Source organism: Methylobacterium guangdongense (assembly GCF_038442355.1).
Classification (GTDB): Bacteria; Pseudomonadota; Alphaproteobacteria; order Rhizobiales; family Beijerinckiaceae; genus Methylobacterium; species Methylobacterium guangdongense.
The window spans coordinates 1-49,091 of record NZ_JBBXMX010000029.1 but is presented as its reverse complement, the minus strand read 5'-3'; the positions used below and the strand labels follow the sequence as shown (position 1 = coordinate 49,091).

Annotated in this window: 61 protein-coding genes and 4 pseudogenes; 40 read left to right on the top strand and 25 right to left on the bottom strand. The window is 65.2% G+C overall.

The window, feature by feature from the left end; all coding sequences use genetic code 11:
* Both AAHG09_RS28905 and AAHG09_RS28900 read left to right on the top strand, forming a co-directional pair.
* On the top strand, positions 1 to 250 hold a 250-nt coding region (locus tag AAHG09_RS28905; RefSeq protein WP_342111314.1), incomplete at its 5' end, for a transposase.
* Between the two features lie 66 nt (positions 251 to 316).
* A pseudogene (locus AAHG09_RS28900) lies at positions 317 to 418 on the top strand (MucR family transcriptional regulator); the annotation flags it as partial.
* 677 nt (positions 419 to 1,095) lie between these two features.
* Here the strand turns inward: AAHG09_RS28900 and AAHG09_RS28895 are convergent.
* On the bottom strand, positions 1,096 to 1,362 hold the full coding sequence (locus AAHG09_RS28895; RefSeq protein ID WP_342111312.1) for a hypothetical protein: 267 nt from the start codon (positions 1,360 to 1,362) through the stop codon (positions 1,096 to 1,098).
* 1,314 nt (positions 1,363 to 2,676) lie between these two features.
* Here AAHG09_RS28895 and AAHG09_RS28890 point away from each other — a divergent pair.
* Complete coding sequence (locus AAHG09_RS28890; RefSeq protein WP_342111310.1) at positions 2,677 to 2,997, top strand: hypothetical protein; 321 nt, start codon at positions 2,677 to 2,679, stop codon at positions 2,995 to 2,997.
* Positions 2,998 to 3,201: 204 nt separating this feature from the next.
* On the opposite strand, the gene AAHG09_RS28885 is transcribed toward AAHG09_RS28890, so the two are convergent.
* Both AAHG09_RS28885 and AAHG09_RS28880 read right to left on the bottom strand, forming a co-directional pair.
* Positions 3,202 to 3,600, bottom strand: a complete 399-nt coding sequence (locus AAHG09_RS28885; protein WP_342111307.1) for a helix-turn-helix domain-containing protein — start codon at positions 3,598 to 3,600, stop codon at positions 3,202 to 3,204.
* 155 nt (positions 3,601 to 3,755) lie between these two features.
* The gene (locus AAHG09_RS28880; protein ID WP_342111305.1) at positions 3,756 to 4,229 is read right to left on the bottom strand and encodes a Ros/MucR family transcriptional regulator; all 474 of its coding nucleotides are present in this window, start codon (positions 4,227 to 4,229) and stop codon (positions 3,756 to 3,758) included.
* Between the two features lie 258 nt (positions 4,230 to 4,487).
* Between AAHG09_RS28880 and AAHG09_RS28875 the strand changes: the two genes are divergently transcribed.
* Together AAHG09_RS28875 and AAHG09_RS28870 are read left to right on the top strand one after the other, a co-directional pair.
* The gene (locus AAHG09_RS28875; protein ID WP_342111302.1) at positions 4,488 to 4,736 is read left to right on the top strand and encodes a hypothetical protein; all 249 of its coding nucleotides are present in this window, start codon (positions 4,488 to 4,490) and stop codon (positions 4,734 to 4,736) included.
* A 327-nt stretch (positions 4,737 to 5,063) separates the two neighbouring features.
* Positions 5,064 to 5,246 (top strand): hypothetical protein, encoded by a 183-nt coding sequence (locus tag AAHG09_RS28870; protein ID WP_342111300.1) that lies wholly within the window; start codon positions 5,064 to 5,066, stop codon positions 5,244 to 5,246.
* 81 nt (positions 5,247 to 5,327) lie between these two features.
* On the opposite strand, the gene AAHG09_RS28865 is transcribed toward AAHG09_RS28870, so the two are convergent.
* Positions 5,328 to 5,984 (bottom strand): PAS domain-containing protein, encoded by a 657-nt coding sequence (locus AAHG09_RS28865; RefSeq protein WP_342111297.1) that lies wholly within the window; start codon positions 5,982 to 5,984, stop codon positions 5,328 to 5,330.
* 307 nt (positions 5,985 to 6,291) lie between these two features.
* Here AAHG09_RS28865 and AAHG09_RS28860 point away from each other — a divergent pair, with 307 nt between their 5' ends.
* Both AAHG09_RS28860 and AAHG09_RS28855 read left to right on the top strand, forming a co-directional pair.
* Complete coding sequence (locus tag AAHG09_RS28860) at positions 6,292 to 7,161, top strand: helix-turn-helix domain-containing protein (RefSeq protein ID WP_342111295.1); 870 nt, start codon at positions 6,292 to 6,294, stop codon at positions 7,159 to 7,161.
* A 192-nt stretch (positions 7,162 to 7,353) separates the two neighbouring features.
* The gene (locus AAHG09_RS28855; protein ID WP_342111292.1) at positions 7,354 to 8,316 is read left to right on the top strand and encodes a helix-turn-helix domain-containing protein; all 963 of its coding nucleotides are present in this window, start codon (positions 7,354 to 7,356) and stop codon (positions 8,314 to 8,316) included.
* Positions 8,317 to 8,481: 165 nt separating this feature from the next.
* On the opposite strand, the gene AAHG09_RS28850 is transcribed toward AAHG09_RS28855, so the two are convergent.
* The gene (locus AAHG09_RS28850) at positions 8,482 to 8,745 is read right to left on the bottom strand and encodes a hypothetical protein (RefSeq protein WP_342111290.1); all 264 of its coding nucleotides are present in this window, start codon (positions 8,743 to 8,745) and stop codon (positions 8,482 to 8,484) included.
* A gap of 9 nt (positions 8,746 to 8,754) precedes the next feature.
* Entirely contained in the window at positions 8,755 to 9,429 is a 675-nt protein-coding gene (locus AAHG09_RS28845; RefSeq protein WP_342111288.1) for a hypothetical protein, read from the bottom strand.
* 343 nt (positions 9,430 to 9,772) lie between these two features.
* On the opposite strand from AAHG09_RS28845, the gene AAHG09_RS28840 reads away from it, so the two are divergent.
* The 6 genes from AAHG09_RS28840 to AAHG09_RS28815 all read left to right on the top strand — a co-directional run bounded on the left by AAHG09_RS28840 (position 9,773) and on the right by AAHG09_RS28815 (position 14,701).
* Positions 9,773 to 10,615 (top strand): helix-turn-helix domain-containing protein, encoded by an 843-nt coding sequence (locus tag AAHG09_RS28840; RefSeq protein WP_342111286.1) that lies wholly within the window; start codon positions 9,773 to 9,775, stop codon positions 10,613 to 10,615.
* Between the two features lie 4 nt (positions 10,616 to 10,619).
* Positions 10,620 to 11,624, top strand: a complete 1,005-nt coding sequence (locus AAHG09_RS28835; protein WP_342111284.1) for a nucleotidyltransferase family protein — start codon at positions 10,620 to 10,622, stop codon at positions 11,622 to 11,624.
* Positions 11,617 to 11,829: a hypothetical protein gene (locus tag AAHG09_RS28830; RefSeq protein ID WP_342111282.1), complete on the top strand. Its 213-nt coding sequence runs from the start codon at positions 11,617 to 11,619 to the stop codon at positions 11,827 to 11,829. Before AAHG09_RS28835 ends, AAHG09_RS28830 begins: the two co-directional genes overlap by 8 nt.
* 69 nt (positions 11,830 to 11,898) lie before the next feature.
* The gene (locus AAHG09_RS28825; RefSeq protein WP_342111280.1) at positions 11,899 to 12,378 is read left to right on the top strand and encodes a PAS domain-containing protein; all 480 of its coding nucleotides are present in this window, start codon (positions 11,899 to 11,901) and stop codon (positions 12,376 to 12,378) included.
* A gap of 222 nt (positions 12,379 to 12,600) precedes the next feature.
* Positions 12,601 to 14,085, top strand: a complete 1,485-nt coding sequence (locus AAHG09_RS28820) for a methyl-accepting chemotaxis protein (protein ID WP_342111278.1) — start codon at positions 12,601 to 12,603, stop codon at positions 14,083 to 14,085.
* Positions 14,060 to 14,701 carry a hypothetical protein gene (locus AAHG09_RS28815; RefSeq protein ID WP_342111276.1) on the top strand — a complete coding sequence of 214 codons (642 nt, stop codon included), beginning with the start codon at positions 14,060 to 14,062 and terminating at the stop codon, positions 14,699 to 14,701. Before AAHG09_RS28820 ends, AAHG09_RS28815 begins: the two co-directional genes overlap by 26 nt.
* Before the next feature lie 296 nt (positions 14,702 to 14,997).
* Here AAHG09_RS28815 and AAHG09_RS28810 read toward each other — a convergent pair whose 3' ends face one another.
* The gene (locus tag AAHG09_RS28810; protein ID WP_342111275.1) at positions 14,998 to 15,708 is read right to left on the bottom strand and encodes a helix-turn-helix domain-containing protein; all 711 of its coding nucleotides are present in this window, start codon (positions 15,706 to 15,708) and stop codon (positions 14,998 to 15,000) included.
* 92 nt (positions 15,709 to 15,800) lie between these two features.
* Between AAHG09_RS28810 and AAHG09_RS28805 the strand changes: the two genes are divergently transcribed.
* From AAHG09_RS28805 to AAHG09_RS28795, 3 genes are all read left to right on the top strand, one after another.
* The gene (locus AAHG09_RS28805; RefSeq protein ID WP_342111273.1) at positions 15,801 to 16,397 is read left to right on the top strand and encodes a hypothetical protein; all 597 of its coding nucleotides are present in this window, start codon (positions 15,801 to 15,803) and stop codon (positions 16,395 to 16,397) included.
* The gene (locus AAHG09_RS28800) at positions 16,394 to 16,696 is read left to right on the top strand and encodes a hypothetical protein (protein WP_342111271.1); all 303 of its coding nucleotides are present in this window, start codon (positions 16,394 to 16,396) and stop codon (positions 16,694 to 16,696) included. Before AAHG09_RS28805 ends, AAHG09_RS28800 begins: the two co-directional genes overlap by 4 nt.
* 394 nt (positions 16,697 to 17,090) lie before the next feature.
* On the top strand, positions 17,091 to 17,348 hold the full coding sequence (locus AAHG09_RS28795) for a hypothetical protein (RefSeq protein WP_342111269.1): 258 nt from the start codon (positions 17,091 to 17,093) through the stop codon (positions 17,346 to 17,348).
* Positions 17,349 to 17,367: 19 nt separating this feature from the next.
* On the opposite strand, the gene AAHG09_RS28790 is transcribed toward AAHG09_RS28795, so the two are convergent.
* The 4 genes from AAHG09_RS28790 to AAHG09_RS28775 form a co-directional block, all read right to left on the bottom strand.
* Complete coding sequence (locus AAHG09_RS28790) at positions 17,368 to 17,679, bottom strand: hypothetical protein (protein WP_342111266.1); 312 nt, start codon at positions 17,677 to 17,679, stop codon at positions 17,368 to 17,370.
* An 8-nt stretch (positions 17,680 to 17,687) separates the two neighbouring features.
* A complete protein-coding gene (locus AAHG09_RS28785; protein ID WP_342111264.1) occupies positions 17,688 to 18,185 on the bottom strand; it encodes a hypothetical protein in 498 nt (165 codons plus the stop codon).
* A 164-nt stretch (positions 18,186 to 18,349) separates the two neighbouring features.
* Positions 18,350 to 18,607, bottom strand: coding sequence for a hypothetical protein (locus AAHG09_RS28780; RefSeq protein ID WP_342111262.1), 258 nt, complete (start codon positions 18,605 to 18,607; stop codon positions 18,350 to 18,352).
* Positions 18,608 to 18,761: 154 nt separating this feature from the next.
* Entirely contained in the window at positions 18,762 to 19,991 is a 1,230-nt protein-coding gene (locus AAHG09_RS28775; RefSeq protein WP_342111261.1) for an AAA family ATPase, read from the bottom strand.
* 120 nt (positions 19,992 to 20,111) lie between these two features.
* Between AAHG09_RS28775 and AAHG09_RS28770 the strand changes: the two genes are divergently transcribed.
* Positions 20,112 to 21,776 carry a hypothetical protein gene (locus AAHG09_RS28770; RefSeq protein ID WP_342111259.1) on the top strand — a complete coding sequence of 555 codons (1,665 nt, stop codon included), beginning with the start codon at positions 20,112 to 20,114 and terminating at the stop codon, positions 21,774 to 21,776.
* A 5-nt stretch (positions 21,777 to 21,781) separates the two neighbouring features.
* A complete protein-coding gene (locus AAHG09_RS28765) occupies positions 21,782 to 22,066 on the top strand; it encodes a hypothetical protein (RefSeq protein WP_342111257.1) in 285 nt (94 codons plus the stop codon).
* 21 nt (positions 22,067 to 22,087) lie between these two features.
* On the opposite strand, the gene AAHG09_RS28760 is transcribed toward AAHG09_RS28765, so the two are convergent.
* On the bottom strand, positions 22,088 to 22,414 hold the full coding sequence (locus tag AAHG09_RS28760) for an integration host factor subunit beta (RefSeq protein WP_342111254.1): 327 nt from the start codon (positions 22,412 to 22,414) through the stop codon (positions 22,088 to 22,090).
* Positions 22,415 to 22,522: 108 nt separating this feature from the next.
* Here AAHG09_RS28760 and AAHG09_RS28755 point away from each other — a divergent pair, with 108 nt between their 5' ends.
* Positions 22,523 to 22,717, top strand: a complete 195-nt coding sequence (locus AAHG09_RS28755) for a hypothetical protein (RefSeq protein WP_342111252.1) — start codon at positions 22,523 to 22,525, stop codon at positions 22,715 to 22,717.
* Between the two features lie 108 nt (positions 22,718 to 22,825).
* A complete protein-coding gene (locus AAHG09_RS28750) occupies positions 22,826 to 23,578 on the top strand; it encodes a double zinc ribbon domain-containing protein (RefSeq protein ID WP_342111250.1) in 753 nt (250 codons plus the stop codon).
* Positions 23,579 to 23,600: 22 nt separating this feature from the next.
* Here the strand turns inward: AAHG09_RS28750 and AAHG09_RS28745 are convergent, their stop codons facing one another.
* Positions 23,601 to 24,023: a DUF2059 domain-containing protein gene (locus AAHG09_RS28745; protein ID WP_342111247.1), complete on the bottom strand. Its 423-nt coding sequence runs from the start codon at positions 24,021 to 24,023 to the stop codon at positions 23,601 to 23,603.
* A gap of 540 nt (positions 24,024 to 24,563) precedes the next feature.
* Between AAHG09_RS28745 and AAHG09_RS28740 the strand changes: the two genes are divergently transcribed.
* The 3 genes from AAHG09_RS28740 to AAHG09_RS28730 all read left to right on the top strand — a co-directional run bounded on the left by AAHG09_RS28740 (position 24,564) and on the right by AAHG09_RS28730 (position 26,575).
* Positions 24,564 to 25,403 carry a helix-turn-helix domain-containing protein gene (locus AAHG09_RS28740; RefSeq protein WP_342111245.1) on the top strand — a complete coding sequence of 280 codons (840 nt, stop codon included), beginning with the start codon at positions 24,564 to 24,566 and terminating at the stop codon, positions 25,401 to 25,403.
* 72 nt (positions 25,404 to 25,475) lie between these two features.
* The gene (locus AAHG09_RS28735) at positions 25,476 to 26,210 is read left to right on the top strand and encodes a sigma-70 family RNA polymerase sigma factor (RefSeq protein WP_412760105.1); all 735 of its coding nucleotides are present in this window, start codon (positions 25,476 to 25,478) and stop codon (positions 26,208 to 26,210) included.
* On the top strand, positions 26,207 to 26,575 hold the full coding sequence (locus tag AAHG09_RS28730; RefSeq protein ID WP_342111240.1) for a DUF2934 domain-containing protein: 369 nt from the start codon (positions 26,207 to 26,209) through the stop codon (positions 26,573 to 26,575). Before AAHG09_RS28735 ends, AAHG09_RS28730 begins: the two co-directional genes overlap by 4 nt.
* A 52-nt stretch (positions 26,576 to 26,627) precedes the next feature.
* On the opposite strand, the gene AAHG09_RS28725 is transcribed toward AAHG09_RS28730, so the two are convergent.
* Complete coding sequence (locus AAHG09_RS28725) at positions 26,628 to 27,107, bottom strand: DUF892 family protein (protein WP_342111238.1); 480 nt, start codon at positions 27,105 to 27,107, stop codon at positions 26,628 to 26,630.
* A gap of 801 nt (positions 27,108 to 27,908) precedes the next feature.
* Here AAHG09_RS28725 and AAHG09_RS28720 point away from each other — a divergent pair.
* The gene (locus AAHG09_RS28720; protein WP_342111236.1) at positions 27,909 to 28,292 is read left to right on the top strand and encodes a hypothetical protein; all 384 of its coding nucleotides are present in this window, start codon (positions 27,909 to 27,911) and stop codon (positions 28,290 to 28,292) included.
* 449 nt (positions 28,293 to 28,741) lie between these two features.
* On the opposite strand, the gene AAHG09_RS28715 is transcribed toward AAHG09_RS28720, so the two are convergent.
* The 4 genes from AAHG09_RS28715 to AAHG09_RS28700 form a co-directional block, all read right to left on the bottom strand.
* Positions 28,742 to 29,020 carry a hypothetical protein gene (locus tag AAHG09_RS28715; RefSeq protein ID WP_342111234.1) on the bottom strand — a complete coding sequence of 93 codons (279 nt, stop codon included), beginning with the start codon at positions 29,018 to 29,020 and terminating at the stop codon, positions 28,742 to 28,744.
* Between the two features lie 7 nt (positions 29,021 to 29,027).
* Complete coding sequence (locus tag AAHG09_RS28710) at positions 29,028 to 30,716, bottom strand: methyl-accepting chemotaxis protein (RefSeq protein ID WP_342111233.1); 1,689 nt, start codon at positions 30,714 to 30,716, stop codon at positions 29,028 to 29,030.
* Between the two features lie 234 nt (positions 30,717 to 30,950).
* The gene (locus AAHG09_RS28705) at positions 30,951 to 31,247 is read right to left on the bottom strand and encodes a cupredoxin domain-containing protein (RefSeq protein WP_342111316.1); all 297 of its coding nucleotides are present in this window, start codon (positions 31,245 to 31,247) and stop codon (positions 30,951 to 30,953) included.
* A gap of 241 nt (positions 31,248 to 31,488) precedes the next feature.
* Complete coding sequence (locus tag AAHG09_RS28700; RefSeq protein WP_342111231.1) at positions 31,489 to 31,914, bottom strand: hypothetical protein; 426 nt, start codon at positions 31,912 to 31,914, stop codon at positions 31,489 to 31,491.
* Here AAHG09_RS28700 and AAHG09_RS28695 point away from each other — a divergent pair.
* The 5 genes from AAHG09_RS28695 to AAHG09_RS28675 all read left to right on the top strand — a co-directional run bounded on the left by AAHG09_RS28695 (position 31,913) and on the right by AAHG09_RS28675 (position 34,893).
* A complete protein-coding gene (locus tag AAHG09_RS28695; RefSeq protein WP_342111229.1) occupies positions 31,913 to 32,161 on the top strand; it encodes a hypothetical protein in 249 nt (82 codons plus the stop codon). The genes AAHG09_RS28700 and AAHG09_RS28695 overlap by 2 nt on opposite strands.
* Before the next feature lie 88 nt (positions 32,162 to 32,249).
* Positions 32,250 to 32,552 (top strand): hypothetical protein, encoded by a 303-nt coding sequence (locus AAHG09_RS28690; protein WP_342111227.1) that lies wholly within the window; start codon positions 32,250 to 32,252, stop codon positions 32,550 to 32,552.
* Positions 32,553 to 33,151: 599 nt separating this feature from the next.
* Positions 33,152 to 33,382, top strand: a complete 231-nt coding sequence (locus AAHG09_RS28685; RefSeq protein WP_342111225.1) for a hypothetical protein — start codon at positions 33,152 to 33,154, stop codon at positions 33,380 to 33,382.
* The gene (locus AAHG09_RS28680) at positions 33,382 to 33,618 is read left to right on the top strand and encodes a hypothetical protein (RefSeq protein WP_342111223.1); all 237 of its coding nucleotides are present in this window, start codon (positions 33,382 to 33,384) and stop codon (positions 33,616 to 33,618) included. The genes AAHG09_RS28685 and AAHG09_RS28680 overlap by 1 nt, the downstream gene beginning before the upstream one ends.
* Positions 33,619 to 33,822: 204 nt before the next feature.
* The gene (locus AAHG09_RS28675) at positions 33,823 to 34,893 is read left to right on the top strand and encodes a hypothetical protein (RefSeq protein WP_342111220.1); all 1,071 of its coding nucleotides are present in this window, start codon (positions 33,823 to 33,825) and stop codon (positions 34,891 to 34,893) included.
* A gap of 33 nt (positions 34,894 to 34,926) precedes the next feature.
* Here the strand turns inward: AAHG09_RS28675 and AAHG09_RS28670 are convergent, their stop codons facing one another.
* A complete protein-coding gene (locus tag AAHG09_RS28670; RefSeq protein WP_342111219.1) occupies positions 34,927 to 35,214 on the bottom strand; it encodes a cupredoxin domain-containing protein in 288 nt (95 codons plus the stop codon).
* Between the two features lie 475 nt (positions 35,215 to 35,689).
* On the opposite strand from AAHG09_RS28670, the gene AAHG09_RS28665 reads away from it, so the two are divergent.
* Complete coding sequence (locus tag AAHG09_RS28665; RefSeq protein ID WP_342111217.1) at positions 35,690 to 35,980, top strand: hypothetical protein; 291 nt, start codon at positions 35,690 to 35,692, stop codon at positions 35,978 to 35,980.
* A 50-nt stretch (positions 35,981 to 36,030) separates the two neighbouring features.
* On the opposite strand, the gene AAHG09_RS28660 is transcribed toward AAHG09_RS28665, so the two are convergent.
* From AAHG09_RS28660 to AAHG09_RS28650, 3 genes are all read right to left on the bottom strand, one after another.
* On the bottom strand, positions 36,031 to 36,369 hold the full coding sequence (locus AAHG09_RS28660; protein WP_342111215.1) for an antibiotic biosynthesis monooxygenase family protein: 339 nt from the start codon (positions 36,367 to 36,369) through the stop codon (positions 36,031 to 36,033).
* 708 nt (positions 36,370 to 37,077) lie between these two features.
* A protein-coding gene (locus tag AAHG09_RS28655) for an IS630 family transposase (protein ID WP_342111213.1) occupies positions 37,078 to 38,039 on the bottom strand; the annotation gives its coding sequence in 2 pieces (ribosomal slippage) (positions 37,078 to 37,688 and positions 37,688 to 38,039; 963 coding nt in all).
* A gap of 152 nt (positions 38,040 to 38,191) precedes the next feature.
* Positions 38,192 to 38,410 (bottom strand): hypothetical protein, encoded by a 219-nt coding sequence (locus AAHG09_RS28650; protein ID WP_342111210.1) that lies wholly within the window; start codon positions 38,408 to 38,410, stop codon positions 38,192 to 38,194.
* Between the two features lie 195 nt (positions 38,411 to 38,605).
* Between AAHG09_RS28650 and AAHG09_RS28645 the strand changes: the two genes are divergently transcribed.
* Both AAHG09_RS28645 and AAHG09_RS28640 read left to right on the top strand, forming a co-directional pair.
* Positions 38,606 to 38,749, top strand: coding sequence for a hypothetical protein (locus tag AAHG09_RS28645; RefSeq protein WP_342111208.1), 144 nt, complete (start codon positions 38,606 to 38,608; stop codon positions 38,747 to 38,749).
* Positions 38,750 to 38,877: 128 nt separating this feature from the next.
* The gene (locus AAHG09_RS28640; protein WP_342111205.1) at positions 38,878 to 39,084 is read left to right on the top strand and encodes a hypothetical protein; all 207 of its coding nucleotides are present in this window, start codon (positions 38,878 to 38,880) and stop codon (positions 39,082 to 39,084) included.
* A gap of 12 nt (positions 39,085 to 39,096) precedes the next feature.
* Here the strand turns inward: AAHG09_RS28640 and AAHG09_RS28635 are convergent, their stop codons facing one another.
* Positions 39,097 to 39,570: a hypothetical protein gene (locus AAHG09_RS28635; RefSeq protein ID WP_342111203.1), complete on the bottom strand. Its 474-nt coding sequence runs from the start codon at positions 39,568 to 39,570 to the stop codon at positions 39,097 to 39,099.
* Positions 39,571 to 39,974: 404 nt separating this feature from the next.
* On the opposite strand from AAHG09_RS28635, the pseudogene AAHG09_RS28630 reads away from it, so the two are divergent.
* From AAHG09_RS28630 to AAHG09_RS28620, 3 pseudogenes are all read left to right on the top strand, one after another.
* Positions 39,975 to 41,623: pseudogene (locus AAHG09_RS28630) on the top strand (ISL3 family transposase).
* Positions 41,622 to 42,238 (top strand): annotated as a pseudogene (locus AAHG09_RS28625) (tyrosine-type recombinase/integrase); the annotation flags it as partial. The pseudogenes AAHG09_RS28630 and AAHG09_RS28625, both read left to right, overlap by 2 nt.
* 31 nt (positions 42,239 to 42,269) lie before the next feature.
* Positions 42,270 to 43,476: pseudogene (locus AAHG09_RS28620) on the top strand (IS91 family transposase).
* Positions 43,477 to 44,016: 540 nt separating this feature from the next.
* Here the strand turns inward: AAHG09_RS28620 and AAHG09_RS28615 are convergent.
* Entirely contained in the window at positions 44,017 to 44,964 is a 948-nt protein-coding gene (locus AAHG09_RS28615; protein WP_342111201.1) for an NADP-dependent oxidoreductase, read from the bottom strand.
* An 89-nt stretch (positions 44,965 to 45,053) separates the two neighbouring features.
* Positions 45,054 to 45,422: an HAD hydrolase-like protein gene (locus AAHG09_RS28610; protein WP_342111199.1), complete on the bottom strand. Its 369-nt coding sequence runs from the start codon at positions 45,420 to 45,422 to the stop codon at positions 45,054 to 45,056.
* Positions 45,423 to 45,439: 17 nt separating this feature from the next.
* On the opposite strand from AAHG09_RS28610, the gene AAHG09_RS28605 reads away from it, so the two are divergent.
* From AAHG09_RS28605 to AAHG09_RS28585, 5 genes are all read left to right on the top strand, one after another.
* The gene (locus AAHG09_RS28605; RefSeq protein ID WP_342111197.1) at positions 45,440 to 45,700 is read left to right on the top strand and encodes a hypothetical protein; all 261 of its coding nucleotides are present in this window, start codon (positions 45,440 to 45,442) and stop codon (positions 45,698 to 45,700) included.
* Between the two features lie 2 nt (positions 45,701 to 45,702).
* Complete coding sequence (locus AAHG09_RS28600) at positions 45,703 to 45,936, top strand: hypothetical protein (RefSeq protein ID WP_342111195.1); 234 nt, start codon at positions 45,703 to 45,705, stop codon at positions 45,934 to 45,936.
* Between the two features lie 4 nt (positions 45,937 to 45,940).
* Complete coding sequence (locus AAHG09_RS28595; protein WP_342111193.1) at positions 45,941 to 46,459, top strand: hypothetical protein; 519 nt, start codon at positions 45,941 to 45,943, stop codon at positions 46,457 to 46,459.
* A gap of 258 nt (positions 46,460 to 46,717) precedes the next feature.
* On the top strand, positions 46,718 to 47,734 hold the full coding sequence (locus AAHG09_RS28590; protein ID WP_342111191.1) for a site-specific integrase: 1,017 nt from the start codon (positions 46,718 to 46,720) through the stop codon (positions 47,732 to 47,734).
* A 246-nt stretch (positions 47,735 to 47,980) separates the two neighbouring features.
* A complete protein-coding gene (locus AAHG09_RS28585; protein ID WP_342111189.1) occupies positions 47,981 to 48,985 on the top strand; it encodes a phytanoyl-CoA dioxygenase family protein in 1,005 nt (334 codons plus the stop codon).
* Positions 48,986 to 49,091: the final 106 nt, after the last annotated feature.

Genomic DNA, 49,091 nt, shown 5'->3' with positions numbered 1-49,091 from the left:
GATGGTCCGGGCGATGGCGCCGGACAGGCTCGAAGGGTGGCTCACGCGTGCTGGCACAGGCCTCGTCGCCTCGTTCGCCCGCGGCGTGGGTCAGGACAAACCTGCGGTTCTGGCGGCGATCACGTTGTCATGGTCGAACGGCCAGACTGAAGGGCAGATCACCAAACTCAAGTTGGTGAAGCGCCAGATGTACGGCCGCGGCAAGATTGACCTGCTGCAAGCTCGCCTGATCGGCCTCACGCCTCCATGATCAGCGAAATTGCGTCAGAGCCCCAATTGCACGCCGATCCGGGGTCCCGTTCCAACGCCTTTTGACAAGTATGCCGAGCGTCGTTCCGCGCTGGCCAAGTCGATCGGCCTGGGCCAGCCCGGCGCCATGGCCGAACGCCAGCCGAAGCGCAGCCGCAAGGCTGCTTAAACGCGGACGTTTTGATGCGATACCTCGCCTTGCCGTCCGTTTCGATCAACGGCAGGGAGGGCCTACTGCGTTCTCAAAGCCGATGCGTCGTGGACGGGGAGATTTAGGCCGCGACGGCGGCCTACCTGAAGGACGAGGGTGCCCTGCCGTTCGCCTTCAAGTCCGGCCACGCGGTCGACGTCGCCAAGGCAGTCGAGATGCACTCGTACGCCAAGAAGCTCCTGGTCGATGAGGCGACGTCGCCGGGCCCACGCCGCATGATGGTGAAGACCGCCGTGATCATGGGCTTTCCAATTCAGAGGTCAGTGGCTCCGTGCTCTGTCGGTCGTTGGCCAGATCAGCCATCCGGATCCGGCCGACAATCATGGCAGCAGCCTTGGTCGCGTAGGGGTAGGCTGACTGCTCGGATAAGAGCCCATCTGCCGATGACACAACCCAGCGGAAGCACTCCGTATAGGTGGGGCAGGGCACTACGCGCACACGAACGGCCCGAGAGGTAAGGTACGACACCGGGATCGGATGCTTGCGAGCCATCTGCCCTCTACGAGGCACAAGGCAATTAAGTTTCAGATCTAGTGGTGTGACTAGAGGCACACCAACGGAATGACGATCAGCCAGGCAATCTCGATCTCGGCGCTTGACCTGATCACGGGATGGCGGCGATCAGCGCCATTCCCCTACATCAGCCTAGCCAGCAGGAGCGCGGATCTGATTGCCGCTCGCCGGCTTCCGCTTTTGGCCGTTGGTTCCTTGACGGTGGCTGTCGCATGCCGATCTGCCTTCACGGCTGCTGTCAGATCCACGGTGTAGCCGGGAGCAATTTCGAACGCACCGACCTGCGGATTGACGATAAAGGCTTCGACTGCGGCATCGAGCTCAGCCCGCGTGATGACTTTGGCCTCTAGCAACTTGCCGATGCGCACCGACGGCTCAGTCTTGGACACGCGACACCATGATCCGCCGGTAACCTAAGTCAACCGACCGGGCGACCATCGGTTCGTCGACTCATGTCCGCTTGGTGTCTAGACTCTTCAACGGAACGCCGGTTCGGAAGCGATTGTGTTTTCGACCCATGGCATCAAGTTCGGCGCCAACCGCGATCCTCACGAAAGGGCGAAGCTCCTCGCTGACGACGGGCAACAGCCGAGCGCGCAATTGCTCGTCGGACTCAGGCGTGGCCATGTCTCAGCTACGCTCTCTCACTGCTGATTTTTTTCCTTATCCTCGGTTGCCATGCCATCGGCGACGGCCCGCAGAGCATGCTCTACCAAGGGCGGCCATTCCGAGCCCTCGTCTTTTGGGAGATGGGCGGCAAGCTGGGATTGGATCACGCTGGGAGGGTACGAGAACCGAGCCCTAGGCGGCAAGTGCGCAGGCGCACTGCTCACCGCGCCACTTCTGCGTCGCTGTTCGTACATCCGCGCCCGCTTTCCAGGGACTGGGGGGCACACTAGGCAGCGGGCGCGGAGATCGACAGGTGCCGATCCTGCAAAGCTACAAGAAACTAGTTCTCGCGGCTATCGGTATTGGTTTGGCGTCGTACACAAGCGCGACATCCACGCCTGCCCTCGACAGATGAGGGGCATATCTGCGGGCGGACGTGGTGGTCGACCGAAGCCGGCACGCGAGGTTAAGCCTCGCTCGAACGTTGCGATTTATCGTGTGTTGGTTCTATCTATGCGTGTAAAGCGGACGACCCTTCGGTCGTAGGCACGATCATACGAGCGCCTGTGGGTGTGAGGATGGTGTGCCCGAGTAGATATCAGCCTGCCGCGGGCAGCCGCTGTGCGACTTCCGGTGTGACAGGGAGCGGCGGACGTTGGGTCCGCTGTAGGCCCCGAGGATCATCACCCGTCCATGACAGGCCGGGCAGCGCTTCAGGTCCGCCGGATGGTAGACGGCGGCCTCATCGAGACCCATGGCGCGCCACGTCCCATCCACCTGCACTTCGCAGGTCAGCGCATCTTGCTTTGTCATGTTAGCGGGGGTGCCACGTGGTGGCGACCGAGGCCAGGGTAGCGACGCCACACCGAACTGACGCGTCATGTCAGCGCGCGACCCACCTGTTGATACGCGCGACATACTAATCAACGAAAAGGGCACCCTGTGCGAGACGCCCGAGTCATGTTGAGAGTGTCTCCTTGGGGGGAAGACGTCATCATCGTAGGCGGGTTGGTGTGCCAGGGATAGCTTGATCGGTCCGGTTTCCGACGATCGGTCTCTGACTTCGTCCAGACTGCACACCTAGGAGGTATGGCATGGCCCGCTCAACCGAACGCGAAGGATCGACGGCACCCATCACACCCGAGGATCTCGGAGCCAGCATGGTGGGCGATCATGCGGACGCACTGGGCCAGGAGACTGAGAAGATTGCGGGCAAGATCAACGCGGCCTACGAGAAGTTCGCCTCGAAGCTGCGTGGGAAGGCCGACAAGGCAAAGGCCGGGATGGAGACGAAGAAGAGCGAGACCAAGCGTGCGCTGCTGAAGCGGCGCTTCGAACTCTACGCCGACGCCGCCAACGAGATCGAGATGCGGCTGGCGGACCGGCAGGGATCAGACTACACCGGCAGCGACTGATTGGGGCTGAGCCGTGCAGCCAATGATCACGACGGCTTCGCATGCGCCGCCAGCACCGTCAGAAACGCCTTCCTCTGCGGTCTCGACCGGTCACCGCCCCAAAGGCTGGCGTGGCGGTCACGAGCACCGCGACGTCGCTGCGGTCGCCGCTGGTGAACCAGTATCATTCCTGAGATTGGCAACCCACGATGATCGCGTAACCACTTATTCAGCTTGTCCTTTTGAGATTATCGCCGCAGTCTTGACGATCGACAGGACGCTACTTCGAATGCCCTCGTCGGTGATGTCTCGGTAGGCGGCTACTAACTCCATCAGCTGCGGATCGTCGAAGAAGGCCTGGACATCACCCAACCCTGCCACCGATGTAGGCTCACAGAGAAAGAACGTCTCGACCGGGACCGGCAGCAGGTCCGCGATCGCCCGCAGTCTCCCGGCGCCGATGCGATTGCGGCCCTTCTCGTACTTCTGCACCTGCTGGAAGCTGACGCCGATCGCTGCCCCCAAGGCGGTTTGGCTGAGGCCTTGCGCGCTGCGCAACGCGGCCAGACGACTGCCGATCGTGCGGTCGGCTTCGGTCGCCTGTTTGGGGGCCTTCGTCGTCATTGCAGAAGCCTATGTACGGTGCCAGGATCGTCACCTTCGACAACCGCTCGTAGCACAGCTAAAGATTGTGTGCGATCAAATTGTGCAATCTATAGTACGCAGCGGTGCATGTGCTCGGCCAGGCCAACGCGATACCGCATTGGGCCTGGCAATGCTCAGGCGGCTTTGCGCTGCCTTCTGGCGGGTTGCTCATCGTGGACTGCTATCGAAGCCTTCTGTGATCTGCTGAGGCCGATCGCCTTTGAGATAGCGGTTCGCCGCGCGCTATAGGCAGGCGAGACCATCGGATAGTCGGGCGGCAAACCGTAGCGTCGGCGGTAAGTCTCCGGAGTGAGGCCATGTCTGGTGATATGCCGCTTCAGAGCCTTGTATGTGCGGCCATCGAGGAAGCTCGTGATCCCCTCGTGGCTCAGCGAGCTGCGGATCTCGCTCGCGGTGGGCTTCTTCGTGATTGCGGTAGGCGATCCGGTGGTCTGGCCTGAGATCCGACTCAGTTCAGCATGCAGACGAGCGAGTAATGCTGGCAGCTCGGATACAGCTACATGATTGGTGGCCACGTAGGCTGCAGCGATCTCGCTGACCGGTCGGAGTAGTTTGAGCGGACAGTGAATTTTTCCATCAAACGCCATAGCAGATACCTCCGATCGCTCCCGTCATACCTGCACCTATAAGTTGCATATGGCAAGAAGTCGTTACCACGTGCTCATCGCCCTTCGAAATGGAGATTGCGCCCATATGCAGAAGCCACCTGAATGGCATAGCGCGATGCTCCCTAGAGACATACGGGCATACGCCGCACCCATCAAATGCAACTTATGATGTTGTTTTCCCCCGTGGTGCGTCGCAACATTCAAGAGAGGGCACACCAAGGAAATTTGGTGCGATGAATGACGGATACCGAAGAGTTGCAGCGGATCCTGCTGAGCAACCTTGCAATCCACGCCGATCCCGCTCGGCTACAGTTATGCCTATCGTTGTCAAACGCGGCGCGCTTGGCAAATCTTGCGCCGGAAGCAATGACGGCGATCGAGCAAGGTAAAGCCTGTATGCTATCAACCCCTACACTGATCGACCTTACCGTAATTCTCGGTTTGGATCAGTCTGGGTTGCCGAAGCCGCGTCATCCAGGGAGGTGACTTCGTTGTCGGACGGAAAGCTGAGGCTTCCACATTGTTCGCCCGCGTTCTGCAGCCGACGTTCAAGCTTGCTCCTGCCCACAGTATCGTGATGTGGCCGTTGCTGTTTTGAACGGTCTTTCTGCAGGGAGGGGGGGGGTGACGCTTTCAATCATGGTACCTGGGGTGCCGGGCTTCTTCATCCGACGTGGCATGCCATCCTTGGCCAGCCTGTTTGATGAGCCAACCGCCCTGAGCATGGCTCTCAGGCCGTTCCATGAATTGTATATCGATGCATACAATTGTATCGGATGGCTTGAGGGAGCTTCATCATGAGGCGGATGCCAAGTGGCGAACGACAACCGCGATCTCCAAAGTGCGCCCGCATCCCTCGCAGCGCGGGTCAAGGTCAGCCAACGCCTGCGCCAAATCGCCGATATCCTCGGTGTGCCTATCGAGCGGTTCTTCGATCCTCCTGATGAGGATGCGCAGCAGGCGCGCCCTCCGAAGAAGCCGCCAGATGGGGAGTGAAACGCAGATATGTCTCGCGGTGCGGTGGACGACGGAGTTCGGGTTCCAACCCAGCGAGTACGTTTCGAATGTGACCCCGCGCTAATGTGTTCGGCCGCGGGGCACGGATGGCTCGTCGTCCGATGTGTCCGTCGAGGCGAGATCTTCCGGGTCGAGATCCACCGCTATCCGCCGCGCGATCCGGTCTAGAAGCATCCGCACTATCGGCCGGACCGCAGTGTCCGTCTTGGGGTCCGTCTCGGCCAGGGTCTCCCACACCGCTACGGCTAGTTCGGCGAGGCGGTCGAGAGGCGGAGTGTCCTCCACCTCCCCGATGCGCACATGCAACCGCCCCGCGATGTGCCCTTCGGCTCGACTATCTGTGGTGTCGATGCAGATCCCGCGGCAGCGTACCACTGCTCCACCCGCATCACGCTCGAACTGTCCTCGCGCCAGCACCCAACGGATCTGACCAGGCGTGGGCACCGTGCGATGCTCGAACACGAATAAGCCCCCATCTCCGGCGGCCTCGCGTCGTTGTCGCTCCACCACCCCGCGATCGTCAGGATGGAACGCCGCGTCGAAGCGACCCGCGCTCACACCACACGCGGCTTCTTCCGGGGTGAAGCCGAACAGCCGAGCGAAGATGGCATCGCCGCGAGTGACTCCGACAGTCAGGTCGCTGTCCCATGTGCCGATGTTCAGGCCAGACAGGACTGTGGAGGAGGCGTGGCTAAGGCCGAGGAACCCTTCCGTCATCGCGTTGCTCTTTGCTTCCTCGCCGCTCTCGCGTGCTGCTTTCGGCTCCTTTCAGATGGACACCTGCGTGGCTTGGCCGCGTCGCTGGTGCGATCTCCGTAGGGCTCGTTAAAGTTGATACGGTTTAGAGGCCGGGCTACCTATATAATGTCCCGAGAGCGCCGGAACTCTTTGTTCTGCGCGCAAACGGCTATTCGCGCGAGGGCCTTGAACTCTGCGGAAAGTGTTCTCAACCGAGGCCGTTCGGGTCCGCGACAGATTTCGGTCGTGGCAGGAGATCTCGCGCGAACGTTTGCCGCCCTTCGAGATGAAGAAGACGAACGATCAGCCGTTCGAGGCGAGTTGGGAGGCTGCCGAGATCGGTGGACTGGCGGTCAGTCGCACGAGCTTCGACGCCTACCGTATGGAGACCGGACCGAACACCATCCGCAGGGGCGCCAAGCACGACAAGCTCGTCGCGCTGTTTCGTGTGGCTGGCACGGTTGGATGCAGGCAGTACGACCGAGCGGTGCGGGAACGCGCGGGCGATCTGACAATCCTAGACAACAACGTTCCGGTTGATTTGGAGTTCTTTGCTCGGATGCGCAACCTACGGGTTGAGGTGCCCCGTGAGAAGCTGGAACGCATGCTAGGCCCGGCACGATTGTTCGCGGCGCTTCCGATCGGTGCCGACATGCCTGGTGCATCTTTAGCGCGAACGTTCTTCGATGAATTAGTACGCGTGCACGGGTCGCTCAGTCCGGAGATGGCCGAGCGTATGATGGGCGTTGGCGTCGATCTGTTGGTGGCCGCGATGGCCGAGCGCATGGCGCAGGAGACGCCGAAGCCAATTCAAGGCACAGTGACGGTGCAAAGAGCCAAGGCCTACATCGAGGCCAATTTTGGCGATCACGAGCTGGATCCCCCCAAACTTGCCGCGGCTGTAGGCGTATCGCTGCGCCGCCTCCAGCAATTGTTTCACGAGCGCAACCGGCATATCTCGGATTGGATCTGGGAACGCCGGTTGGAAATCGCCGCGCAACGGCTGGCTGATCCAGGCTACGCTCACATGTCGATCGGCGCGGTGTCCTACGGCTGCGGGTTCTCCAATCAAGCGCATTTCTCGAAGCGGTTTCGAGACCGCTTCGGCCTCGCCCCAAGCGAGCATCGGCGTGCGGCGCTGATGCCGAAGATCTAGTGCGATCATCACGACCCCCTTCGAGCAGCGCGGCGGAGGTGTCGAGGCCATTGTACCAAATGGTCCGCGACAAGGCGCCTACACGCTGAGGTTGAAGTGATCTGCAGATTTGGCTAAGCGAAGTTTATCCCAGAGGCGCAGGATCCGTTTTCCCCTGCGTGCGCGTTGCTGATTGTTTCTGGTATTTGACCGTTGCAAACACAATTTTCCACAGATGGGATTAAGATCCGCGATCGCTTCAGGGTATGGCGAGAGGCCACCCGCGTACGTCTTCCGCCATTCGAGATGTGGACATTAGGGGATACACCTTTCGAAGCACGGTGGGAGAGCGCACAGATTGCAGGTCTCAACCTCAGCCGCACGGCCTTCAGTCCCCACAGCGTGGAGCACAAGCGCTTCACCACCCGTGAGGAGGGCGACCAAGACAAGCTCACCTGCGTCATCCGATTGGCCGGGATGGCCCGCAGCAGCCAGCACGGCCGAACGACGGTCGAGCGGCCAGGCGATATCACGGTGTTCGACCGGTCCACATCGGTGTCCCACGCGTTCGACACGCCTATGCAGACGCTTCGGCTGGAGGTTTCGCGTGCCCGGTTGGAGCGGATGCTGGGATCGGCACGCCTTTTCGCGGCGCTGACTGTCGGCGCCGACCTGCCCAGCGCGTCGCTAGTCCGGACATTCTTCGATGAGTTGATCCGCGTGCATGAGACGCTGAGCGCCGACACGGCCGAGCGTATGGCAAGCATCGGTATCGACCTGTTGGTCGCTAGTCTCGCTGAGCGTATGGCGCAGGAGACGCCTAAGTCGCTCCAGGCCACGGTGACGGTCCAGCGAGCGAAGGCCCATGTTGAAGCCAATCTCGGGGATCCAACCCTCGATCCGCCTCAGCTTGCGGCAGCAGTTGGGGTGTCGCTGCGCCACCTCCACCAGCTGTTTCACGAGCACGATCAGAACATATCGGATTGGATCTGGGGACGTCGCCTGGAGGAAGCAGCTCGGCGGCTTGCCGACGCCGGGTACGCCCACCTCTCTATCGGGACAGTTTCCTATGCCTGTGGGTTCACCAACCAGGCACATTTTTCGAAGCGCTTCCGGGATCGGTTCGCCCACACCCCGAGCGAGCATCGGCGAGCGGCGCTGATGCCGGGGATCTGAGCGACAGCACTTATCGTGGCTGGTGGCGCCGCCCTGTTCACCGGACCGCTACCGCGCCGTGGCATCTCCAGTTACAGGCCGCGTCGCGTATAGGCCCGTGTCGGTGATGTCGGTCGCTCCCCCGCCCGTGGCTTGCGGTCCACGCGGGGTCGAGCGGCCGACGGGTCACGGCTGGTACGGATGGGCGGCCATTACGAGCGCCGCGACCGCCGTCCGGAACGTCTTCTCGTGCGGCCCTGCCCTGTCCCTGATCCGCTCGGGGCCAAGCGAGAGCGTGACCAACGCCGCGATATCAAGGCTGTGGCCGCTGGCGAAACGGAAGGGTCCGGCCGCTGGGTCCCGCATGAAGAGATCGATAGCCGCCACGACCTCTTGGCTCGCGATGATGCCGACCCTGCGCAGGTCGCCGATGGTCGGTAGTCCGGCCATGAGAGCCCCTCAACCAGCGAGCGGCCCGCGCGCCAGAGTGGCACGAGCGGCAGCCACGACATCATCGCGCGCGGCCATGTCATCGCCTGTCCCAAGCATGTGGCCGCCTCGCGTGACATTCGGAGCGAACAGTCCCTCGCCGTAGCGGCCTTTGGCGCCAAGACCCCAATACGGCGCCGCACGCAGACAGATCACGACGCGCTCCCCGACCTCGGCCTGCGGGAACAGCACCGTATGCGCCCAATCGAGAGCCACCCGGCAGGACGGCAAGGCCGCCAGCATCGGATAGTCCGTGAAACGTTGGGAGTGATACGGACCGATGTTCAGCACGGCCACGCGGTGCTGAAGCTCCTGCCAGGGGCCGAGGCGCTTTATGCGCGCCGCCCACCACGCATGTCCCCGGTTGTGATCGTCCGGCCTACGTAGGGGCGCATGGCCCGCGCGCCGGTCCGCGTATTTGCGTTGCGACTCCGGCCAGTCCGCCTCCTCGACGTCGCGCTCATCCATCCCGGGCGAGAGGTAGAGCAACACCACGCGCGCCGTTCGCAGAGGCCCGTCGATGTTCGAGGGCAAGCATCGCAGATCGAAGGAGTGCGGCGATCGATCGAGGATCGGCTTGTCGGCGGGGTGGACCCGCGCGTTAGGCGGAACGTCCGCCCAGAAATTGAAGATGTCGACGCTCACGCGGTCTCCCGCCCCTTAACGTTGACTTAGCCGTGCGCTCCAGCCGCCATGCCATGTCCGGCTATGCATCGCCTCGTGCGAGGCGCCGGCCGGGACATCGCCAGGAGCACCGATCGCCGCAGTAGGACCCTGAAAAGCCAACGGGCCCCCCGTCGCCAAACGAGGAGCCCGTCGAAATCAAAAGCGGCTGTGAGGCCATCTGCACCCCTCACAAGCCATGAACCGCCCTCGGGCGTCAAGTCAGAACCCCGGTTCTGGCAACGCTACCGGCTTGTCTTGAACGGAGCGCACAGCCTGCGCCGCCGATCGTCCCCCTGTGGCCCTGTGGAAAGGGCCGAGACACGTGTTTGCAGACGAGATCCGCCGCGCCATCGAGGCGGCCGACCGAATCACCCTGCCTCAGGTGACGGCGCTGCTGTGGCGCGCGTTTGGGGATGGACGGGTCTCGGAAGCCGAGGCCGAGGCACTGTCCGGGCTGATCGAGGCGCGCACCGATGCACCGGCCCTGCGCCGGATGCCACACGCCGCACGTGCGCCGTCGCTAGGTGCCGGCATCCAGGTCCATACCGAGCAGGATACCCCTGAAGATCGCCAGGGTACGGCCAGGAGGCGGGGCGTCGGTTCGCGTCCGCGCACGGATGCCTCGATGGAGCGCCGCCGCCGCTGGGCTGCCTCTGGGCGACTCCCACCCGGTCTCGCGGCCCGGTTCACGCTGGCCGAGCAGGCGGTCCTGGCCCTGGTGGCGGCCGAGACCGTACGCCGGAAGGACTGCCGCCTCGCCGTCGGCCAACTCGCGGCGATCGTCGGCGTGGCCGAGACCACCGTGCGCAACGCCATCCGCGAGGCCGTGAAGCTCGGGCTCGTGACCGTCGAGGAGCGGCGCGTGACCGGCTTCCGCAACGACACGAACATCGTGCGCATCGTCTCGGCCGAGTGGATGGCGTGGCTGCGGGTGGCGCGCAAGGGGGTGGTGCTGAACACCCACCCCTCCCCGAACACTCGCCTCTCCCCGCAGGAGGGGGGAGGGTGCAAATCCCCGCGGGGCACGCCTACTGAAGTTCTAATCCTGCTGGAATCGGGGATAACGGAACCGAAAAAGAGCTGCCGAGGGGCAGCGGGCGACCTCGACCGAAGCGCTCGCGCCGGAATCCGCGCGAGTCGTGGCGCGGGCCGAGCCATGAGGTGAGGGCATGCCGCCGGACAACAAACCGAACGCGCCGATGACGCCCCGGGAGTACGTCGAGGCCATAGTGCTGCCGACGCTGCACGAGCTGTTGGGCGCGCGTGATGATCGCCGTCGCGCCTACCTCGCGTGTCTCGTGGTCTGCCACGTTGCCGATTCCGTCGGGCTGGCCGAGGCCGGGCGCGAGCCAGGATTCGCGGAGATGCAGGGGCGGATGCGCAAGCGCGCAGTCGATACCGCAACAGAGGTTGTCCAGGCCGAGGCCGGCCACCGGTGTGCCGAGATCTGGACGGTGGTGCACGGCTTCGCCAACGGCACCAAGCACCCGGCCCGCCTGCCGCTCCTGCCCGGCACGGAGGAATCGGTGTCAGCATTCGCGCTCGACACACCCGGGGCAGGTTTCGACGAAGGACGCTTGGACGTTCCGGGTCTCGCGGTTCACACCGATGCCGAGGTGCTGTTCCTCGACGCCTGTGCGCAGCAGGTGCTCGCCGCGTTCGTGTGCGCGTACCCGCAGCACCTCAGCGGAATCGCTTTGTCGTCGTTCATGGATCCGTACCTGCCGATCCTCGGGCTTGATGTCCGGCGAGAGTTGATGCCGGTGATCAGCGCCTGGGCCTTCAAGCGTCCCGAGATCGCTGAGGTCTGGCTGTTCGGGAGCCGCGCGAAGAGCACGGCACGGCCGGACAGCGACGTGGATCTCGGCCTCGTGGTGCCCGGCGAGCCCGGTCATGACTGGCCTCTGGGCAACTGGATGGCGCTCGGCGGCGCATGGCGCGACGAGGTGCGGGGTATGCTGGGCTGCGCCGTGAGCTTGGAGGCGTTCAGCCGGCCGGGCGAGGAACAGGAGAGGAACAGGATGAGCGCGAGGCCGCGGCACGCTCCCCGGCAATCCTGCTGTGGACGAGGCAGGCATCGGGGGCTGCCGACCCCGTATCCTTGTCGACGCGGTAACCATGCCGGGCCTACCAGCCGCGTCCCGGACGCGAGAGGCTGGTGCTGGCATGGGTGACGATGTGGCCGCACTGCTGCTGACCATGGCGGCCGAGAACGCCGAGCTACGCGGACAACTGGCTGCAGCGCAGGACATGCTCGTTGAGACCGCTATCGACGCCGGGCAGCTGCATGCCCGCATCGAAGTGTTGCAGGACGAGCGGAACGCATGGCGGGAGGAGGCTGAGCGGCATCAAATCGGTCGCCTGCGTCGGGCAACGTGATTTTGAGGGCTGGATATGCGTCGCGGGAAGTTACCGAGCGGTCTTTGAAAGGGTAATCACCCTTCTGAAATGACTGCATTCGAACTCATCCGTGCATTGGCTCACCGCGCTACGGTCAGCGTCGTCGTCACCGACACGACGATAGCATCGCCCGGTCCAATTATTCTGTGTGCCAACGAGGCTTTCGGCCGGCTCGTTGGACGCGATCTTATCGATATCCTCGGACGAAGCCCGCGCTTCATGCAAGGCAAGGAGACGCGTCGAGACACGCTGGATACCTTCCATCGTGCCCTCGCGGCTGGCGAGCGCTTTCATGGCTACCTGACCAACTACCGCGGGGACGGCTCCAAGTACCGTGCGGAGGTCGATTGCCGACCGTTGCACGCCGCCGATGGGCGGATCGAACATTTCGTCGCGTTCGAGCGGGAGGTAGTCCGGCGCATCGGGCGCCCGGTCGAGGGCGCGGGCGGGCGATATGAGCCGACAAGAGTAAGCAACGATCTGTTAACCGATGGATTGCGCGACCTCGGCCTATTCGAACACGCCTAAGTTGTACTGTTGCCAACATTGTTTCCGTCAATATTGTCATCATCAGCTAATGTAGATCAAATTCTGGCGCGCAACACAGTAACAGCGTTGCCATTCAGAAAGAAGTAACCGGCTTCGTGCATCTTCCGTGAAGCTACGGAGTATGTGGTGACGCCTCGACGGGCTATCCCGTCGGCTTCCCAATCCGCCGCCCAGCAAATGATGGATCCGGGAGAAACGACCATGTTCGGCGGAACACGCGCGCATGCGGATCAGGCGGCAAAACTCGACGCGCTCGACCGCTCGCAGGCCGTCATCGAGTTCCAGCCCGACGGCACCATCCTGACCGCCAACGCCAACTTCCTCACCGCCATGGGCTACACGCTGGCCGAGGTACAGGGGCGGCATCACGGCATGTTCGTCGAGGCAGCCTACCGCGACAGTGCCGAGTACCGGGCCTTCTGGGATGATCTGCGGCGGGGCACCTTCCAGTCCGCTGAGTTCAAGCGCCTAGCCAAGGGCGGTCGAGCCGTATGGATCCAAGCGAGCTACAACCCCGTGCTCGACCGCGCCGGGCGCGTCGTGAAGGTCGTCAAGTTCGCCGCCGACATCACTGCCCAGAAGTTGCGCATGCTCGATCTCGATGGGCAGATCACCGCGCTGCATCGCTCGCAGGCGGTGATCGCCTTCGATCCGACCGGCACGATCCTCGACGCCAACCAGAACTTCCTCGACGCGGTCGGCTACCGGCTCGACGAGATCCAGGGCCGGCACCACAGCATGTTCGTGGACCCAACCGAGCAGCAGGGTACGGCCTATCGTGGGTTCTGGGGAGGGCTGGGTCGAGGCGAGTTCGCGGCGGGCGAGTTCCGGCGCATCGCCCGAGGTGGCCGCGAGGTGTGGATCCAGGCCAGTTACAACCCGATCAAGGACGTGGACGGGACGGTGCTGAAGGTGGTGAAGTTCGCCGCCGACATCACTGCGCAGGTGCACGAGCGCCAGCGCCGGGCCGAGGCGCAGCGGACGATCGGCACGGATCTCGACGCGATCGGCACCGCAGTCGAGGCCGTCACGCGGCAGACCGCCGAAGCCGCCGGCATCGTAGGACAGGTATCGAGCGACATCCAGGCGGTGGCCTCGGGCGCTGAGGAGCTGTCGGCCTCGGTCGGCGAGATCAGCCAGCAGGTCAGCCACGCCGCGCGCATGGCCGGCGAGGCGGTCGAGCAGGCCCGCCACACTGGCAGCATCGTCGAGGGCCTGAGCGGGCAGGCCACGCAGATCGGCGAGGTCGTGACCATGATCCAGGGCATCGCCTCGCAGACCAACCTGCTGGCGCTGAACGCCACGATCGAGGCGGCGCGTGCCGGCGCATCCGGCAAGGGGTTCGCGGTCGTGGCCTCCGAGGTGAAGGCCCTAGCCGAGCAGACCGCCAAGGCCACCGACCAGATCCGGGTGCAGATCACCGCGACCCAGGCGGCTACGCGCGAGGCGGTGGGTGCGATCGGTTCGATCCAGGGCACGATCCGATCCCTCGACGAAGTCTCGGCGGCGATCGCGGCGGCGGTGGAGGAGCAGTCGGCGGTGACCCGAGAGATGTCGGGCAGCATGCACACGGCAGCCCACGGGGTGACGACGATCGCCGGTGGTATGGAGGCGATCGCCCGAGCGAGCGAACAGGTCGATATCGCCACCCAGCAGGTGCGTGAAGCGGCGCGAGCGGTGGGCTGAGGCCATGGAGGACGCGTGTGCACAAGCCGCCGTTCGGGCCAGCCTCGACGATGCGCTTGGGGACCTACTTCGTGACGCCACCCAGAACCCGACCGAGCCTGACGCGGTGAGCTGCGCCCGGATCGACGCGGTGCTCGACCGACGGATGGCACCGCATCAGCATCTAGACTGGGCGCTGGCGGAAGCCGAGACGCTGAAGCGCCGGCTCAAAGCTGGTCTGCAGGCGCATGCACTTGATGCTGCCAGGCAAACACATGGCGCGAAACGCGGGAATATGGGGGGAGGTACACCTGTGACGGGCACGATCATCCCGCTGCGCTCCAATCGCGGTGCTACGTCTGAGTTCGACGTCGTCGACGTCACGGCGATGATGCTGCTGCGGGAGGGGCGTGCGGCAACGTTATCAGGTGCGCGGCTCGACGCGATCCGGACGGATCTACTAGCGAAGCGCGTGCAGCTTACCGCGGTGATTGCCGAGCTGCAGGCACGGCCAGCGAGCGGTGACCTCCGGATCGACGCTGTCAACGCCACTCTGCGCGCCGAGGCCAGCACAGGGCTAATCTACCTCGACCTGTTCCTAGAGCAGCTCAAAACATGCGCTTCGCGTGTCGCATGAGGTGAGACACCGAGCTTGCACGGTGGGCGGAATGCGCCAGCCGTTACTGTAGATATGCCTATTAACCATGCCCTAACAAAGGTTAATATTTCGTTGGCGTAAAGCTCGGCTTTGTGAGGAAATACGTAGGCGGGCTGGCGGCCCGTTCCATCCTCCGAGGTCATCATGGTTCGGGTTTCGGCGCCTAGGCTCTCGCTGTGCCCGGGTCTGCGCACGCTTGCGAGCCTCATCGCGCCGCTGGCACTGCTCTTCGCCGGGACAAGTTCGGCCAGCGCTCACGTGAAGTGGTTCTGTGCCTACGACGTGGCTGGGCATGCGCTGGCCTTCCTGACGGCGGCGACGGTGGAGGGCGAGACATCGACCCGCCGGGCGATCTCGCGGTCGGTCAGGCCCTCGCCGAGGAGGGCGCGCACGGCGGCCCGGGCCTCCTCGCGGGTACGGGGCTGCTGTCCAGGTTGGACGGGCTTGGGGTCGTCCGGCGGATCCTGATAGGTACCGGACTCCGGTACCTCCTCCGGTTCGCCGTCGCCCTCGGCGGCCGGGGCCGGCTCGGATCGGACGACAGGGGCAGCTGGAGCAGCTGCGGCGGCCGGGGCATCGGAGGGCGACGGCGGTGGCACGGGAGGGGCTTTGATCCCGGTGAGCCCGTCGAGGAACGCCAGCCGGGCCCGCACCCACACCGGCAGCGGTCCGCCATCCAGGGCCGCCCGCGTCTCGGCACGCTCTCGCCAGTAGGCCGCCTCGGTCTCAGCCGCGATGAGCGTCACCGGCAGCGGGATCGCGGCGGACACCTCGCGGCGCACCTCGGGCGGCATCGTCGCGATAGGCCCGGCACGCCAGCCCATCAGGCTCGGGCCGGTCTCGGGACTGCCCGTCATGACCAGGTGCCACGTGGCCTCGCGTAGGGCCCGCTCCCGATCGCACGGGAGCAGGGCTGCCGCCTCGCTGCCGTAGCGGGCAATGACGGCGGCGCGGGCTTCCGTGCGGGGATCGGCGGTCTTGGCCACGCGACGCTCCCCGGGATCGTCCATTCAGCGAGCTGGAGCGCCCGCAGCACCGCGGCGTCCACCTTGTCGGCGGCTCGGCGGCCGTCGGCGTCATGGTGGTAGGCGGCCAGCGTCTCGATCAGCAGCGGCTCAGGCCCGACGAGACAGAGGCGCAGCGGCTGATGTGCGCCCGGATCGGTGTCGAGCATCAGGACCAAGATGAGGTCGGCCGCGAAGCCGTAGCTGTGCACCTCGCGGAGGCGTTCGCGCGGTGCGACGGGGAGGGTGAGGAGGTCGCCCATGGCCCGCGCTACGCTCAGGTGCCGTCGGCCGGCCGAACAGCCGGCGCCGTACGCTGCGTGACCCTCGGCAGTTGGTGGGGGCCGGATCTAAACTGTGTTGGAGCACGCGCGCTCGACAAGGTGCAGTCTGCCCGCCTCGCGACGTGGAGGGCCCTGCGCATGCAATCCCCTGTCGATGCGGTTCCTCCGCGTTCGCTCATGGTCGAGCTCATCGGCCTGCTGGGCGACTTTCCACCCGACCAGAACCGGCGACAGACCGAGGTGCTCGGGATCCGGCTGGCGGACCTGGAACACCGGGCACGCTCGCAGGGGGCGGCTCCAGAGACGGTGGCGGCGATCCAAGGCGCCCGTGTGCTGCTGGACTTGGCGGAGCTGCCACCCCTTCCACCGTCGGGCGCAAACACGTGACGGCCGAGCTCGCGCCGACCAACCTGCACACGCTGGCCGTGAGCCTGGAGGCGCTGCAGCGGCTGCTCGAGCGCCGAACCACCGATGGAAGGCTCGTGTCGGTCGATCCGGGGCTGATTGGCGCAGCGATCGAGGCTGGATACGAGGAAGTGCGTCGCATCCGAGCGACGCTCGCGACGATACCGGATGAGCCGACGGCTCCCTGGCGGCGTTCCGTCGAGATCCTGAACGCGGCCGTATCTCAGATCAGCGATCTGCTCGATACGCTGGAGGAGATGCTGGGCTACCTGGATGGCTGAATGGGCAGCGCGCATCTCAGGCTTCCGTCGGTTCGGGCAGCAGACTTGCCCACGCCGCAGTATGACGGCCCCTTGTATCGGCTCGGTTGGTGTCGGTCGCGCGGATCCAGGCGCAGATGGTAGCGGCGCCCGTTTCCGCTGTTTTCGAGCTCTGACCCGGATCACAACCTCGTTGATGAGACGCTTGAGGTATGCTGTCGGGATCGGATCTTGCAGCGTGATAGCGTTGTGAGCGGCACCCACACCGTCCGCCGCGATCACCCAGTCCGCATAGCGTCCAGAGATCTTCCTTCGCAGACTGATGCCAAGAGCCCTCGATACGTCCGGCCTTCCCCACCTACTCGCGACGGCCTTGTGGCCCTGGATCGATGCGGTGGAGGCGGTGAGACCGGGCGTGGCAGATCCCCTGCGAACGACGGCGGAGAAAGCCGTGAGGGATATTCGCCACATGATCGTCGTGACGGCCCCAATCGAGACCATGTTGAGGGATGCGCTCAGCGCCTCCGACGCGCTGTCTCGCAGCACGGCCGAGCAGTTCGCTGTCGTAGCGACCGTCCGCATGGACGCCTTACTGTCGCTGAGCGACCTGATCGCGTGGCTGAGGCGCGCCAAGCCTAGCGAGTGGTCGAGGGCCGCTGGGGTCGGGTGGTAGGCGCTCTGCGGGCAGGCCCTCATAGCTCCGCCTCCGTCAGACCGGCCCACGCGGCGGTGATGACGGTTTCGCGCGCGTCGGCCCGGTCGAGGTCGGCGGCACGGATCCGGGCGAGCATGTCGGCGAGCGCTGCCGCGCCGCCGGCATCAGCGAGGTCCTGGCCCTTCCGGCGGAGCGCCGAGCGGAAGGCGAGGGCGGCCGGCGCGCCTGACGGGTGCCGCTCGATGCCTGCGAGCACCACCAGGATCGAGGCGGCGAGCTGCTCGGGGGTCGAGGGCTCGGGGCGGCGCTGGTGCGCGGCGAGGCGGCGGGTGGTGCTGGCGGTGGGCATGGCGTGGCTCAGGCCGCGAGACCCACACGCCTGCGCCTGGGGCGCCAGCGTGGGGCCGTGGCTACCAGATCGGTCGGCTGGCCGTCCGAGCCCTGGTAGAACTCGACGCGGTAGCCGGTCGCCGTGCGTAGGGCAGTGACCTGCCGCCCGCTGACGAGGTTCGGTCCCGTCCCGATCAAGACCGGATCGCAGCGATGCCGCTCGCGGTCGTGCCAGAAGACGGACACCTCGGCGTTCGTGATGAATGCCTTGGCCTGGAGCGATGGACGCAGCGCCTCACACAGTGTCGCGGAGGCTGTATCGAAGCCGAGACGTTCCACCTGCATCAGGACGTCGGCGAAGTCGGCGACCGCGATCCGATCGGATCCAGCCAGACCCAGCACCCGCGTGCCCGGCCTACGGTAGACGGGCTGCGGATCTACGCCGAACAGCTTGAGGGTGGTGCGGAGGTCGCCGGTCGGCAGGCCGAAGCCACTCGCTATGAGCACGGTCTCGGCTTCGATCATCCCGACCCAACCTTCTCGCGCGGCCGCCCTCAAGATGCTTCCGGTCTGTCGATGGCATTTCGCCACCCAAGGGCTCGCGGGTGAACGCTGGGCAGCATTCAGACCCGTCCAGATCGCGTCGAGGGCTGCGGGCGTCATAGTGATCAGCACGGGAGGTCTCCGGGTCAGTCGGTGCGGTGAAGGCGGGCGAACGACGCCAGGACATGCCGGCGGTCGAGGGCGGCGAGGGCGTCGAGCGCCGCGACGGCGGCCGGGAGGTGCACCGGATCGCGCTCGGCGCGGTGCAGGGCGCGGGCGAGGGTCTCGCCACGGGGGCCGGTCGTGAGGTTCACGATGGCCCGCATGGAGCGCAGCCGAGCGAGCCGCTCGGCCGGGTCGAGGCCGTCCGCGAACGGGCCGAAGCGGTCGGCGGCGGCGATCACGGGGGAACCCCGATCGACTGCCGCGGGTGCAACACCTCCCCCACCCCCCTAGCCCCTACGGGGCGTAGGGGTGGTGGAGGGTGCTGCTGGTGTGGCCGATGCATCACTGCATCACCTTGCATCGCTCCACTTTTCGTCGTGGTGCAGATGAGGGTCAGTCCGCCCATTCGCCTACTCCCACGAATGAGCGCTCCACCCGGTTTTCGTCGAGACCATCGACGATCCGCAGGCTGCCGTTCTTGATCCAGGTCTTCAGTAGCTTCTTGATCTGGTCGCGATCGGCCTTGTCCTTCGCGTCGAGCTTCAGCGCTTCTGCGACTGCCAGCCCAACCCAGTCTTTTGCCTGGGAATTCTCGCGATAGCGGCCTTTGCTGACCAGGATCTGGACGGCCTTCAGGTCCTTCGTCGTCACGCCTTCGAAGGGGTCCGGCCAGCGCCAGCTCGTGACAACCCCCACGCTGTCGGCCGGCCGGTCCGCTCTTGCGTTACCGAGATCCACCGAGGCCAGCCGCAACCATGTCGAGTTGTCGGCTGGCGGTGCGAGGTTCGCCTTCCCATCGAAGTATCTGAAGTGCAGGCGACGGTTCATGACCCTCGCCTTCTCGGCTTCCTCGTCCGTCATGGCATTCAGGGCGCGCGTCGCCCTGGCCTTGCTGAGCAGAGCGCTGGCGCCGCGCCCATCCTCCACCGTGACCTCGCCCCCTTGGCCTTTGCGGGCGTGATGCACGAGCTCAATCGCGCAGCCGGTCTCGTCGGCGATCTGCGCCCAGACGGTGGCTACGGTGTTGATGGCGTTGTTGTCGTTCTCGGTGACCTCGTGGGAGGACACGAAGGGGTCGACCACGAAGACGCCGATCCCGTTCTCCAGAATCGTCTGCTCCACAGCCTCGACGACGGGCTCGGCGATTTGCGCCCCGTCCCTGGTCTGCCGGGCGATCACGATCGGGGTCTCGCGCCCGCTGTCCAGAAACAGGCGCCCCTCGATCTCCTCCGGCCGCAACTCGTAGTGCATTACCGCCGCCATGATGCGGCGCTGCATCTCCTTGCGCGGGTCCTCGCCGTTCCAGATCCAGACCCGGGTGCTCTCGTTCGGCGTGATGCCAAGGAGCGCGCGGCCCGTGGCGATCGCCAGGGCCTCGACGATGATGAGGGAGGATTTGCCGATGCCGCCCGGCGAGATCGTCGTCGCGATGAACTTCCGGATGTAGTGCCAGCCGTAGATCCACGCGCGCGGCGGGATCGCGGCTGGGTCGATCCATTGGAACGGTGTAGCCTTGATCTCCGGCGTCTCTTCCTCGGCGCGATCCTCGGCCGCCTCGACGCGCTCCCACAGCGCTTCGACCGTGCCCCCGGCCTCGATCCAGTCCGAGACGTCGCCCTTCACCCGGACCTCGGGGAAATGGACGACGCGCACACGTGATGCAGTGGCCGCGCAGATCTCGATCTTCTTCTCAGCGCACGCCCGGCCTGGATCATCGTTGTCGACGAGGATCCGGCGCTCGCCGTGGTGGCCGAGTTCCGAGCCTCCTGGGATGCACTCGGCGCGGCCATCGAGGATGCCGGTGGCGTGGGCGTGCCCGAGGTGGATCCCGCGATCGAGGACCGCGAGGGCGAGGCATACGAGCGCCTCAAGACCGTGCGTCCGACGACGCCCGAGGGTTTCCGTGCCCTAGCCGGCGCCTGGGCCATGATCCTCGGCGGCGAGCGTGGTGGCGAGCCCGGCCTGCAACACGTCGATCATGCTGCGGACTCATTGATCGCCGGGGCCGGGGTGTGCGTGCCGGGGGTACCGACCGTTCCACCAGCCCGTGGGGCCAATACGATCGCCGGCGGGCTCGCGCACGTCGATGGCACCGTGACGTACCTGGATGCTGCCGGTGAAGCGCACCGCGCGCCGGTGGCGCACTGGATCGGCTTCGTGGCGATGCAGCTCCATTGCCGTGCCCAAATCGAGATGACACGACGGCGGGAGGTCTACGGCGACCTGCTGGGCGCTGAGATCGATCGCCTTGAGGCACGGTCGCGGCGCGAGCTGCGCCTTGATGCGCTGTCCGATTTGGCCTTCCGACCGGACCGGGCGTTCCTGGCGGCCGAGGCTCTTCGGACCGGCGACACTCAGGATGGCGGCACGGCCGGGAACCAGTGCGACCACGTGCACGCACTAATCGCAGAGCACCGGTCAGCCTTCGCCGAATGGGACAGGCTGTCGAACGTCTGGAACGAGATGGCGCCGGATGATCCCGGATACGTTGAGGCTATGGCCGCATCGGAGGAGCCGGGGAAGCGGGAGGCTGCCTCATACGATGCGCTGTTCTCGGCTCGGCCGACGACGCTGGCGGGAGCCGTGGATCTGGCGTCGTACCTCGCCGAGGTCGTTCGCCGGACTCGGATCGACGCCGAGCCGACGGACGGCGAGCGTGCGCTCGGTACCGTCGCGGCGGCGCTGTATGGGATCGCGCCGGGCGGGGCGTTCTCCGGCAATGCTCCGGTGACCGTGAGCCCGGCCCCGGCCGATGCTGCATTGATCGCCCTCGGGACCGAGTTCATAGCGGCATGGGTCGAGGAGGCGCGCGCCGGCACGTCGGAGGCCTACGCCGCGGTCAGCGCAGTGGCGGCGCGGATCGCGGCGGCGCCGGCCGAGACGGTCGCAGGCTACGGCATCAAGGCGCTGCTGGTGGCGCGGCTGTTCGGCGAGGGATCGTCCCCGCTGGCGCCCGAGACCGTGCCGCCGAGTGGGTCGGTCTACAGCGTGTGGCGCATGCTCCGTCAGGTGCAGGAGGGCGCGGCGCGGCTCGCCGGGGTCGGCGTCGCAGCGCCGGCCGCTGACGGGGAGCACGACCTTGCCGGCCTGCCGCTCGTGCAGCTCGTCCATCTCTACGAGGCGCTGGAGCCGTTCGAGGATCTGATCGGACGCGCCGAGAACGCCGCGTGCTTCTGGGACAGGGCGCGGACAGACCGCACGACCGCCGGCGACATCGTCTATCGGGAGAGCGAGCGCATCGGGCGCCTCACGCGCGCCATCGCTGAGGAGATTGAACGGCGCCAGCCCGCGGACGACGCCGAGCGAGACGAGCGGCTGCGGATCCTCTTGCGGCGCGCTGCGTCCCTCGACGGCTTCACCACCGATCGAGCTCTCCTGACCGAGGCGCTGGCCGCGTGCGCGAGCTAACGAGCATGCCGACACGCCCTCTTCCGAGCCCGCGCGTGCTGCTCCTCGGGCTCGTGTTCCTGGCACGGATGTGGGCCTCGGAGCGGCGGTTCCGGCGGCATGCGTGGGCACGGCAGCACCACCAGGTCGCAACCGCGCGGCACCTCGACGGGATGGCGGCCGAGCTGGAGTTCCGGGCTCGGCTGTGCGAGCGGTGTGCGTCCCGGGTGCCCGGATACCGGCAGCCGCGGACGGCGAGCGGCGCGCCGGCCGTCGCGCTCTCCAGCCTCGGCGGCAAGCATCGGCTCTGACGCCCGATACCGCGGGCGATATCACGAGGCCCGCAGCCGCCGCTCCGCCTCGCGCTCCTGGTCTGCCGGCCTGAGATTCAGCCGGGCGCGCAGCGTCTTGCCCGGCTTGAAGTGGATGACCCGCTTGGCCGGGACGGCGACGCTCTGGCCCGAACGCGGGTTGCGGCCGGTACGGGCCTCACGGTCCCGTATCGCGAACGTGCCGAAGTCGCGCAGCTCGACGCGATCACCGTCCGCCAGCGCCGCGCTCATCCGATCGAGGATGGCGTCGACGACTGCCTCGACGTCCTTGGCGTAGAGGTGTGGGTTCTGCGCCGCGATGCGGGCGACGAGTTCGGACCGGATCATGCGCCACGGATGCGGTAGAGGAGAGGCAGCCGCAATCCAATCTGGACTGAAGTGGAGCCTTTCGGGCATGCCTCGGTACCCGCGCACGGTTCAGTTGAGGGTCGGCCGTTGAGATCAACTACCAGGCTGTCCGAGCGGTCGTTCACCCTCGGCCTTTGGCTCGTTGCCCTCGCCTTCGCTGGCTTCCTGGTCGGTCTCGGATCGCTCGTCGTCGGCGACCTGCCACAGGTCGAGCATCGCTACACCCTCGACCAGTTCCTCGACCGCGGGCAGACGGACGCAACCGCTGCTGCGCTGAAGTAGGTCCGTCGCGAGCGCGCCGACAACCAGCAACAAGCGGAGCGGACACAACTCGCCCTGGACGCAGCGCGCTCCGCCTCTGAAGCCTCGCGTGAGACCTTCGCCAACTGGTTGAAGACCCGAAATGCCACACAGCGCGTCGATCAGGATCCCGGTCTCGTCGTTCGCACACAGCAACTCGACGCGCTCAAAGCTGCCGAACGAACGATCGAGGAGCAGCAGGAAGGTCTGGCGAAATCGGATCTCGGCCTCGCGCAGCGGGAGGCTGAGCTGGAGACCACCGATAGCGAGCAGCGCGCTGCCGCCCAGCAGAAGCTCGACGCCGCCGAGAGCGGGCAGGAGCTACGCGTCTTCGCCTACCGCCTCGCCCTTACCCTGCCGCTGCTGGCGCTCGCGGGCTGGCTGCTGCTGAAAAGGCGGCACACGCGCAACTGGCCGTTCGTGTGGGGCTTCGCGCTGGCGGCAGCCTTCGCGTTCTTCGTCGAACTGGTACCGTACCTGCCGAGCTACGGCGGCTACGTTCAGTACGGCGTCGGAGTGGTGGTCACGCTCGTGGCGGGCCGGGCAGCGATCAACGCTCTGCAGGGCTATCAGGAGCGGCAACGCGCCGCTGAGGCACGGCCCGACGAGGAGCGGCGAACCGAGATTGCGACCGATCAGGCTCTGCTGCGCCTTGCCAAGAAGGTATGCCCGGGCTGCGAGCGGCCGATCGATCTCGCGAACTCCGCGGCCAACTTCTGCCCGCATTGCGGGATCGGCGTATTCGAGCGGTGCCCGACCTGTGATCACCGCAAGAGCACCTTCGAGCGGTTCTGTTACGCCTGCGGAAACCGCACGAGCGAAGTGGCTGCGCCGGTCACATGACGAGGTCGGCGATGCCGGCTGGTCAGTGCGGCTTGGCTTGTCCACTCGGACCCCAGCCGTGGGTCTGAACCGCCTTTACGATCTTGCCCTGCATCTCGGGCATCACCGACTGCATCCACTGCTGCATACCCGTCAGCTGCACCTGCGCGAGTTGCGGCTGGGCGGCGGCAAGGTGCTTGCCGGCGGGGGTGGCGTAGAACGCTGCGATAGCCAGCAGGTCGTCCTTGCCTAGGACCGTGGCAAAGCCGCGGGCTTGAATGTCGAGCAGTTCGTCATAGTGCGCGGTTAGGGTCGGTAGAACGACCTCTTGGACCAGCACCTGCGCCTTGTCCGGCTCCTTGATGCCGATCTGCTGCATCATGCCGACCATCGGCCCGGCCATGGCGTTGAGCGTCGCGGTACGGTCGCCTTGCGTCTGCGCGACAGTCTCCCGTGCGACCTTCACCAGAGCCGGATCCGGCGCGGTCGTCGAAGCAGGCTTCTGAGCCGATTGAGCGACCGCAGCGCAAGGCAGCGTAGCTCCAAGGCACAGGCCAACGAGGAGAGTGGAGAGACGCATGAAGCGATCCGATCGCTGTGGTGACGCGACCCAGCTCCGTCGCTGATCGCTCGCCACAGCACCATACGTCAGGGTCGATCGATGTCGACGTGGGAATACCAACGTTGACTTGGCCGTGCGCTCCAGCCGACATGCCATGTCCGGCTACGGATCGCCTCGCGCGAGTCGCCGGCTGGGACATCACCAGGAGCACCGATCGCCGCAGTAGGACCCTGAAAAGCCAACGGGCCCCCCGTCGCCAAACGAGGAGCCCGTCGAAATCAAAGTGGTCTGTGAGGACCGTTGCACCCCTCACAAGCCATGAACCGCCCTCGGGCGTCAAGTCAGAACCCCGGTTCTGGCAACGATACCGGCTTGTCTTGAACGGAGCGCACAGCCTGCGCCGCCGATCGTCCCCCTGTAGCCCTGTGGAAAGGGCCGAGACACGTGTTTGCAGACGAGATCCGCCGCGCCATCGAGGCGGCCGACCGAATCACCCTGCCTCAGGTGACGGCGCTGCTCTGGCGCGCATTCGGGGAAGGAAAGGTCTCGGAGGCCGAGGCCGAGGCGCTGTCCGGGCTGATCGAGGCGCGCACCGATGCACCAGCCCTGCGTCGGCTGCCGCACGCCGCTCGTGCAGCGCCGCAAGGGCCCGGCGCCGAGGCCCATACCGAGCAGCATACCCCTCAGGATCGCCAGAGAGCGGCCCGGAGGCCCGGCGTAGGCTCGCGCCCGCGCACAGATGCCTCGATGGAGCGCCGTCGCCGCTGGTCTGCCTCGGGGCGGCTCCCACCGGGGCTCGCGGCCCGGTTCACGCTGGCCGAGCAGGCGGTCCTCGCCCTGGTGGCGGCCGAGACCGTGCGCCGGAAGGATTACCGACTGTCCGTGCCGAACATCGCCGCGGTCGTCGGCGTGGCTGAGACCACCGTGCGCAACGCGATCGGCGAGGCCCGGAAGCTGGGACTGCTGACGGTCGAGGAGCGCCAGATCATCGGCTTCCGCAACTACACCAACATCATGCGCATCGTCTCGCCCGAGTGGACCGCTTGGCTGCGGCTGGCGCGTACCCGAGACCCACTATCCAAACTTGGATCGTCCGCTCTCGCTACTGCGGCACAGGGGGGAGGGTGCAAATCCGCGAACCGCATGGCTACTGAAGTTTCACTCATATCAGAATCAGAGAAAATGGAACCCAAAGAAAGCTGCCGGGAGGCAGCGGGCGACCTCAACCAAAGCGCTCACGCTAGAATCCGCGCGGTTGGTCGCACTGACCGAGCTATGCCGTGAGGGTATGCAGGCGGCCGATCTATCGAACGGACTGTGATGGCTGATGACGCGCGTTCCCGCTTGGCTGCCACGATGAACATGGGACCAGCTGACGAGGCTACAAATGCATCTCGGCCCGTGCTCTCGGAACAGATCCGACAGCGCCTCGGGCGCCTACTCGCGGCCGCCTACGCTCAGGAGGATGCCGAGCAGAACGCTGCAGGGCGCTTCGCTGGCCTGCTAGCTCGACTCGACACAGCAGTCGGAGAAGCGCGCAGCCGCGACGAGGCCGAGTTCCGGAAACAGCTTTTGGCTGTGACGCCGAGCCTCCGCCGGTTCGCCATATCGCTGGCACACGACGTGATCGCAGCCGACGATCTCGTACAAGATACGCTCCTACGGGCCTGGAAGAACCGGATGCGCTTCCAGCCCGGCACGAACTTCGAGGCTTGGACCTTCACGATCCTGCGCAACAACTTCTACTCCGGTCGTCGCAAGCACCGGGAGGTGCAGGACGACGACGGTAGCTACGCCGCCCGCCTGACCTCTTTGCCCGAGCAAGGAAGCCGCCTGGAACTGCAGGACGTCCAGGCCGCCTTAGACCAAATACCGGAGGTCATGCGCGAGGCCCTAATGCTCGTGACGGTGTCAGGTTTGCCCTACGAAGAAGTGGCCGCAATCATGGGCTGCCAACTTGGAACCGTGAAGAGCCGCGTTTGGCGTGCGCGGGATCTGCTCGCCCAGGCGCTTGGCTACACCGGAGCCGAGATCGGCAGCGATGCCGTGTTGCTTTCAGCCCTTGATGGATCAGGCGAGATCGGCGGGTGAACCATGATTCGTGTATCGCGTCTGCGGTAGAACCAACGATCTCGCATGCCCAGATCCGGGAGCGTGCCTACGATCTGTGGGACCGACACCACCGGCCAGACGGCTACGATCTGCACTTCTGGGTGATGGCGGAGCGTGAGCTAAAAGCCGAACGCATGGCCACGCTGGACGCACGGCTCGCGACGGAGGAAGGTATTCCCGATCCCGGTGGCCCCGATCTGCCGACGCCCGGCGAGCCGCCGCCAAGCGAGCCCGGTCCCGGCGATCCGCCGGCCACGCAGCTTCCGACCGATCCCGTGCCTGGCGACCCGATCGGACCTGACATCTCGCCAGGCGATCCGACCGGCCCCGGCACCGTCATGTGAAGCGGCGCCGGGTCAGCTCGTCACATATCGAAGTGCGGCACGGTCTTGCGCGTCACGCATCCATGATGCGTTGTGCGATGGTCGTGTGAGCCGTATCGCCCTCCTTGGCCTCATCGAGAGAGGCCTGCATCGCCCGTGCTGTCTCGTCCATTCCGATCTGCGCGGCATAGGTGCGGATCGTGCCGAAGGCGGCGATCCAGTAATGCAGAGCGAGTTGGCCGTTGGCGATAATGCCTAGGTCGCGGGAGGTGTCGTCGGGCGCCTGTTGCCGGATCATCCGGCTGACTTCGTACAAGCCCTCCAAGACCGGGTTCTTCGCCTCGCCGCTCGTGCCACCGGCCTCTTGGAGCGCCTGCTCTATGCGTTGCGCCCAGCCCTGTGAGACCTTGTTGCCGGTCTCCAGCGCAGCCTTCAATTCGGGGTGACGCGCGTCCTGTCGGATCTCGGCAGTCGCTTTTGCTGCCACCTCGCTCCCGGCCTTCATCGCGGTCAAACCCTGTGCCACGAGCGTCTTCAGAGCGTTGTTGTCCATGATAGCGGTCCTACGTTCCGAGCACCCAAGATCGTTCGGGCTCATCGGTGAAACCGCGCGGTAGGCGGCCAAGTTTTGAGCGCTTATTCCTGAAGCCCTGCGGCAGATCCGCCCACCCGATCACGTCCAAGTTGATGCGCTCTGCTTCCTTGCGCCAGCGTCATCCAGCAGACTGAGCTATCAGTCACCAACAGCTGGACAGAGCTGTGTTAGTCCTGAGGTTCGCGAGCCGACCGCAATGCGAGTTCAGCCTTTGCGTCTGCTATTCCAGTAGTTTCGCCTGGTCGACGCGCTGTTCAGCCTCGTGTTCTGGTTTGGCGCGCTGATCCTGGCTTTACGCCTGCGACGGCGGCAGGATCGATGATCTCTTCGATCAGCACCCTCGGCAGACGCCCGACATCGTGCGTCGGATCTTCGTATCCCAAGCCACGTCCCGAGCCTTGGCTTGCGCCTCGATTTGCTTCGCAGCCGCCTCGTTCACTTTGAGGGTGACAGGATCGATCAGCGGAGCCGATTTACCCCCGGATGACGACACGACCGGCTCAGCGAATGCGGGCCCGCTCAAGGCGAGCGTAGCAGCAAGGAAGACAGCGCGCGGCATCGTGAAAGGTCCTAGCGAGGCGGCTTCATTACGCCTGACCGCGATCCGAGTTCCTGCTGCCTATCGGAGACTTGATCTATGCGGCGCTACAAGCCGTGGGAACAAAACTGCGCTTGGTTAATTCTGACCCTGGATCGCTGCACGGCAGCGGTCGGTATCGACCGTCATGAGGGGGCACGCTCATTTCGGGAGATAAGATCATGCTGTACCGTACAGTCGTACCGCTCCTCCTCGCCGTTGGCATCGCGACACCCGTCTTGGCTGAGCCCGGTGCTATGGGTGAGCCGAAGATGCTGATCCACGGCAATTACTGCGGCCCAGGTAACAACGCTCCTCTACCGCCGATCGACGCCCTCGATGCGGCCTGCGCCCGGCACGACGCGTGTACGCCGAACGGCACGATGCCGTCGCGCGCCTGTAACGCCCGTTTGGAACGGGAGGCTGATGCGATCTCACACGATTCAAGGCAGCCTGCCGATGTTCGAGCGATGGCCGGCTTTGTCGCTGCGGGTGCGGCCATGCTTCAGGTCGCCGATGGGCCTGGGATTGGCCAGCCCAAAACGCGCACGGCTGCGAAGCGATGAACCAGCCGAGCTGAGCGGCTGAAGCCCCTCAATTCGGCCTTATGTCGGTAGCCTCAGAGGGATCTATCAACCGACCCACGCCATCATACCCTCAGCGACCGGCTCCGGCCGCGGGCCGGAAGAGCAGCACCGGGGTCGGGCCGCGATCGGCCTCGGTGTGGTCTCGCCAGCGCAGTCGCGCCATTGCCGAGAGCTGCTGTCAGGCCGACGCGACGACATCGCCCCGCGCAGCTGCTACTGCACACTTCTTTCCCGCATACGTGCCCGAGGTGTTCGCGACACCACACGGCCCGGCGCGGGCAAGCACGCGACGACAGGCGCATCCGGTCCAGTTCACCGGATGCTCACCCGTGACGCCTAGGCCGGGCAGTCTCGTGAGGGTCGGCGCGATGCGGCGGGACTGGAGACCGCGAGCGCCGGCCCACGGCCCATCTATGCGACCAGCCCGTTCAAGCAGCATCGCGTGTGCCGTAGGTGCGAGCAGCATGCACCATGCGGGTGAGCTGATCGAGATCCAACTCCATGTCATCGATCTGCAGACGCGTGCACAGCCCACCAAGCTCCAGGCGCAACGCCTCGATCATCGCGTCCAGCGACTCTCCCAGGGCCCGGATCTGTGCCCCGCGGGGGCCGAGATCCACGCCTTCGGCAAAGGCGCCGGCTAAGACCGCTGTGATACCCTGGACCTTGCCGAAAGGAACGATGGATCGGAGTTCCTCGGTGCTCATCGTAGCCTCACGCCGCGCGCACGGTAGCCAAGAACCGGCCGACCTCGGCCGCGAGGTGCTCGGACTGGCGCGATAGCTCGGAGGCTGATCCCAGAACCTGGCTCGCCGCCGCCCCGGTTTCCTCAGCTGCCCCTGCCACACCGGCGATGTTGTGCGTCACCTCGCCCGTACCCTGTGCGGCCTGCGAGACGTTGCGCACGATCTCCTGCGTGGCCGCGCCTTGCTCTTCCACCGCTGCAGCAATCGAGGCCGCCACGCCATTGATCTCGCGGATCCGCCCGGTGATGCCGACGATCGACGTGACGGCCTGACTAGTCGATGCCTGGATCTGCGCGATCTGCCCGGAGATCTCGCTCGTGGCCTTCGCGGTCTGCTCGGCCAATGCCTTCACCTCAGTGGCGACCACGGCGAAGCCCTTGCCGGCGACTCCGGCGCGAGCGGCTTCGATGGTGGCGTTCAGCGCCAAGAGGTTGGTCTGGCCCGCGATGGTCGAGATCAGCCCGACCACGTCCCCGATGCGAGTGACGGCCGCGCTCAGCTCCTGAACCAGTGCGCCAGTCTGATCGGCCTCCTGCACGGCGCGCTGCGCTAGACTGGCCGAACCGGCAACCTGGCGGCCGATCTCCTGCACTGATGAACCAAGCTCCTCGGCGGCGGCGGCGACGGTGTTGACGTTGCTGGCGGCTTCCTCAGCGGCGGCGGCCACCGTGGTGGATTGGCTGGCCGTCTCGGTCGCGGTGGCAGTCATGGTCTGCGCTGTCGCCTGCAGCTCGGTCGCCGAGGATGACACCATGCCGATGACGCTACCGACGGCGCGGTCGAAGCCGTCAGCCAGTTCGATCATGGTCCGACGCCGCTCGGCCGCGGCAGCCTCATCGGCGATGCGTCGCATCTCAGCCTGCTCTGCGGCTTTCTGCGCAACCATACCCTTGATGCCGTCGACCGCGCGTCCGACAGCTCCGATCTCATCGCCCCGAGCCGCTTCCTTGATCTCAGCCTCGATCTCGCCTCTCGCCATACGCTGCAGGACGGACACGAGCCGACCCAACGGACGTGTCAGCAAGGCGTAGACGAGGAAAGCGAGCAGCCCGGCGATGGCGACGCTCGCGATGCTGCCGACGATGCTGGACGTGTAGGCCGTGCTGAACGACCGCGCCTGTTCCTCGTTGCGGGTCACGAGGAGGTCGCGTTCGGCCTTCTCCAACTCGCCGACCTTCGCACGGAATGCATCCATCGAAGCCTTGCCGGCGCCGCTCGCCTCCATGGCACGAGCCTTGTCGAGATTGCCGCCCTCCACGAGGGCGATCTCGCGGGCGGCGATATCGTTCGCCCATGTCTCGGACGACCGGTCCATCTCGGTCAGACGCTGCTGCTGTGCGGCGTTATCCGAAGTGAGGTTCCTCACTTGGCCCAGCAGATCCTTGTAGGCGATTTTCCCGACCTTGTATGGCTCAAGGAATTTGGCATCAGCTGATACGAGGTAACCGCGAACGCCGGTCTCTTGATTGACCATGGCTTGAGTTAGATTGCTGAGCTTGTCGAGCACATCATAGGTGTGGGTCGACCATCGGTTCGTCGTCTCGATGGACGAGAGCCTGTTGTACCCGATTGCGCTGATGCCGACGGTGACCGCGGCGAGCGATCCAAACGCGATCGCGAGTTTGGTCGTGATGCTCACATCATTCAAAGAACGCATGATTTATTTCGCTGTCCGGCGTCGGCAATTTCCAGAAATATTTATGAACAAATAAATGGGTAAAATATGGTTAACTCGCACGAATATGTGATTTAGAGAGCCTTATACACCTTGCGTTGAATTTAATTCGTCGTTGCAACTTTATTGATTTAGTGAGTAGCTGCCTTCTGAGTATGAATTTGATCCTTCTTCGTGGGGTTGGCACTGGCAGCATCGACATTGGAGGAAGCGCAGTCACTGCACGTGGATGGTGAGCTTCATCTTCGGGTGGATGCCGCATTGGATAATGAAGTCGCCCGGCTCCTTGAGCGTCAGTGTAGGCTGTTTGCCGGGCTCCTGATCGCCGGCGTCGAACGCGAACCGATCGGCCTCGATGAACGCGTGATGGACCGCGTTGTCATCGCCGTTGACCAGGGTGATCGTATCGCCCCGGTGCAGGAACAGATCGGTCGGGTCATAGTGCCGGCCCTTCTGCAGCACGATGCGGATGGCGCTGGAGAGACCGGCCTGGGCCGGCCCGAGCGCAGCCATACCCACGACGAGCGCGACGGCACCGCAGCGGATAAGCAGAACGCGTAGATTGCAAATCGGCACGGCTACAACCGGTATAAGAACTGTATTGGCAGTAGTATCTGGTATCGTTGGTGTCTTCAACGCTTAACGTAGGTCTGTATAAGCATCCAAATTGAAGAGTACTTCGCGGGTGATTGGCGCGATGGGCGGTATTTACTGCTTGCGCATAGCAAAGCCGAAACCATAGGCTGTCTTGACGTCAGGCGTAGGGGCCGTCGAACAGATCTTCGAGCGCCTTCCGCCGGAACAGCGTGTGCCAGCGTCGCCGCTGATGCTCCGGCCGGTCGTGGATCATGTGGCACCGCTGGCATAAGGCCGCGAGGTTGGCACCCGCGTTGTTCGAGGTGTCGTGGTCCCGGTGGGCAGCGGCCAGGACGACCCTTGTCCGACGGGCTCGCCCGAGGATGTCGGTCTCTGCCGCGATCCGGATCCGGCGCCCCCACCCATCGCGCCACCGTCCGGCTTGCGCGTCCCACCAGCGCCCGTCTCCGAGGTGGTAGACCATGCGTCCGTGCGGACGCCCGCAGCCCTCGCAGCAGCCCCTCGCCCGCCCGAACCGGATCACGGCCGAGAGCTGCGCCCAGTCGATGGGGTAGAAGAAGCGGTGCTCGGGCCGGATCGGCATGATGGCGCAATGTGCCACCGAGCGTGAAGAAAGCGTAGCGGCAGAAGGCTGCTACGAATGGCGGATGGACCTATCTGATCTCCAGTTCTTGGCCTTTCTGGCTGCAGCGATCCAAGGCCTGCTCCTGCCGGTGATGATCACGTGGTGGAAGGACCACCCCAGCATCCCGATTGCTTTGTTCAGTCTCGCGTTCTGGCCTGGCGCGCTGCTCCTGGCCCTGAAGCTGCAACACGCGCGGGATCTGTAACCACGACCTTCGCGGATCCCTGAACGATCACGACCATGGCGACGTTCAAACCCGGACCGATCGAGCTGATCCGTCTGGAGGAATGTCCATGTCGATGAAAATACTGATCTTAGCGACCGCACTCACACTCGCCGTCTCCGGCGCCGCTGTCGCTCAGACCGCGGCCGGCGGAGGCAGCGCCGAGGGCAACATGAACAACCCCGGCTCGGTGAAGAGCAATTCCGAAAAGTCCATGGAGGGCGGCGGCGGCTCGATGGGCACAGGGACGATGAGCACAGGCACGGGTCCTGGCACCGCAGGTGGTCCGCCTGTCAGCACGCCCGGTGCGCCTGCAGGCAGCGGGTCGGGCAACGGGGCGACCGGCAGCGGTGCAGCCCCAAGCGGCAAGTAATTCATCATTGCCTCGCGGTTCCTAATCGCGGGGCATCTTATGTATTCCAGGATTTTACTCAGGCGCTACAAAGCACCGAGGTCCAGGCCTAAACGATACTTAAGTCTCATCGAGGGTCGGCACTCGATGAGACCAGATCGGTAAACCAGTCTCGTCAAGCAGAACTGCTACGCTCAAGGTCATGCCTGGCGACGCGCAGCGATACAGTTTCGCTAAAGCGATTGCCTCGCCGGGTCCGTCAGCGCCCAACGATACTTCGTCGAAAGCTGCGCCTGCATGTCCGGTCTTGAAGCGCAGGACACACTTTAGGTGGTAGATCGGCACTTGTTGGGCCTGCGCACACCGATCTTAGCGACCGCGCAGGAAAAAGAACCACAGCAGGATGACAATCGGAATTGGCACTCCGATCAGCCACAGCAGGCTGCCTGTAAGCATGGCGTCTTTCCTCCGAAGATCGAGTAACGGCATTCCGAGTGAACCGTTCCGCCATTTGGATGACGACAGCTGAGGTGTCTACGTTCCCCGCCAGCGGCCTGACGCGAGAATATCCCCCACGTCGATGAGCTTGAACCACAGCCGACCTGCCCCGTTGATGCCTCATGTCGACGATGGATCCACATAACGATCGCCCCTGCGACCGTCTCCGGTGCAGACTTGCCCTCAGCATCCTGCTCGATGAGCAAGTCATTGCCGCGCTCGCCAGGGCGACCGCCGTTCTCCGTGAAGTGAATGACCCGGCCGTACTTGATCTGGAGCATGCGATCCGCACACACCGGATCGGCATCTTGAAGCAGCGGGCCGTCTTGGGGGCTGCCGGGATCGACCTGTGATGGGACAGCGCCGCCTCTACGTCGTCCGAGGCGCTGCGAAGAATGGCACCATCACCTACAAGTGCCCAACGGCGGACTGGGCCCTGCGGAAGCTGCGAGACTTAACGGCGGCTGGGCGTCAGAACATCACCGTCACCGATCCGGACGGCACCCCGCTGACCGAAGCCGACCTGGTCGGCATCGTGGAAGGCTCGGGCGCTGCCCCCACCGAGGATGTGATACCGGCCGCGCCCTAAATCACACGTCAGCGGCTTAAGCGTAGGGAAGATCAATCTACACAGGGTGGCATGGCCGCAGAAACTGCCGCCATGTTCGCTCCAGATGCATCGACGCGTATTAACCATTCTCTAACAAGAGTTAATATTTCATTGGCGTAAAGCTCGGCTTTGTGAGGAAATACGTAGGCGGGCTGGTGGCCCTCTCCATCCTCCGAGGTCATCATGGTTCGGGTTTCGGCGCCCAGGCTCTCGCTGGGCCTGGGTCTGCGCACGCTTGCGGGTATCGTTGCGCCGCCGGCACTGCTCTTCGCCGGGACAAGCTCGGCCAGCGCTCACGTGAAGTGGTTCTGCGCCTACGACGTGGCCGGCCAGCCGCGCGGCCTCGAACAGGTACTCTGCCCGAACTTCGAGTGGCTCACCGGCCTCGCCATCGTCTGCCTGATGCTCGGCTGCCTTGCCGAGGGCATGCCGCTGGGCAGCGCCCTGATGAACGCCCTGGACCGCGTCACCTCGTGCATCCGGACTGATACCGAGCTGCTGGTCCGCTGCACCCTCGGCTTCTTCCTGGTCTCGGTTTGGGGGCTCGGCGGCATCATCCTGACACCTGAGCTGAAGACCGATGCAACCTGGATCCCGTGGCTGCAACTTGCCATGGCCGTCTGCCTGATCTCGCGCCGGACCATGCCGTTGACCGGCCTGGGCATCGTCTTCCTGTTCTCCTTCGCCACCGCGCAGTACGGCCTATTCCACCTCGCCGACTATCCGGTGTTCCTGGGGGTGGCCGTCTACCTGATCTGCCAGGGGCTCGACGTGAAGCCTTTCAATATCCGTCCCCTGGACATCGTCCGCTGGACAGCTGCCGTCACGCTGATGTGGGCCTCGGTCGAGAAGTGGGCCTACCCGCAGTGGACGAATCCGCTGCTGGCTGCCAAGCCGCAGATGACCATGGGCGCCTCGCCCGAGCTGTTCATGCAGGCCGCCGGCGTCATCGAGTTCACCCTCGCCTTCGCGCTGATTTGGACGCCGCTGGTGCGTCGCATGTCCGCGATGATCCTGGCGGCGATCTTCGTCTCGGCGGTGTTCGAGTTCGGCAAGGTCGACGCGATCGGCCATTCCGGGATTATCGTGGTGCTGCTCGGCATCGCCGCCGACGACGTGCGGTCCGCAGTACGGGTGCGCGATGCGGCCTGGGCCCCGGCCTACTTCGGCGGTGCGCTCGCGATCTTCCTGGCGCTGTACTACGTCGGCCACGAGGCGATGTATGGGGGCTCGATTGGTCTGCCGGTGATCTGAGGCGCTACCAGCCGACACGTGTGGGAAGCGCGCCTACCGCACGTGGACGGCGAGCTTCATTTTCGGATGGATGCCGCAAAGGACGGCGAAATCGCCCTCGGTCGGGAAAGTGATGACAGCTCGGCCTCCGGGCTCTATATCGCCCGAGTCGAATGCAAACGTTTCACTCTCGACGTAGGCCTGATGGACGAAGTTGTCGTCGTTGACCACGGTGATGTGCTCGCCGACGTGGAGTGCGACGTCGCCGGGGCCGAAGCGCTTGCCCTTCTGGGAGATGATGTGATCGGATGCTGAAAGGCTCGCAGTGGCTAAGCCGGTCATGGCGGTCGATCCGAATGCCCCGAAGAGCATCACCAATACCAATTTACGGTTGCAAGGCTGCATCGTATACACCGGACACTGCGTCAATGGTGCTATAATCAAGATTGCAGGGGTTAAGAGCGTCACAAGATTTTGTATTAAGAGCCAAAATCATGTGGTTGTGATCACCCTGCGCGAAAAAAAACAATGCAGGTTAGTTTAGGGCCCGTGGGTGCAGCGATACCTCGCCCGTGAACCGCGCTGGCATCAGCGGGCAGCCATCGTAAGCACGGCGGTGCCGTAGCCAGAGGCCACCCTGTGCCGTGCTGTTCACGTTGGATCGACACGCGGCCGTGGCACACCGGGCAGCGTTTGATTGCGGACGGGTAGCGGGCATGTGCGACGGCGAGACTGATTGGGCGCCACGCGCCATTGCTCCGTACTTCGCATTTGATTTCGTCAGATGTCGGCATGGCGACCAGACTGCCTCGGGCGCTTGAACGATATCAACCTCAAGGACGTTCAGACCTGTCCGATCAGATCGATCCGCCCGGAGGAAAACGCCATGATGAAGACTCTTGCCCTCGCGGCTGCCCTGTCATTCGCAGTCACAGGAGTAGCGTTCGCTCAGATGTCCACAGGAGGCGGCAGCGCTCAAAGCAACATGAACAATCCCGGTAGCGTGAAAAGCCCATCAGAAAAGCGCATGGGCGGCCAGCGAGGCATGATGGGCATGCGGCACATGAAGCGTCATCGGCGTCACCATATGCGCCGTTCGCGGATGTAACTGTCGCTTGCCCCGCGGGTCAGATACCGCGGGGCTCCCCATGGTTGTGGCTAGGAAGCCGGCGCGAGCACGATCGCCTCGGTGACAAGGTGATAGAACCGGCCCTCAAACAGCGTCATCACTGCTACGGTCGCCGCATGCGACTCCGGCCGGATCGACGAAGCGAGGCAGGCGTCCAGGGCTTGCTGGTCCGGGAAGTCCATCTCCAAAATCATCGTGATCGGACGAGCGTCTGGATCCTTGGAGATGAGGCGCTGCACCCGCACCGCTGTGACGCCGGGAAAGCGCCGCCAGAGTGGCTCCAGTTCATCGCGCACGCGGTCGAAGAACTCGTCCTCCCGACCGTCGCGTACCGTACCCTCGTAGATCGCCGTCCTGGTTAGCATCATATCCTCCGGCCTTCAGGCGAAGATCGTCCTCGAAAGGTCATAAGCGATCCTGGACGGCTGACCCAGGCTAGTCACGACGCTGCTGTGGGTACCCCTGCCCACCATCCTCGCATACCAGGACGATACAGCTTCGACCCAGAAGTTTTGCAAACCTGCATTCCGCGGCACCCCATCGAAGCTACCCGGGGCAAACTGAGCCCATTCCGGCAACATGGTGATCGGCCGCATGGCGCAGCTGGGATCATCGGGCATCTGGCCATTGTTGTAGGATGGGACGAGCGGGAAAGAGGTCGCTGTGAGGATCAAGATAAGCTTAGCGTTTGCCGCTCTTGTCGCCGGGCTATCAGGGCCTGTTCCTGCTTGGGCTTGGACTTCACCGGGTTGCACCAATCTGCCCGAATACGAGCGGGCGCTCGGTGCTCTCCAGGGTATGACAAGTGCCTGTGATATGAGCATCGAAAGGGCGAACAGGATCGTGGCTGCTCAGGGATACAGACCCGGAGGGTTATTCGGTGCGCTCATGAGCGGTCCGAGCCAGCCAGTCGCGGGAGCGGTTCCGATCACAGACTACACGGACAGCCGCGAACCGCATCCGCACCTCCGCCGCGTTCACCGCAACACCGTTCATAGCCGTGAAGCCGTCGTTCGCTGAACTGCGCTCGCTGGAGTGGCATGGTTACATGCCCCCCTGGTTAGAGCTGTTCCCACCTATGTAGCGACGGCCAAGTCGTCCTCGTATCCGGCGGCGGTAATGCAGTTGCGGCACTCGTCTGGTGTGAAGCGGGTGAAGGCCTCGCGGATAGCAGCCCAGAGGTCGGGCACAGTGCGGGCGGCGGCAGTCCTGAGCAGATGCTTCAGCTTGGAAAAGATCTGCTCGATGGGATTGAACTCGGGACTGTAGGGCGGAAGGTTCAGGATCCGGGCACCCACCGCTTCGATCGCCTCGCGCACGCCGACGACCTTGTGGGCCCGCAGGTTGTCGAGGATCACGGTGTCCCCGGCTTTCAGCACCGGGACGAGGCTGTCGGCGACGTAGCTGCGGAAGCGGGCGCCGTTGGTGGCGCCATCGACGAGACTGAGCGCGCACAGGCCGGTGCTGCGCAGGGCGGCTGTGACGGTGGCCGTTTTGTAGTGGCCCTGCGGCACGAAGAGCCGGCACCGCTCACCGCACGGGGCGCGTCTGTAACGGCGGGCCATGTTGGTGGCGGCCGCGGTTTCGTCGAGGAAGACGAGCGTGTCCGGGTCGAGGTCGGGCAGGGCCTCGAACCAAGCTTGGCGGGCCTCCCTTACGTCGGCCCGCTCCTGCTCAGCCGCGTAGAGAGCCCCTTTTTGCGGGTGATGCCGTGGCGGGCGAAGAAGCGCGACAGGCCGCTCGTGCTGGTCTGCACGCCCTGCGCGGCCAGGGCGTCGCGCAGCTCGCGCAGGAAGAGTTCGGGCCGGGCTTCGTAGGTGGAGAGGATCCGATCGGCCTGCATCTCGATGGCCGGACGACGATCGTCGCCGCGCGTCGGCTTGGGCGCGACGTGGCTTTCCTGCGTGAACCGCTCCGACCAGCGGCTGGCACTCGACACGCTTACACCGAACCGGGCCGCCGCTCGATGGAAGGAGGCGCCCTCGGCCACGGCCGCCACGACACGCTCGCGCAGATCGACAGACAACGGTGAAGGCATCCAGGGCTCCTTCGCCACCCAACGCTGCAAACCGTTAACCCGTCGCAACGCAGCCGGGCACGGCTCTAAGGCTATGCGAACCGAGTGGGATGCGTGGAAGAGGGGGCTGAGCGTCTGCAAACGCGCAACCTCCGAACAGGTTGATAAGCCATCTACACCAAAAGCGGTTCGCCGAGCTTCATGCCCAGCCGTTTCGCTGCGTCGCGCGACAAGCCGCCGACGATCTCTAACTGCGCCTTGGACGGGACGTTCAGCGCAATAGCTTCCAGCGCCTCGTCTGGCGTGGTCGCCAGTACGGCGTACACGCGCACCGCTTCGCGCTTCTGCGACACGGATACGAGGTAGGCTCGGCGCTTCGGCGGCTTCGGCATGTTGCCGGCTTACGGGCGGAGGGGCTGTCCGTTATCGTGATCGTGTGCCGGTCTCACAAGTTCGACTTGGGATGAGCCTGTAAACCACGCGGATGGGCATAGCCTGGTCGCTCACAATCCCGCCGCGATCGGCGCGCCTGCTGGGGACAATGGCGGGGGCGGCCCGCCGTGTTCGAGCCGCCGGGAGTACCTGCGTTGCGCAACACCCTGCTGGCGCTGCTTGCCGTTCTCGTCGTGATGGTCGCCCATGCCGCCTACCGGCTAGTGAGCCTACCCTTCCGTTTCCTGCGCGGCCTGTTCCGGCACAAAGTTCGGCCGGCCCCGCTGACGGCCCGATAACTTCCCTTCGCTATCCTGCAGTCGGGCCGCGTTGCGTATCGGCCTGCCCGCTGGTGAGATCGGGCGCTCCCCCCGCCCCGTGATCAGATCGGGGCGGGGCCGAGCGGCCGGTATGAAGGGGAGCGCCTGTGCCGGTCCTGCCAAAGCGGAAGCTGTCCGACGCGGAACTGGACCAGTTGGCTCGTGAGCTGTTCGCCGAGGTGCGAGCGCAGCATGTAAAGAAGCCGCAGGGTAAGGCAGACGACGCAACTGCTGACGTCGGGGCGGATCTGCTGGACTGGCTGCTGGATGGCAGCGATGGCGACGGCGGTAGTGCTGATTACAGCGGCGATTGAGCCGCCCGCGCCTCAATCCCTGAAGATCCGGACCTCGCCACTAGAAAGTTCATCGCGTTGGTCGGCGCACCACTGCTGCTCACCGACCTCTTTCACCTCGGCGTAGCGTCGCGCCAGTTCGTCCTTAAAGGCGGCGTTTGCCCTATCTGGACCAAGCACCTTGGTAGCTACGTCACGCGCGGTCTGTGAGATCCGCAGGGCGGTCGTCCCGTCGATCGCGAAGTGCTTGCCGCAGAACGTGATGATAGCCGATTGCGCGCTGGACGCTCGCAGCAGGGCAAGAGCCTGCTCATCCTGGGTTTGGGCGTAGCTGGATGGGGCATAGAGGCCGGCGGCAAGGGTCAGGGCAATAGGGGCTCGGCAGCGCATGACCACGTCTCCGGCAGCCGCACCTCCTGCTTTCACCAGCGGGGCAACGACGCGGTGGATCGTAGGTTGGATACAGGCCGAGCGCGATGCGGCCGATCGATCGCGGATGGCATCCATGCGATCCTCTTAAGGCAACTTGATCCGATAGCCGTCGAGCGGTGCAAGGGTTCGCTAACCCAAAGTCTCCAGCGTCGCTGCCATGTCTCGGCGAACCCTTCAAACCCTGAAAGGCGCTCTTTGGATCGCCGTTCTTGCTCTGTGCTGCTTCTCGGCCTCTATGCTGGTAGAGGCTAATCGTCCCGCAGAACGAGCCGTAGCGCACCTGCCGTCTGCGGATCCCACAACGACCGGAGCTATCGATCGCGCTCCTATCCGATGGTGTGGTGCTGCCTCTTGGTGTCGCTAAACCTGGGCTGCCCCCTGAAAAGTGGCTCTTCGCCAAGTTTGGTGGATTGGGTTGGTGGGAGGGATGCCGGAAGGTAGCTCCTGGCTGAACCGGGCGGGGATTCTCAGATCAGGGTATGACCCTTCTCTGTCACATCCCCGGTTGTCGCCTTCTCCACGTCACGCGTGAGGAGAGCACTGCCGTTCGCATTTCCGCTCAAGCGAAGCGCGGTCATGCCCGTTGCCCACGCTGTCGTACGGTCAGCCGGTCGGTGCATAGTCGCTATCACCGGCGTCCCGCCGACCTGCCGACGAGCGGTCAGGAAGTGCGTCTGACCCTGACGATCCGACGTTTTTACTGCCACGACCCTGCTTGCGCCCGCCGAACCTTTGCCGAGCGTCTGCCGGGCCTCCTCGACCGCTACGCTCAGAGAACCTGCCGGCTGGCCGATGCTCAGGTTCGGACCGCGCTGGCGCTCGGTGCCACACCCGCCGCCCGGCTGCTGCCGCACCCGGCGATGCCCACCAGTGCCACGACGCTGCTGCGGGGTATCCGCAAATGTCCGCTGCCGACCGGATCCAAACCGATCATCGTCGGTGTCGACGACTGGGCTCTGCGCAAGGGCCGAACCTATGGCACCATCCTTGTCGACCTCGAACGCCGCCGCCCCATCGATCTGCTGCCGGATCGTTCGGCCTCGACGCTAGCGGCCCGGCTCCGGCGCGACCCACAGGTCCAGGTCGTGGCACGGGACCGCTCGACCGAATAGCGCGTGGGACCGCCATGGGTGCGCCCGATGCCGTTCAGGTCGCGGATCGGTGGCATCTCCTGCTCAATACCCGACAGATGGTCGAGCGCTGGCTCGCCCGCGTCCATTCGCGTCTGAAGCTGTTGCCGGCCGTGGCCCCGTCATCGCCATCGATTCGGCGCGTCATGCCCTACCCGCGCGCACCGTCCGAGATGCTCGCGCGGGCCGCGGCCCGCGGTCGATGGGAAGCCGCCTATGACGACGTGCGTCGCCGCCATGCGGAAGGACACTCGCTTCGGCGCATCAATCGCGAGACGGGCTTGGCCCGCGCCACGGTGCGCAAGTACGCCTTCGCCGCGAGCTTTCCCCGGAACGGCATGCGCGAGCCGAAGCCGAGCATGCTCGATCCTTATCTCTGGCATCTGCATGGCCGCCTCGATGAGGGCTGCGAGAATGCGGAGCAGCTCTGGCGCGAACTTCAGGGTATCGGCTTTGCCGGCACCTCGAAGCAGGTGCATCGCTGGTTGTCCGAGCGCCGCGTAGGCCTGGCCGGAACGACTATTCGGTCGTCGCCAGCACCGACCGACACCCGTGTTCTGACCTCCACCGCATCACCCCTGGCCTCATCCAAGCAGTTGTCCTGGTATCTCCTGCGGGAGCCCGAAGACCTCGGCCCTAAGGCGGCCGCGGTCGTCTCGCGTGTCCTGCAGGATACCGAGGCGGCCAAGGTGGTCGATCTCGGCCGCCGGTTCTGCCGGATCGTCCGGAGCCACTGTGGCCAGCAGCCATCAGGAAAATCAGATGTCACGGCGTTCGATCAATGGCTGGGCGAAGCGCAAACCTGCGGTGTCCGGATCGTCGAGAGCTTCGCTGCTAGCCTTGGCCAGGATAGAGATGCTGTTCGGTCCGCACTGACACTGCCTTGGAGCAGTGGACAAACCGAAGGCCAGATCACGCGTCTCAAGCTCTTGAAGCGCGCCATGTACGGTCGCGCCAATCTCGACCTCCTACGACGACGGTTCCTCCTCGCAGCCTGATCCACCAAACTTGGCGAAGAGCCGCAGGCTGGTCCGCCTCAACCAGCCGCGCACCCTGCCCGACGTGCTGAGCGCCGACGAGGTCGGGCGTCTGCTCGATGCCACGGTCTGCCTGAAGCATCTCGCCGCCCTGTCGCTCGCCTACGGCGCGGGCCTGCGCGTGGCCGAGGTCGCCGCGCTCAGGATCGGCGATATCGACTCGACCCGCATGATCCTGCGGATCGAACGCGGCAAGGGCGGCCGCGACCGCAATGCCATGCTGTCGGCCGATCTCCTGGACCTGCTGCGGCGCTGGTGGAGCGAGGGACACCGGCAGGGTGTCCTGCAGCGTCAGGGCTGGCTGTTCCCGGGGCAGGACTGGGCACGACCGATCAGCACACGCCAGCTTCATCGCGTCGTCGTCGAGGCGGCGCGCGCGGCCGGGATCTCCAAGCGCGTCGGTCCCCATACCCTGCGCCATTCCTTCGCCACCCATCTCCTGGCGGACGGCGTCGACATCCGCGTCATCCAGGTCCTGCTGGGACACAGCCGGCTCGACACCACAGCCCTCTACGCCAAGGTCGCCACTCGGACGGTGCGGGCGTGACCAGCCCCCTCGACAGGCTCGCCCTGTTCCACAGGCGGGGGCCAGCGCCGGGCTGTGACGATGCCCGCCGCGATCGAGTTGGCCGACGTCTTTCGCGCCGCCGGTCCGGCCTATCGCGCCGAGCAGGCCGGCCATCTGAGCTTGGATACGCTGAAGGTAATGGCGGCGATCGAGCGCTGCCGCACCGCCAGCCTCGGCGGTCATGTCGAGGGCTGCGGCGCGTGCGGCCACCTGCGCGTCGCCTACAACTCCTGTCGCAACCGGCATTGCCCCCGGTGCCAGGGCGCGACCGCCCGCGACTGGCTCGCCGCGCGAGGCCGACCTCCTGCCGGTCGGCTACTTCCACGTCGTCTTCACCCTGCCGGCCGAGATCGCCCCCATCGCGTTCCACAACAAGGCCGCCGTCTACGATCTGCTGTTCCGGGCGGCGAGCACCACCATGATGCGGATCGCAGCCGACCCGAGGCACCTCGGGGCCCGCATCGGGCTGACCGCCGTGCTCCACACCTGGGGCTCGGCCATGACCTACCATCCTCATGTCCACATGATCGTCCCCGGCGGCGGCCTCTCCCCGGACGGGACCCGCTGGATCGCCGCGCGCCCCGCCTTCCTCCTGCCGGTGCGGGTGCTGGGCCTGCTGTTCCGCCGCCTGTTCCTCGAAGGGCTCGCCGCGCTCCACGCGGCCGGGGCGCTCGCCTTCTTCGGCGCCCTGGCCCCACTCTCGGATCCCAGGGCCTTCGCCCGCGCACTCGCCCCGGTGCGCCGGAAGCGCTGGGTGGTCTACGCCAAGCCGCCGTTTGCCGGGCCGAAGGCCGTGCTCGCCTATCTGGCGCGCTACACCCACCGCGTCGCCATCTCCAGCCGCCGCATCCTCGCCTTCGACGGGGCGAGCGTCAGCTTCCGCGTCAAGGACTACCGGCGCGACGAGGCCGGGCGGCCGCGGGTCATGACCCTGTCGGCCGCGGAGTTCATCCGGCGCTTCTTGCTCCATGTCCTGCCGCGCGGCTTCCACCGCATCCGGCACTATGGCCTTCTCACGGGCTCGAACCGGACGGCAGGGCTGGACCACATCCGCGCGGTCCTCGGCGTCCCGGTCCCGCCGCGGCCCAGCGCCGACGCACCCGATCCGCAAGACAGCCCCGGCCAGGCCCAGCCACCTTGCCCCTCCTGCGGCGGTCCCATGACGATCGTCGGGTCCTTCGCGGGCTGGCATCAGCCCCGTGGGCCGCCGTTCCGCTCCACGTCGCACCCGGCAGGTTCGCCATGAGCCGGCATGGCCTGACGCCGCCCATCACCCGAGGAACCGCGCCTCGGAGCATGCCTCACCCTGTGCCGAACCTCAGGATGAGCCGTGCACCCGCGGTCGTCGAACCCCGGTTCGCTTCGCCAAGCGCTGAGGCCCCGCCAATCCGGGGACTTCCAAGCACGCCACCGGCGAGGTTTGCCCGCCGTTGCTGCGCCACTGGGGGCGACGCCCAGCCCAAATCCCCATAGGCCCGCCATCCCGCGGGTTCGTTCATCCACGACTTTCGTACGCCTCGCGGCGACCGAAACTCTTCAGGATTTTCCGCTGGTCCGCTTCCGGGCGACGAGCGAGGAAAGCGGACGTAAACGGTCCGCTCGCTCCCGACCCACACTGGACACAGTGAGAGCCGCAAAGTCCTCCCGTAAGCGCACCAATGGCATGGCTGCTCCTGATGCTCGGCTTCATGGGCAAAGCCGATGTCCGTGGTGCACCTTACTCGACAATAGGGCACGCAGGCTGACATCCAGCCACCTTCTTGATGGTGGCCGGACGCCCGGCTCATCAGGAGCGTTTGAAGTCCACGATCAGGCGACCTGTTGTGTCGCCCCCTTGGTTGATGTCCATCGCCTTGAGCAGCTCGTTACGCCCGAAGACGCGGGCGACCTTGGACGTGAGCCTACCCGACGCGAGCAGCCCCGCGATCATCTCCAACTGATGTGCGTCAGCTTCAATGACGGGGAAGTAGCCGCGCAAGCCATCCGGCGCGTTCCCAAGGATGGCGGGATCAGAGGCGCTCACTATGGCGCCACCGGGCTTGAGCACGCCCCAAGAACGCGAGGTCGTGTCCATGACGCCGCCGATCAGGACAAAGTCGAGCACGAGATCGATGTCGCGAGCGTGATCTTCGAAGCGCTCCGTGTGGTAATCGATGACGGCGTCCGCCCCGAGACCCAGCACGTAGTCGCGATTCTTTGCGGACGCGGTGCCGATCACGTAGGCACCCGCAGCCTTGGCGAACTGCACGGCGAAGGCACCCACCGTTCCGGACGCGCCGTGGATCAGGATGCGCATCCCCGACTGCACCTCACCCGCTGCGTGCAGATCCTGCCACGCCGTAAGCGCCGGGATCGGCAGCGTCGCGGCGTCGATGTCGCTCAATGCTTCGGGGACACGCGCCAGTATCATTTCGTCGACTGCGATCGTCTCGGCGTAGGCGCCGAGCCGGGTCGACATGGTCATCACCCGGTCGCCGATCGCGAACCGTGACGCAGCCTCACCTAGGCGGACGACATCACCGACGAAGTCGACGCCAAGTGTCGCGGGCAGTTGCAAAGGCATCACGTCGCGGACGTAGCCCTCGCGGATCTTCCAGTCGAACGGGTTGATGCCCACAGCGCTCACTGCAACAAGAACCTCTCCGCGAGCGGGCGAGGGGATGGGCGCGTCGTCGAGCCGGATCTGTTCCGGACCGCCGTAGCCATGCAGACGGTAGGCTTTCTGTGTGTTCATGGGGCAGCTCTACGATCCTCCGTGAGACTTGTACGATGGCGAAACAGCGTCACGGGTCCACAGGCTCGCCTCTTCCAGACGTACCGGCCTCATTTGCGACTGAACGGAGCGTTTGACGCGATGAGGCGACCGGCGATCGTCGTAAGATCGTTCGCGACGATGTCCGGCGCTTTGCCGAGGGAGATCGGTGCGTTCTCTGGCCTGAGGACGAGTGCCGTTCGGTATCCGGCGGCGGCGGCGCCGAGCGTGTCGAAGGCATGGCATGAGACGAGCCAGAGGTCGGACGGCGCGACACCGAGCGTGGCGGCGAGCGCGATGTAGCTCTCTCTGGCCGGCTTGTAGCGATGCACGTGATCGTCGATGCTGTACAGTGCGGAGAAGTGCTCCCGGATCCCCGCATGGGTGAGCTGCTGGTCGACGCCTGCGGTGGGGTTGTTGCTGAGCGTGATAAGCGTCATTCTTGAAAGTTGCGGCGATGGCAGACCGCAAGGGCCGTGATGAAGTTAAGCCGACGCTATCTTCGCTCGGCCCGGCCGATCGGGAAGCCCTCGGCGAGGCCGTGTTGCAGGACATGGCTGCGAGAGACTCGGGGCACGTCGCCGAACGTCTGCGCCACGTCGTTGAGCAGCTGGCGGCTGAAGGCGTGTTCGCCGGCATGGATGAGGCTCAGGTTCACGCGATCCTACGCGAGGCCGTCGAAGATCTCGGCATTTCGCCGCAGCGCGGGGCCAACTGACCATGCCGGGCGACACCTACGCGCCACTGCGGGACGCAGCATCGTCCGCCGCTCGCAATCTCGGGCTAGCCGCCGACGTGCAGCAGATCTCGGCCGAGCATTGGCAGCGCGTGCTCAATGCGGTCGAGGCGCGCGCCAGGATGCGGGGGCTCACCCTGCCGGATGGCTGGCGCGGGGAGCTAGCCGAGCAGATGGGGCGGGACGAGGCCGAGACGTTCACTGGACCGAAGAGCTAAGCCTATGATCCGCGCCAAGGGCCGTCGCCCTCTGACCTGCCATCACGAAGCCGGACACGCTCTGGTGCGCTGGTACTTCGGGTACGGCACGGATCGCGCCGTGGTCCAGACATACGAAGAGTACCGCGCTGGCAAGCGTGTCCGAGACCGCCGCGGGCGCCTCGTGACGTGCGAAGGCCTTGTGACCGGGTACGATATCTATGGCCAGCCGTGGGGGCGCATCGAGTTCCACGGGAGCCTTGAAGACGCCGCTTGGATTGATCAGACGCGAACCGTCAGCAGGGAAATCGAACTGACCTTCTGCCTCGCGGGGTTCTACGCTGAGGCCGCTTACACACGCCGCTCAGTCGGCGGATGTATACTCGACGGTGGTACTATGGATATGAAGGGGGTCAGCGGGATCCTCAATGCTTGGTATGAGGACGAGAATGAGGCTCGTCGGACGGCGAGCTTAGTTGCCGAGGCGCGCATCAGCTCTCGTGCGGTCGCCACAAGGATCAGCCGCGATCAAGGCTATGGCTGATGCTCTCCTAGCTCGGGGCCAGATTTCAGGTGACCGGATAAGCGCCTTGTGCCGAAAGGCATATGGCGGGCGAGAATGCCGGTTTGGAGCTTGGATCAGCCATTGGCCGCCGACGCTGGCACAGATCCGTAGCGGCCATATCCCAGATCCACCCGCGCCATCGCGAGCGGCAGCATGATAATTGAAGCACGAGTTGAGCCTAAAATCCTTCCGTCTGAAAGTGACGCACGTTGCGACACTCTACCAGCTGAAGCTGCCGTGATCGTCCGCGCCTATCAGCAGGCCAGCAAGGCTGATGCGACCGTGCGGGCCTACACGTCCGATGCGCGGGTGTTCCAAGACTGGTGCCGGCGGTACGGGTTCCGGCCGATGCCGGCGAGCCCTAAGGCCGTTGCGGGTTTCATCGTCTCCGAAGCGGAGGGCGGCCGAGCTGCATCCACTCTCGGTCGGCGGCTCGCCGCGATCCGGTTCGCACATAAGCTCGCGGGCGAGGCAGACCCTACGGACAACGAGGGCGTGCGGTCCGCTATGAAGGGCGCCAGGCGCAAGGTGGGCGTTGCCCCGACGCAGAAGGTCGCCGCAACCGCGGAGATCCTGGCCGCGCTCCTGATGCGAACCCCCGACACCCTGACGGGCAAGCGGGATCGCGCTTTGCTCGCTCTCGGCTTCGCGGGCGCGTTCCGCCGGAGCGAATTGGTGGCCCTCGATGTCGAGGATCTGCGCGAGGATCCAGAGGGCCTGCGCGTCATGGTCCGGCGGTCGAAGGTAGACCAGGAGGGCAGGGGCTTCGAGAAGGCGATCCCGCACGGCCGGTTCATCCGCCCCGTCGCCCTGGTCCGCGAATGGCTTGATGCGGCCAGCATCGTCTCGGGTCCGGTATTCCGGCCGGTGTCTCAATCCGGACGTGTCCGCAGTTCTGCGGGAGCGTCGAAGGCTAAATTGAGCTTAGGCCGCGATGGGGTGGCGTTTCACCACCCCACGGAAGGCGAGGGACCGATCCCCCACCCTTCACGTCAGATTGACGTAAAGTCGCCCCGTCTCACGACGCAGGCCGTCGCCGACATCATCAAGCGTTACTGCACCGCTGCCGGGCTCGACGCGTCGACCTTCGGAGCGCACTCCTTGAGGGCCGGCTACATCACGACGGCGGCCGAGCGGGGCGCCGATCTTGCGCGCATCATGGACCAGTCAGGCCACAGGGATCCGCGGACGGTCGTCGGCTACATCCGCCGCGCCAATGCCTTCAAGGGACACTCGGGGAGCGGGTTCTTGTGAACACCCCGTACCGATCCGAGTGACTAACCCTGTGCAGCGAGGCTCGTCACACCGCGGCAACAGGAGCGGAGAAACTACCTACTCATAACTTCCGCGCGAACACTTTCGGCATTGGTCTCGTTAGCCGCGTCCAGATTTTGCCTTGCTTGATTGCTGTCTTGGAGACGGCCGGCATTAAGAGGGCTGGTTTGCGAGATCTAAGGGCCAGCAACAATGTCGATCGCTCGAACCATTCGCAGCACTCTCATGTCGCCGCTTTGGCTGGCACAGATCGCCTCCGGCGCGAAATCCTTCATCGACAACCCGATCCTCGGCTCCGAGCGCCTCAACCGCGCCGGCCTGCATACGCTGCGGGTGCGTCTGGCCCACGCCATGGCGGGTCTGCGCCGCCGACAGCTCGCCCATCTGGTAAGCCCCCAGGACCGGACCGACTTCGCCCGCGACGGCTTCATCAGGCGTGCGGACTTTATGCCTGCCACCCTGTACCGAGGGGTTTATGCTGAGGTCACCAGCATCACCGCCCAGGGCCGGGAGCAAATTCAGGGTGATACCGTCACCCGTCGCATCCCCCTTGATCCGGCGACGCTCACGCGGATGCCGGCTGTGCGCCAACTCCTGGCGATGCCGGAGTGGAAGAACCTGCTGCGCTACGTGTCGAGCTTCAACTGCGAGCCGATCCTGACGGTGCAGACGATCCTGTCGCACGTCACTGACGCGCCACCGGACCCGCAGACCAACTTCCACATCGACACCTTCCACCCAACTATGAAGGCGTGGTTGTTCCTGACCGATGTCGCCGCCGACGAGGGGCCGTTCACCTACGTGCCGGGCTCGCACCGGCTGACCAAGCGTCGACTCGCTTGGGAGCGGCGCACCGCGATCAACGCGGCCAGCGGCCTCGACCGCCTCAGTGGCCGCGGCTCGTTCCGGGCGAGCCCTGCCGAGCTGAAGCGGATGGGCTACGCCGACCCAGTGGCCTTCGCGGTTCCGGGCAATACGTTGGTGGTGGGCGACACGGTGGGCTTCCACGCCCGGGGGCCGTCCCTGCGGCCAGCGGTACGCATCGAGGTCTGGGCCTACGATCGGCACAACCCGTTCCTGCCGCTCGCCGGCTTCGACATATGGTCGCTCACCGGCCTCGCCCGCTGGCGCACCCGGATCGAGTGGTGGCTGCTCGACCGACTTGAGCAGCTTGGCCTGCGTCGCAATGTCTGGCGGCCGGTAGGACGACTAGGGCGTGTCATCGCTTGAGCCAGTCGAGGGCTGCGGCGAGGGACAGAACGCCCATGAAGCTGGTGGCGGTTTTCTCGTAGCGGGTTGCGATGGCACGCCATTCCTTGAGCCTCGCCCAGAGGCG

Excerpts from the sequence above, each read along its gene's own strand:
- AAHG09_RS28830 (WP_342111282.1), top strand. The coding sequence starts at position 11,617 with ATGGGTGACGATGTGGCCGCACTGCTGCTGACCATGGCGGCCGAGAAC.
- AAHG09_RS28670 (WP_342111219.1), bottom strand. The coding sequence starts at position 35,214 with ATGACCGGCTTAGCCACTGCGAGCCTTTCAGCATCCGATCACATCATC.
- AAHG09_RS28785 (WP_342111264.1), bottom strand. The coding sequence starts at position 18,185 with ATGATCGAAGCCGAGACCGTGCTCATAGCGAGTGGCTTCGGCCTGCCG.
- AAHG09_RS28595 (WP_342111193.1), top strand. The coding sequence starts at position 45,941 with ATGATCCGCGCCAAGGGCCGTCGCCCTCTGACCTGCCATCACGAAGCC.
- AAHG09_RS28835 (WP_342111284.1), top strand. The coding sequence starts at position 10,620 with ATGCCGCCGGACAACAAACCGAACGCGCCGATGACGCCCCGGGAGTAC.
- AAHG09_RS28715 (WP_342111234.1), bottom strand. The coding sequence starts at position 29,020 with ATGAGCACCGAGGAACTCCGATCCATCGTTCCTTTCGGCAAGGTCCAG.
- AAHG09_RS28860 (WP_342111295.1), top strand. The coding sequence starts at position 6,292 with ATGAAGAAGACGAACGATCAGCCGTTCGAGGCGAGTTGGGAGGCTGCC.
- AAHG09_RS28885 (WP_342111307.1), bottom strand. The coding sequence starts at position 3,600 with ATGACGACGAAGGCCCCCAAACAGGCGACCGAAGCCGACCGCACGATC.
- AAHG09_RS28720 (WP_342111236.1), top strand. The coding sequence starts at position 27,909 with ATGCTGTACCGTACAGTCGTACCGCTCCTCCTCGCCGTTGGCATCGCG.
- AAHG09_RS28805 (WP_342111273.1), top strand. The coding sequence starts at position 15,801 with ATGGTGGTAGGCGGCCAGCGTCTCGATCAGCAGCGGCTCAGGCCCGAC.
- AAHG09_RS28765 (WP_342111257.1), top strand. The coding sequence starts at position 21,782 with ATGCCGACACGCCCTCTTCCGAGCCCGCGCGTGCTGCTCCTCGGGCTC.
- AAHG09_RS28675 (WP_342111220.1), top strand. The coding sequence starts at position 33,823 with ATGGTTCGGGTTTCGGCGCCCAGGCTCTCGCTGGGCCTGGGTCTGCGC.
- AAHG09_RS28725 (WP_342111238.1), bottom strand. The coding sequence starts at position 27,107 with ATGGACAACAACGCTCTGAAGACGCTCGTGGCACAGGGTTTGACCGCG.
- AAHG09_RS28605 (WP_342111197.1), top strand. The coding sequence starts at position 45,440 with ATGGCAGACCGCAAGGGCCGTGATGAAGTTAAGCCGACGCTATCTTCG.
- AAHG09_RS28700 (WP_342111231.1), bottom strand. The coding sequence starts at position 31,914 with ATGCCGATCCGGCCCGAGCACCGCTTCTTCTACCCCATCGACTGGGCG.
- AAHG09_RS28600 (WP_342111195.1), top strand. The coding sequence starts at position 45,703 with ATGCCGGGCGACACCTACGCGCCACTGCGGGACGCAGCATCGTCCGCC.
- AAHG09_RS28825 (WP_342111280.1), top strand. The coding sequence starts at position 11,899 with ATGACTGCATTCGAACTCATCCGTGCATTGGCTCACCGCGCTACGGTC.
- AAHG09_RS28865 (WP_342111297.1), bottom strand. The coding sequence starts at position 5,984 with ATGACGGAAGGGTTCCTCGGCCTTAGCCACGCCTCCTCCACAGTCCTG.
- AAHG09_RS28850 (WP_342111290.1), bottom strand. The coding sequence starts at position 8,745 with ATGGCCGGACTACCGACCATCGGCGACCTGCGCAGGGTCGGCATCATC.
- AAHG09_RS28880 (WP_342111305.1), bottom strand. The coding sequence starts at position 4,229 with ATGGCGTTTGATGGAAAAATTCACTGTCCGCTCAAACTACTCCGACCG.
- AAHG09_RS28735 (WP_412760105.1), top strand. The coding sequence starts at position 25,476 with ATGAACATGGGACCAGCTGACGAGGCTACAAATGCATCTCGGCCCGTG.
- AAHG09_RS28635 (WP_342111203.1), bottom strand. The coding sequence starts at position 39,570 with ATGGATGCCATCCGCGATCGATCGGCCGCATCGCGCTCGGCCTGTATC.
- AAHG09_RS28685 (WP_342111225.1), top strand. The coding sequence starts at position 33,152 with ATGTCGACGATGGATCCACATAACGATCGCCCCTGCGACCGTCTCCGG.
- AAHG09_RS28890 (WP_342111310.1), top strand. The coding sequence starts at position 2,677 with ATGGCCCGCTCAACCGAACGCGAAGGATCGACGGCACCCATCACACCC.
- AAHG09_RS28615 (WP_342111201.1), bottom strand. The coding sequence starts at position 44,964 with ATGAACACACAGAAAGCCTACCGTCTGCATGGCTACGGCGGTCCGGAA.
- AAHG09_RS28875 (WP_342111302.1), top strand. The coding sequence starts at position 4,488 with ATGACGGATACCGAAGAGTTGCAGCGGATCCTGCTGAGCAACCTTGCA.
- AAHG09_RS28610 (WP_342111199.1), bottom strand. The coding sequence starts at position 45,422 with ATGACGCTTATCACGCTCAGCAACAACCCCACCGCAGGCGTCGACCAG.
- AAHG09_RS28695 (WP_342111229.1), top strand. The coding sequence starts at position 31,913 with ATGATGGCGCAATGTGCCACCGAGCGTGAAGAAAGCGTAGCGGCAGAA.
- AAHG09_RS28820 (WP_342111278.1), top strand. The coding sequence starts at position 12,601 with ATGTTCGGCGGAACACGCGCGCATGCGGATCAGGCGGCAAAACTCGAC.
- AAHG09_RS28680 (WP_342111223.1), top strand. The coding sequence starts at position 33,382 with ATGGGACAGCGCCGCCTCTACGTCGTCCGAGGCGCTGCGAAGAATGGC.
- AAHG09_RS28690 (WP_342111227.1), top strand. The coding sequence starts at position 32,250 with ATGTCGATGAAAATACTGATCTTAGCGACCGCACTCACACTCGCCGTC.
- AAHG09_RS28585 (WP_342111189.1), top strand. The coding sequence starts at position 47,981 with ATGTCGCCGCTTTGGCTGGCACAGATCGCCTCCGGCGCGAAATCCTTC.
- AAHG09_RS28760 (WP_342111254.1), bottom strand. The coding sequence starts at position 22,414 with ATGATCCGGTCCGAACTCGTCGCCCGCATCGCGGCGCAGAACCCACAC.
- AAHG09_RS28705 (WP_342111316.1), bottom strand. The coding sequence starts at position 31,247 with ATGGCTGCGCTCGGGCCGGCCCAGGCCGGTCTCTCCAGCGCCATCCGC.
- AAHG09_RS28650 (WP_342111210.1), bottom strand. The coding sequence starts at position 38,410 with ATGCCGAAGCCGCCGAAGCGCCGAGCCTACCTCGTATCCGTGTCGCAG.
- AAHG09_RS28660 (WP_342111215.1), bottom strand. The coding sequence starts at position 36,369 with ATGATGCTAACCAGGACGGCGATCTACGAGGGTACGGTACGCGACGGT.
- AAHG09_RS28710 (WP_342111233.1), bottom strand. The coding sequence starts at position 30,716 with ATGCGTTCTTTGAATGATGTGAGCATCACGACCAAACTCGCGATCGCG.
- AAHG09_RS28790 (WP_342111266.1), bottom strand. The coding sequence starts at position 17,679 with ATGCCCACCGCCAGCACCACCCGCCGCCTCGCCGCGCACCAGCGCCGC.